This is a genomic window from Microbispora siamensis, assembly GCF_016863095.1.
GTDB classification, from domain to species: domain Bacteria; phylum Actinomycetota; class Actinomycetes; order Streptosporangiales; family Streptosporangiaceae; genus Microbispora; species Microbispora siamensis.
Genome location: NZ_BOOF01000017.1, coordinates 1 through 54964, shown reverse-complemented (window position 1 = coordinate 54964; position 54964 = coordinate 1). Strand labels below are relative to the sequence as shown.

Genomic DNA, 54964 nt, shown 5'->3' with positions numbered 1-54964 from the left:
ATCGGCCGGCGCGCCCGGGCCCAGCAGGGCGATTCTGCGGTGCTGCGTCACGTTGTCACTCCAGAGAATCGACGGAACTCGCGAGACGGCCGCGGCCCTGGTGGATCAGTCCGGCGGCCACGAGGAGGAGGAACCTCCCGTTGGTCTTCAGATACCGCGGGCCGAGGCGCGCCGGCTCCTGCAGCAGGCGGTACAGCCATTCGAACCCGAGGCGCTGCCAGGCGCGCGGCGCCCGGCGGGTGCGCCCGGACAGCACGTCGAAGGCGCCGCCCACCCCGTGCACGACCTTCGCCCCGGTGACCGCGCCCCAGTCGCGGACGAAGATCTCCTTCTTCGGCGAGGTCATCCCGAGGAACAGCAGGTCCGCCCCGGACCGCGCGATCTCCTCGGCCACCCGCGCCGACTCCTCGACCGGGAAGTAGCCGTCGTGATGCCCCGCGATCCGCAGGCCCGGGAAGTCACGCCGCACCCGCTCGATCAGGAGGGCCAGCACCTCCGGTGTGGCGCCCAGGAAGTACGGCCGGTATCCGCGCCGCTCCGCTTCCCCGAGCAGTTCCGTGAAGAGGTCGATCCCGGCCACGCGTTCCGGCAGCCGGTGGCCCAGCAGGCGCGCGGCCCACACCACGGCCTGGCCGTCGGCGAGCACGAGGTCGCAGTCGAGCACCGAGCGTCGCAGCTCGGGGTCCTTGCGCATGCCGACGATCTTGGCGGCGTTCACCACGCCGATGTCGAGCCGTCCGCCGCCGTCCACCGCCGCCACGCAGGCGGCGACGACCTCGCGCATGGTCAGCGCGTCCAGCGTCGTGCCCAGCACCGACCGCCTGTGTGCCCGTCCCGGCGCCGTCATCGGGGGACAGTCCGTTCCACGGCGCGCGCCACCGGTCCTTCCACGATCCCCACCGTCCATGAGAAGCCGCCACGGGATTGCCGTCCGTGGGATGCCGTCCATGGGTTATCGCGCGGACGCCCGCGAACGTCACAACTCCTTCGCGGCGACGAGCCGGGGCCAGGCGTCACGCAGCGCCGCACGCCAGTCCCGCATCGGCGCCAGCCCCGCCCTGCCCCAGGCGTCGTGCCCGAGCACGCCGTAGGCGGGGCGCCGGGCCGGGCGCGGGAAATCCCGGCTGTTCGTGGGCCTGACGCGGTCCGGGTCGGCGCCGAGCAGGCGGAAGATCTCCCGGGCGAAGCCGTACCACGTCGTCAGGCCCGCGTTCGTCCCGTGGTAGATCCCGGCGGGCGCCTGCGCGCGCACGAGCCGCACGATCTGAGCCGCCAGGTCGCCCGTCCAGGTGGGCTGGCCGCGCTGGTCGTCCACCACCCGCACCGTGTCGTGCCCGGCCGCGAGCCTGACCATCGTCCTGACGAAGTTCGGCCCGTGCGCGCCGTACAACCACGCGGTGCGGACGACGTAACCGCCGTGCCGCAGGGCGGCCCGTTCCCCGGCCGCCTTGGTCCGCCCGTACGCGTTGACGGGGGCGACCGGCTCGTCCTCGGCGTACGGCGTTCGCGCCGTGCCGTCGAACACGTAGTCGGTGGACATGTGCACGAGCGTGGCCCCGTGGCGCGCACACGCCTCGGCGAGGGGGCCCACGGCGTGGCCGTTCACCGACAGCGCCTCCTCCTCGTGCGTCTCCGCGTCGTCCACGGCCGTCCACGCCGCGCAGTTCACCACGACGTCCGGCTTCTCCGTGCGGACCGCCGCCAGGACGGCCGCCGGGTCGCACAGGTCGAGATCGCGCCGGGACAGCGCGGCGACGTCCTCGCGCTCGGCGGCCAGCAGCGCGGCGAGATCGGCGCCGAGCATGCCCGTGGCGCCCGTGACCAGCCACCTCATGGCGACGCCGTCACCGATTCCCCGCCCGCAGCGGTTTCCACCATGACGGGTTGTCGGCGTACCACCGCACCGTCGCCTCGAGGCCGGCGTCGAAGGACACCTGGGGCGCGTAGCCGAGGGCCCGGAGCTTCCGGTCGTCGAGGGAGTAGCGGCGGTCGTGCCCCTTGCGGTCCTCGACCCGCCTGACGAGGTCGGGCGAGGCGCCGAGCAGGTCCAGCAGGCGCCGGGTGAGCTCCAGGTTGGTCAGCTCGGCCGTGCCGGCGACGTGGTAGACCTCCCCGGGCTCGCCCACCTCGGCGACGAGCTGGACGGCCCGGCAGTGGTCGGCCACGTGGATCCAGTCGCGGACGTTGCCGCCGTCGCCGTACAGGGGGACGGGCCGGCCCTCGATCAGGTTGGTGATGAACAGCGGGATGACCTTCTCGGGGTACTGGTACGGCCCGTAGTTGTTCCCGCAGCGGGTGATGGAGACCGGCAGCCCGTGGGTGACCGCGTACGCGCGGGCGATCATGTCGCCGCCCGCCTTCGACGCCGAGTAGGGCGAGCGGGGGGCGAGCGGCGCGCTCTCGTCCCACGAGCCCGTCTCGATCGACCCGTACACCTCGTCCGTGGAGACGTGGACGACGCGGCTCACCCGGGCGGCCAGGCACGCCTCCATGACCGCCTGCGTGCCCAGGACGTTCGTGCGGACGAACTCCGCCGCGCCGTCGATGGACCGGTCGACGTGGGACTCGGCCGCGAAGTGCACCACCACGTCGTGGCCGGGCACCACCTCGCCGAGCAGGTCCGCGTCGCACACGTCGCCGTGGACGAAGTCGTACCGCCCCTCGACCTGGGCGAGGTTGGCGAGGCTGCCCGCGTACGTGAGCCGGTCGAGCACCGTCACGGACGCCCCGGCGAAGGCCGGGTATCCGCCCGTGAGAACCGTACGGACGTAATGGGAGCCGATGAACCCGGCGCCGCCGGTGACGAGTAACTTCACAGAAGGTCCACACCTGCTTCGAGCTCGGGGCTGAAAGGGATTGTGCCGGACGGGCCGGGAGGGACGGCGGTCAGGAGCTGATCTGGACCCTGCTGTGGTCCCCCAGCACCAGCCGGTGCGCCTTCGGCGTGTCCGGCGCCGGAGTGATCTCCACGTCGTGGCCGATCAGCGAGGCCTCGATCCGCCGCACCCCGTCGATGGACGAACGGGACAGCACGATCGAGTACTCGATCTCGCTCCCCCTCACCACGCAGTCGGCGCCGATCGACGTGAACGGGCCCACGTACGAGCGTTCGATGACGGTCCCCGGGCCGACGACCACGGGGCCGACGATCCGGGAGCAGCGCACCGAGGCGCCGGCCTCCACCACGACCCGCCCGATGAACTCGCAGTCCTCGGCGTCGCCGTCGATGCGGCGCTCCAGGGACTCCAGCACGAGCCGGTTCACCTCGAGCATGTCGGTGACGTTCCCGGTGTCCTTCCAGTAGCCCGAGATGACCGACGGCTCGACGTCGTGGCCCGCGTCGATGAGCCACTGGATCGCGTCGGTGATCTCCAACTCCCCCCGCCAGGACGGCTTGAGCTCCGCCACCGCCGCGTGCACGGCCGGGGTGAAGAGGTAGACCCCCGCCAGGGCGAGGTCGCTCTTCGGCTCGCGCGGCTTCTCCTCCAGGCGCACGACCCGGCCGTCCGCGTCCAGTTCCGCGACGCCGAACTGGCGGGGGTCGCTCACCCGGGTCAGCATGATCTGCGCGCTGGGCCGCCGCGTGCGGAAGCGTTCGACCAGGCTCTCGATGCCGCCCACGATGAAGTTGTCGCCGAGATACATGACGAAGTCGTCGTCGCCGAGGTAGTCGCGGGCGATCAGCACGGCGTGCGCGAGCCCGAGCGGCGCCTCCTGGCGGAGGTAGGTGGCCTGCAGACCGAATCCGGACCCGTCGCCCACCGCCGCCTCGATCTCGTCCTGCGTGTCTCCCACGACGATGCCGACCTCGCCGATGCCGGCGGCGGCGATCGACTCCAGGCCGTAGAACAGGACGGGTTTGTTGGCCACCGGGACCAGTTGCTTGGCCCGGGTGTGCGTGATGGGCCGCAACCGGGTGCCGGACCCGCCAGCGAGCACGAGGGCCTTCATGTCAGTAGGCCCCCCTGCCGCCGGTGACCGCGGACCACGTCTTCCACAGGATCTGCAGGTCCAGCATGAGCGACCAGTTCTCCACGTACCGCAGGTCGAGCCGGACCGACTCCTCCCAGGACAGGTCCGATCTGCCGCTCACCTGCCACAGTCCGGTCATGCCCGGCCGCACGACCAGGCGCCGGTGCACGTCCGTGCCGTACTGTTCGACCTCGGCGGGCAGCGGCGGGCGCGGCCCGACGAGCGACATCTCCCCGCGCAGCACGTTGAGGAGCTGGGGCAGCTCGTCCAGTGAGTAACGGCGCAGCAGATGACCCACGCGGGTGATCCGTGGATCGTTCCGAATTTTGAACAACACACCGTCCGATTCGTTGGACGCGGCCAGGACCGGCCTGAGCCGCTCCGCGTCCACGACCATGGTGCGGAACTTGAGCATGTGGAACTCGCGGCCGTACCTGCCGATCCTGGTCTGCCGGAACAGCACGGGGCCGGGGCTGGTGGCGCGGACGGCCGCCGCGATGGCCAGCATCGGGAAGACCAGGATCAGGAGCGACGCGGCCGCCACGATCTTGTCGAAGGCGTTCTTGACGAGCCGCCGGGAGCCCTGGAGGTCGGGGTGCTCGACGTGCAGCAGCGGCATCCCCGCGACCGGGCGGACGCTGATGCGCGGCCCCGCCACGTCCATCAGCGCCGGGGCGACGAACAGGTCGGTCCCCCGCGACTCGATGCCCCAGGCGAGGCGGCGCAGCGCGGCGCCGTGGAGTTCGGGACACGCGAGGACCGCGACCGCCTCGGCGTCGACCTTGTCGACCACGGCCGGCACGTCCCTGAAGTCTCCGAGCACGGGCACGCCGTCGACGTCGGAACGCTGCCTCCGGTACTGCGCGTTCGGCAGGCAGGCCGCCACCACCCGCATGCCGTGGTACGGCTGCCGCCTGAGCTGCAGCACCAGTTCGTGTATGGACTGCCGGTGCCCCACGGCCACGATCGGCCGCATGTGCTGTCCCTTGGAGCGCAGACGGTGCAGCCGTTTGCGCATGCGGTGCCGGAACAGCAGTGTCAGCACGGTGGCGAGCGGCAGCATCGCCATGACATAGCTGCGCGCCACGTTGGTCTGGGTGAGGTATGCCCCGATCGCGACGGCCGCGACGAGTCCCAGGCCCGCCTGGGCGACCGAGCGGAACTCCTCCGTCCCCTCACCGTGGGTGCGTCTGCGATAGCCGCCCGCGACGCCCACGACCGCCGGCCAGAAGATCGTCAGGGTCGCGCCGAACGCGATGTCGTACACCGGGATGAACGCGCCGAACCACAGCCGGGTGAACTCGACGCAGGCGAGGGCGAGTGCCGCGCAGAGCAGGTCTCCCACCAGGAGGATTCTCGAATAGGAACGCGTCGACACGTTCACCGGCAGCCGCACATGGACTTCGCGGGGAAAAGACCCCGATTCCGCCAACTCCGTCTGCGATTCCATCTCACCGCGCCTAGGTAGCCGGACCGTCCAGGTGATTGACGCCCCTCGGGTCACAATGGTTGACCCACGCCTCAGTAAATTCGGGGCGCGCCCGCACGAAGATGATGTTAGACAGCGACCGCCCAGTAGGGAACGTACGCCTCCTGTCCACAATTGGTCGCAATGAGCCCACCTGAAGGACTTGACGGGAACGGTCCAAGATGCCGCCACCGACCACCATCAAGTCATATACCGGTATTATTCACTCGACCGTAAGGGGTAATCCAGACCTTCCCGGTCACCTGTACGGGAAGTATTGCCATATTTGTGCTTTCGTGTGCACCAATGCGCCAAAAATTCCCTCTGTTCGAATCGACTCTGAAATCGCACTCGACATTGCCGTTGCCGTCAATGAACGGATTGCGGCGAGTGGACGCGGAGAGCGCGTGCGACCTGGGCCGGCGCGGCGCCCGGGACTTCTAGTCGTATTCGAGGTCGGGTAACGGGGACGGCGGCTCCGGGCTGCGCCACACGACGACGTAGTCGGAACGGGCGCTCGCGACCGCCGTGCTCAGCCGGTCGAGGTCGAAGTCCGGCAGATAGCGCAACCGGGCCAGGAAGCTCGCGTCGGTCGCCGAGTGCGGGACCACGCAGCCCTCGCCCTCACGGTCCAGCAGGACGATGAAGACGTCCTCCGGCTGGCCTGGCGGATCCTGGCCGGCATGGGCGCCGACGCGGACCTCGACCACGTCCTCCCAAGCGAGGGCCTCCACGCTGCCGTCGGCGTAGTGACGTGTCACGCCTTCTTCGGTGACGTACACATAGGTGTCCGGCACTGGGTTGCCGTGCATGGGCGCGATTGTGACGACTTGAAGCGGCACCCTGCAAGAGAATCGGCGTCCTGGGCCGCCCGGAAACCCTTGCGGCTCAGGGGTGCCGCCACCGCAGGTGCTCGCGCACGGCGTGGACGGCCGCGTCCGCCGGCCCCTCGGCGATGACCCGCAACAGCGCGGCGTGCTCCGCCGCGAGCTCGTGAGGATCCTCGTACGCGCGCCTGAGCCCGACCAGCCCGAGCCGCGTCTCGGCCGCGAGCGTGGCGTACAGGCGCTCCAGGCGGGGGCTGCCGGCCGCGGCGACGAGCGCCTCGTGCAACGCCATGTGCTCGGCCACCACGGCCGCCCAGGGCGCGCCCGGGGGCAGGCCGGACAGGCGGTCCAGCGCCTCCTCCGCCGCCGCCACCCGGCGCCCCGCGACGGCCCGCGCCATCAGTTCCTCCAGCGGCCCGCGTACGTACATGAGGTCGGCCAGGTCGGCGGAGGTGATCATCGGGACATACGCGCTGCGGTTGCGCTCGCGCCGCAGCAGTCCCTCGTGGACGAGCAGCGCCAGCGCCTCCCGCACGGTGGGGCGGGCCACGCCGTACCGGGCGGACAGCTCCTGCTCGGGCAGCGCGGCCCCCGGCTCGATGTCCCCGGACAGCACCCGCTCGCGCAGCGCGGCGGCGAGCGCCTCGACGGTGGAGACGGGCCTCAGCGTGGTCACGGTGCCGAGCCTAGTGGCGGCTCCCGGCCGGCGCTTTCGGCGTCCCGGGTGCGGAGGCGTCCGGCATGCGCGCCCCGGCGGGCAGCGCCACCACGACCAGCCCCAGGGCGAGCAGCACCAGACCGGCCCACGAGACGAGGGACAGGTGCTCGCGCAACGCCACGACGCCCAGCAGGGCCGCGACGGCCGGCTCGGCCAGCGCGAGCGTGGCCGCCGTGGCGACGGGGGTCGTGCGCAGGCCCCGGCCGTACAGGAGGTAGGCCAGCCCGGTCGTGGCGCAGCCGAGGTAGAGCGCGGCCAGCAGGCCGCCCGGGCGTGCGAGCCAGGCCGGTCCGGTCAGCACGAGGACCGGCAGCATGAGCACGGCCGCGCCGCCGAACAGAACGCCCATGACGATCCCCGACTCCATGCCCCTGCCGATGGCCCGGGCCGCCACGACCGCATAGAAGGCGTACAGGAGCCCGCCGAGGAGGGCGAGCGCGACGCCTCCCGCGTCCGCGCCGCCGGTCGCCCCTCCCCCGCCGGTGACGAGCACCGCGCATCCGGCGACGGCTGCGGCCGTGGCGAGCGCCCAGCGCCCGCTCGGCCGCTCGCGCCCGGCGATCCAGGACAGGAGCCCGGTGAAGACCGGGCCGCTGCCGATGGCCACCACCGTGCCGATCGCCACGCCCGTCCTGGCGACCGCGGCGAAGAAGCACAGTTGGTAGGCCGCGACGGCGGCGGCTCCCAGGACCAGCGCCCAGCGTGCCGGAACGTTCCCGTGGGAGTCGCGGCGGGTCCGGCGGTGCCTGACCAGCGCCAACGCGCCCAGCAGGGCCCCGCCGAGCACGAGGCGGGCCGCGGCCAGCGAGACGGAGCCGGCGGCGGCGAAGGCGCCCACGGTGCCCGCGGTCCCCCACAGGACGGCCGCCGCGACGACCGCGAGAGGGCCCGATCTGGAGTTCATGGGAGGATTGTCTGACAACTAGACAGAGCTAGGCAAGAGCTTTCTTCCGGAACGTCGAGACTGTCCTGATATGGGGCTGTGGCCCAAGTCGTTAGGAACGATCCCTGGTGGCCCAGCTCACGGATTGCTAGGGTTTCGCCACTGTTAACACATGTGTAACCGACGGGCAGGTCTGATGGCTGGTCGGAAACGGTCCATCCGCTTCAAGATATTCGCGATCCTGCTGGTGCCTGTGACCGCCCTGGTGGTGATCTGGGGGTTCGCCGCCACCCTGACCATCGAGCAGGGGCAGCAGCTCCTGCGCATCCAGAAGGTCTACGACAACATCGTCTATCCCGTCAGTGAGGCCATCAACGAGCTGCAGAGCGAGCGGTTCGTGTCGGTGAGCTACCTCGCCTGGCGCACCTCCGCGCTGCGTACCGACCTCCAGGTGCAGCGCCGCAAGACCGACGCCACCGCGGTCCTGCTGACCCGCCTGTCGGAGCAGGCCCGGGACGAGACGCCTTCCGCCATGTGGGACCGGGTCCAGGACCTGATCAGGCAGATGGACCGGCTCGACGTCCTGCGCGGCCAGGTCGACGACCAGCGGCTCACCCGCCTCGACGTGATCGAGGAGTACAGCGCCGTCGTCGAGACCGCACACCAGGTCTACGACCGGCTGATGATCTCCCCGGACATCGACATCATCGAGCAGACCAAGGCGCTCATCCTGATCACCCGCAGCCGCGAGCTGGTGAGCCAGCAGTCCGCGCTCGTGCTGGGGGCGCAGGCGTCCGGGCGGATGACGCAGGACGAGCGGGACGCCTTCTCCGGGATGGTCGGCAAGCGCCGCCTGCTCTACCAGCTCGGCACGAGCCAGCTCGACGCCGGCCTGCTCAAGCAGTACGGCACGCTGAACTCCACCCCGGTCTACACGTCGTTCGTCTCTCTGGAGGACGACGTGATCGCCAGGGTGCGGCCGGGCCAGCCGCTCCCCCCGGAGGCGATCGCCTGGCCGACGACGGCCCAGGCCCTGACCCGCCAGCTCACCGAGACGACCAACGCGGCCGCCGACGCCACCGCCGCCCGCGCCGTGCCGCTGGCCCAGGGCGTGCTCTGGAACATCGGCATCGTCGGCGCGCTCGGCCTGGCGGCCGTGCTCGCGACCGCGTTCATCTCCTTCCGGTTCGCCCGTACGGTGACCGGCGAGCTGAGCACCCTGCACCGCGCCGCGGCCGACCTGGCCGGGCGGCGGCTGCCCGACCTCGTACGGCGACTGCGGCGCGGCGAGGACGTCGACGTGGCGGCCGAGACCCCGCCGATGGCCCAGACCAGCGACACCGTCGAGATCGAGAACGTCGGCCGTGCCTTCACCTCGGTGCAGCACACCGCGATCGAGGCGGCCGTCGGCCAGGCCGAGCTGCGCAAGGGCGTCAACAAGGTCTTCCTGAACCTGGCCCGGCGCAGCCAGTCGCTGCTGCAGCGCCAGCTCGGCATGCTGGACGGCCTGGAGAAGGAGATCACCGACCCCGACCTGCTGGAACGGCTGTTCGGCGTCGACCACCTCACCACCCGCATGCGCCGTCACGCGGAGGGCCTGATCATCCTGTCCGGCGCCGTGCCCGGCCGCGGCTGGCGCAACCCGGTCAGGCTGTACGACGTGGCCCGCGCCGCCACCGAGGAGGTGGAGGACTACCTGCGGGTGGACGTGAACATGCCGCACGGGTACTCGCTCGCGGGCAGCAGCGTCACCGACGTCGTCCACCTGCTCGCCGAGCTGATCGAGAACGCCACGGTCTTCTCCCCGCCGCAGACCCGCGTGCTGGTCAGGGGGGAGATGGTGGCCCGGGGCTTCGCCGTCGAGGTGGAGGACCGCGGGCTCGGCATCCCCCCGGAGGAGCTGGCGCACCTCAACGCGCGGCTCGCCGACCCGCCGGAGTTCGACCTGGCCGACAGCGACAGGCTCGGGCTGTTCGTCGTCGGGCTGCTGGCCCGGCGGCACAACATCCGCGTCTCCCTGCGCACCTCGCCGTACGGCGGGACGAGCGCCGTGCTCCTGCTCCCGCAGGAGATCGTGGTGGAGAACGAGAACAGGGAGCCGGTGGTCGAGCGCCTCGCCCAGCCGGAGACCTCGCCCCCAGCCCTGGCCCTCACGCCGCCGATCGGCGGCGCCGGGGACTCCCTCCCCCGCCGGGTGCGGCAGGCCAACCTGGCGCCGCAGCTCAAGGAGGAGCGGGCCGACCTGTTCTCCTCCTTCCAGGCGGGCTGGCAACGCGGTCAGGAGGAGTCGTGACCGAGCACGAGGACGGGCCGCTGCTGCGCCCCTACACGCTCACCCGTGGCCGTACGCGCCCGAGCGGGCCGGACTTCGACCTGATGACCATCATCAGGACGGCTCCCGCGGCGTACAGCGGGATCTCCGGGCTGGCCCCCGAGCACTGGCGGATCCTGCAGCTGTGCCGGATCCCCCTCTCCGTGGCCGACCTGGCCTCGGAGCTCGGCCTGTCGCTGAACGTCGTGCGCATCCTGCTGGGCGACCTGCGCGACCAGGGGCTGATCACCGCGCGGCCACAGGCCACGGTCGCCCAGCTGCCCGAGGAACGCATCCTCCGCGAGGTGATCCAGGGACTCCAGGCGCTGTGAGGCGTCAGGAGTCCGCTTCGCAGGACTCGATGAGCCTCTGCACGTGCCAGCGGGCCGGTGTCGTCAGCTCGTCGACGTACCGGTCCAGCATGGCCGCGCACGCGACCGGGTCGGCGGTCTCGACGGACGGCAGGACCAGGATCTGCTCCTCGCCGTCCAGCACGAGGTCGCCCCGCACGCTGAACGTCCCGTCGGCGACCGCGACGGCGGTCTCGAACACGAGGTCGTGCCCCGGGAGCGCCAGCGCGGCGCCGAGCCGTACGGCGGGCCCGGCCAGGTCGGAGACGGGCTCGACGCGGACGTGGGGGAAGAAGTCGCGGGAGACGGACCGCCCCATCTCGCTGAACCGCGCTGCCGTTCGCATCAGCGCTTCCAGGAGTTCGGCGGCACCCTGACTGTTGGCGTCCACCCCCGCAGGGTAGATCACGGAAAGTTGCGGTTTGGCCAAATATTTAGATTGGACCGGAGATTTCGCCGGAAAAGGCGGCCTCAGCGGAAGGCGTAGCACTCCACCTCGGCCCGCCGGCGGGTCAGCCCGCCGCTCACCGACTCCTCGACGCAGGAACGCTGCGCGGCGCTGAGTTCGAGCACACCGCACACGCTGACCCCGGAGTACGTGCGGCAGTCGAGGTTCGGGTTGAACGCGCCCACCTTGTACTGCTCGCGCACCTGCGTGCGGCAGCGTTGCCGCGCCTCCGGCGTCTTCGGGTAGCGGCATTGGCCGATGAGGATGTCGTACTGCTTCTGGCTCACCTCCTGACGCTTCACGCCCCCCTTGGGCGGCGCGGGCGCCTGCGGCGGACTCCCGGCCCACAAGCCGGTCCTCGGGTGGCCGCCGGTCCCGGCGGCCACCGAGGCTACCGCGGCGACCGTGCCGAGCATGGTCATCGCAGCGAGCACGGCGACAGCGACGATCTTTCTCATGGCGATCCTCCCGAGCAGGAACGTACCCACGGGGGAACGGCCGCCCCCGGCGCCGCGCCGGGCCCGGCATGGACGGTCGTGACCTTGTGTCATACCGGTGCCGACACATTCACCACGAGTAGTAAATACAACATTGCGGAGTGTGACGGAAGACGATCAAGGGTAGGTGTGGCCACGGAACCGACGGGGACGGCGTTCGCGCCCTTCACTCCCGATTCTTCGGTTCGAAATCCGGTCATTTCCGACACAACGGAGCTTTTACGTGCGATTTGTTCACGCAATCACGACGGGCGCGCTGGTCCTCGCCGGGCTCACGGTCACCGGCGCGGGCGCGGCCGCGCTGGCCGACGGGGGCCCGCAGACCACGTCCCGCACCGTCGTCGACGGCTACCAGGTCGTGACGCTGCCCAACGCGAACGTGCCGAACTTCACCCGGCGCACCGTGTACTGCCCCGCGGGCAAGCGCGCCGTTGGCGGCGGCGGCGAGGCGCAGGGCAACGACGCGGTCCTCGTGGGCAGCTTCCCCACCCCGGACGGCACCGGATGGATCGCACTCGGCCGGCAGAACTACTACAACACCGTCGGCATCAGCGTCTACGCCATCTGCGCCAACGCCTGATCGGATCACGCGAATCGGTTCACCCGGGAGGAACGGGCAGGGCCCGCTCCCTCCGGGTGCGCGCCCGCGCCCGTACGGCCACGCGTACGGCGACGACCAGGACCGCCGCGCAGAGCAGGATCGCGAGCAGCACCGCGACGCCGTAGTCGTCGGGCAGGCCCGCACTCCAGCCCAGGAACGGCAGGAAGACGGCGGCGAACGCGGCGGGCGCCGCGAGCAGGAGAGGGGTCCCCCTCGGCCGCCACCGCAGCCAGACGGCGAGAACGCCGGCGGTGCCGACCGCGAACATGGGCACGAAGAGCGCGAGAGATATGAGGCCGGTGATCATCCCGTCCGCGGTCACGACCAGCAGGACGCTCGTCCACATGATCGCGGCGCAGATCCAGAACCTGACCGGCCACCTACGTGCCCCCGCCGTCGTGCCGAGGGCCGCCAGCAGCACCGCGAGCGCCACGAGGACGGCGACCCCCAACTCGGTGTCGATCCACTCTCCGGGGGAGGCGAGGGGAGCCGCGGCGTCCTCCGACAGCAGTGCCCTCTCCGGGACGTACTCGGGAAAGCCCAGCCGCCGCCACCGTCCCGACACGTCGCGCAGGGCGACCCCGTCGGTCCCGTTCGCCACGGCGACGACGTGGCCGCCGGGCACCGCCTGGACGGCGACGGCCAGGGAGGCGGCCGGGCCGCTGCGCTTGCCCAGGGAATCGGGATTCTCGTAGACCCGGTCGAGCCAGCCCTGTCTGCCTCTGGAGATCTCCCAGGCGACCGTCCAGGTCGCTCCCCCGTCCGCGGTCTGCTCGACCCCGAGCCGGCCCGGTATGACCCGGTAACAGCGCCTCGGGTCGGCCGGCACGCACGCCCGGGTCGCCGGAGAGGAGGACGGAGACGGCGACGCAGACGCAGACGGGGACGGGGACGCAGACGGAGAGCCCGTCCACTCGTGCCACGACCTCCCGCCGTCCCCGCTGGTGATCGTGAACCAGTCCGGCACCACGACCACGATCTCCCCGTCACGCACCTCGACCGCCTGGGCGGACGGCGCGGGGGGCAGCGCGCTGGTCGCCGTCACCGCGAAGACCGCAGCGGGCAGCACCACCAGCACGCGGGCCCGTGCGGCGTCCCGGCGTGTGGAAAGGGCCGCGCGCCGCCACACCAGCCACGCGACGGCCAGGACCGGGAGGGCGAACAGGTCGGTGGGGTCGGCCACCACCCGCGAGGACGGCACGAGCACCGCCCACGCCCGGGCCGCCGCCTCCGCGCCGGTCTCGGTCGCCTTCATCCAGGCGAACAGCGCCCCGGTCAGCGCGATCGCCCCCGCCGCCGTACGGTCGCCCGGCGGGACGCGGCGCGCGATCCTGGCCGCGTACGCCGCGAGCAGGGCCAGCAGCGGGGGCGCGACGAGCATGCCGGCGAGGTCGCTGAGCTTGCCGGTGAGCACGCCCGGCCACAGGGGTTTCAGCACCCGGTCGTTGACGATCAGCAGGCCGATCGCCGTCACGGTCGCCGGGTGGCCGAGCCAGGCCGCCTGCGGGGCGCTCGACACCATGTCCGGATGATTGCGGTCGTTCCGAAGACGATCACGCATTCGCCGATCGTAAACGGCATTTACCCGCAGGGCAGTAACTTTTCGGATAAGCCGCCCGAATATGAAACAGCGCGTTTGTCGGATAATCCCCCGGTACGTCTACGGGGTGCCGATGGGCGACGGCGCCGGACTCGCGGCCGGCTCCTGTCTGACGAAGGGCCGCGTGGCGGTTTGTGCCGAGGAGGTTCCGCCCAGCGTCAGACGCGCCGGCAACGCCGTCGTCCAGCTCTGACGCCCGGCGCGCGCCAGCCCGCTCACGGTCAGCGTCCCGTCGCACGGCCACTCGTCCGCCCGCTCGCCCGACCGGTCCCACACGGCCAGCGGGCCGTCCAGGCGCGCGGTGAGCAGATACTGCAGCGGGGTGCGCGGCAGGAACAGGTCGACGTCGGGCGTCGCGCGCCGTACGGCCCGGGGAAGCACCGGCTCGCGCAGCCGCACCAGCGTGGCGGGCTCGACACGCTCGACCAGCGCGCGGATGTCGGGCGCGGACAGGTTCGCCACCTCCCGGGCCATCGAGACGTTCCTGACCAGCACGCGCACCGGTCCGGACGCGCCGTCCATGCGGGCCAGCGCCTGGTCGGATCTGGCGTCGCAGACGACCTGGTCGGCGAACAGGTCGTGCACGCCGGCCACTCCCCCGGCCGCGATCGCGGCGACGGCCGCCGCCAGCGCGTCCGCACCCGTGACGGCCTCCCACCGGAGGGCGGGGCCGCAGGCCGCGCAGCCCGTCGCGACGGATCCGGACCTGCGGACGTCCGGCTCCCGGCTCTCCCGTCCGCAGTCCTCGCACAGGACGGTGGAGGGCGCCTCGGCTGCGGGCGGCCGGCAGTCGTCGCAGCAGACGAGCGGATACAAGTACCTGCGGCCGGCCCGGTCGAACAGCTCGCGCACGCAGGCCGGACAGAGCCCCCGCTCGCTGCGCCGGGCGCGGGGGGAAGCCGAGATGACCATGGAAGCGGCACTGCCCCCGGCCAATCGCTCTAATCACAGAGGTCACGGCAATCTCAGGAGCGCCCCACCTGCGGTGTTGCCGTACGGGGCCGCTCAGCCGTCGGCGAGGGCGCGCAGGGACGGGCGGAGGGTCTCGGCGATCCGTTCCGGCGACGCGTCGCGCAGGGCCGTGAGGCCGAGCAGCTGATGGGCGATCGTCACGCCCAGCATCGTGCTGACCATCAGGGCGGCCCGTAGTTCGGCGTCGCCGGAGCCCATCGCGTCCGCCAGGTGCGCCACCTGGCCGTCGAGCTTGCCGCGCACCTCCTCGGCGGCGTCGGGGTGGGTGAGCATGGAGCGCATCATCGCCAGCGTCGCCTGGGGCAGCGGGCCCATCTTCATGCCGATCCTGCCCAGCAGTTCCTCGACCGGCTCCAGCTCGCCGTCCAGCGGCGGGATCGACGGGATCCGCACGGCCTGCTCGAACAGCTCCTGCTTCGACCCGAAGTACTGCATGACCAGGGCCGGATCGACCTCCGCGGCCGCCGCCACGGCCCGGATCGTCGTGCGCTGGAAGCCACGCTCGGCGAAGATCGCCCGCGCGGCGGACAGGATGCGCTCCTCGGTGCGGCGCCGGCGCTCTGCCCGGCTCGTCGGCGTCCCCTCCACGTGACGACTCTACCGGCGTTGACCACGTCGGCCCGTTCGCTCTACAGTCGTTGAGTCAACAACTGTTGAGCGAAGACCCTTTCCGAGTGATTGGAGCGAACGGATGCGACTCACCCCGCGCGAGGTCCTGGCCCGCTATCACCGGGCGATGGTCAACAGGTCCGCCGACGACCTCGCCGACCTCTACGCCGCCGACGCCCTGCACACGTTCCCGTTCCGGGCACCGCTGTTCCCCGCCCGCCTGGAGGGGCGGGAGGAGATCCGCGCCCTCTACCGCGCCGCGTGGGGCGCGAGCCCCGTACGGCTCGCCGAGATCCACGACGTCGTCGTCCACGACGCGGCCGATCCCGAGGTCGTCATCGGGGAGTGGGAGGGCACCGGCACGGTCGAACCGGACGGCCGGCCGTTCCGGGCCACGGGCCTGCTGACCCTCCGCGTACGGAACGGCGAGATCGTGGAGACGCGCGACTACATGGACGTGTTCGGCACCTACCACGCGATGGGCCGCCTGAAGGACGTCGTGACCGCCGCGGAGAACGCCGCCGCCACGGCCTGATCGGGAGCGCCCGCCCGCGGGCGCGGTCACAATGGTGACCATGACGATCTCGGGGACCATGGTCCGCCGGGCGGGAGCGGCGGACGCTGCGGCCCTCGTCCGCCTGCGCGCCGTGATGCTGGAGGACATGGGGGCGGAGGTCGGGGACGAGAGCGCGCCCTGGCGGGCGTCGGCCGAGGCGTGGTTCGCCCGGCGGCTGCGCGATCCGGGGGACTTCGCCGCGTTCGTGGTGGACGACCCGGAACTCGGCGTCGTGAGCTGCGCGGCGGGCACCTGCGATCCCCACGCGCCGGGGCCGACGAACCCGAGCGGCCTGCAGGGCCACGTCTTCAACATCTGCACCGACCGGCGGCGCCGCCGCCTCGGCCTCGCGCGCGCCTGCCTCGACGCGCTGCTCGTCTGGTATCGCACCGAGACCGGGGTTCGGACGATCGACCTCAACGCCACGTCGTACGGGATCGAGCTGTACCAGTCCTTCGGGTTCGACGCACCCCGCTACCCCGCGCTCCAACTGCGGCTGGGCCCGCCGCTCGGGCGCGGTTTCACGCGTCGCTAGAGATCAAGCAGGCGGCGTAGGGATTCACCGGAACTCCTGCGGAGGCAGGGCCGACAGGACCCGCAGCGCCCGCAGGAACGTCTCCCTGTCGCCGTCCGGCAGCCGGGCGAGCACCCGCTCCTCCATCCGGCGGATGCCCGCCTGAGCCGCGTCCCGCACACGGCGGCCCTCCGGGGTGATGGACAGGAGCCGGACGCGGCGGTCGGCCGGGTCCGGGCTCCGCTCGATCAACCCTCTGCGCTGGAGGTCGTCCAGGACGCGGATGATGCGCGTCTTGTCCGCGCCGATCGACTCCGCCAGCGCGGCCTGCGTGCGCACCGGCCGCTCGTCCAGGCCGAGCAGCACGACGTACGCCCACATCGACAGGCCGTGCTCCCGCAGGATCGGCGTCTCGGCGGCCATCAGCGCCCTGGTCAGGGGGGCCGCCATCGCGGCGAGATCGGGGCGGTCGGGCATGCCCACAGCTTAGACATTGACAGAAAATAAGCATACGCATATCGTCTGCATGCGCTTACGACATCCAGGAGGAGAGATGGACATCCGGGAACTTGACCGGCGGGCCGTGCAGGCGAGCGTCGAGGTGGTGGCCGAGGTGCGCCCCGGCGACCTTGAGCGCCCGACACCCTGTGCGGGCTGGACCCTGGCCGACCTGCTCGCGCACATGACCGCCCAGCACCTCGGCTTCGCCGCCGCGGCGGAGGGCCGCGGGGCCGACCCCGACGCGTGGCGGGAGCGGCCCGGCCCCGATCCCGTCTGGGCCTACGCCTCGGCGGCCGAGCGCGTCACCGCCGCGTTCGCGGCCGAGGGGGTGCTCGACCGCGGGTTCGTCCTCCCCGAACTGGCGGTGGACGCGCCGTTCCCGGCCGTGCACGCCATCGGCTTCCACTTCATCGACTACCTGGTCCACGGGTGGGACATCGCCCGCACGCTGGGAATCGCCTACGATCCCGACCCGGACCTGGCCGAGGCCGCCTGGCCGATCGCCCTGGCGGTGCCGGACGGCGAGTACCGCGAGAGCCCGGGCGCCGCGTTCGCGCCGAGCCTGCCCGCCGCCCCGGAGGCCTCCCGCTTCGACCAGATCCTCGCCCATCTCGGCCGGACCCCCGTCCACGGACTCACGCGGCCCAGCCCGTGAGCTGGGTTATCGTGAAAATGCCGCCGATGTCCGAATATGCCGGTCACGGCGCACGCGCCATACGGCCGCTCTCGTCGGGGGAAGGGAACGTCCGATGTCCGAAGTGCTCCGTGCCGTGGACAGGCTGAGACAGGCCATCAACCGCCATGACCTCGACGCCCTGGCGCTGTGCTTCGACGAGCGGGCCGTTCTGGTGGCCCCCGACGGCATCGCCGAGAACAGGGAGGAGATCACCTCCTACTACGGCGATTGGATGGAGGCCTTCCCCAACATGGTGATCACGCCGCAGTCGGTGACCATGTTCGGGGACACGGTGGCGGCGGAGTTCACGATCAGCGGCACGCACAAGGGGCCGCTGCTCGTCCCCGGCGGGGACGTGCTCGAGGGCACCGGGCGGTCCATCCTCGTGCGCTCGTGCAGCTTCTCCACCGTCGAGGACGGGCTGATCCTCAGCCACCGGCTCTTCTACGACCAATTGGAGATGGCGGCCCAGATCGGCGGCTGCCTCTGTTTCAGCGACGGCTCGTAACGGGCACCACGGCCCGGTCGGCGACTCCGACCGCGGGCCTCCTGCTGTGGACAACTGCTATGTACAACGTTGAATACAACGTTGTACAAAGGCTGGCACAAGGATCGTCCGCACGCGGGAGACACGTATGGGTGCCAGGATCGTCCAACACAGGGTCGTCCGACACAGGGTCGTTCAACGCATGGTCGCGGCGTGCGCCGGGCTCGTCTGCCTCCTCACGGCAGCTCCGGCCGCCGCCGCACCGCCGGGATTCGGCGGCCCCGGTTCGTACGTCAACCCGGTCAGCCGTCCCTTCGCCGACACCTTCGCCGACCCCTCGATCATCAGGGGCGAGGACGGCTGGTGGTACGCGTACGGGACCAGCGACCCCCTGCGGGAGGGCGAGCGGACCCCCCACTACCTGCCGATCTCCCGGTCGCGGAACCTCAGCGACTGGACGTACGTGGGCGACGCCTTCTCCCCCGCGACGCTGCCGAAGTGGGCCGACACGGCCGGGGGCGCGAGCCTGTGGGCGCCGGACATCCGCCGGGTGAACGGCGAGTATCGCCTGTACTACGTCGTCACCCAGACCACGGTCACGCCGGAACCGAACGACAACGCGATCGGCGTCGCCACGGCGCCCACCCCCGCCGGGCCGTGGACGGACTCCGGCGCGCCGGTCGTCGGCCCGCGCCACGGCCCCGGCGGCACGGGCGACTTCAAGTGGACCTTCGACCCCGCCCACGCGGTGGACACCGACGGCGCCGAATACCTGGTCTACGGCTCCTACTACGGCGGAATCCTCATCACCCGGCTGGACGCCACGGGCACCCGCGCCGTGGGCGAGCCGACGATGATCGCGATCGACAACCGCTTCGAGGGCGGCTACCTGGTGCGCCGGGGCGGCTATTGGTACCTGTTCGCCTCCTCGGCCGACTGCTGCGCGGGCCCGACCACCGGATACAGCGTCTACGCCGGGCGGTCCCGCTCGATCACCGGTCCGTACGTCGACCGGGAGGGCGTGCCGCTGAACACCTCGCGGGCCGGCGGCACGATCGTGATCGCGCCGAACGGCAACCGCTGGGTCGGCACCGGGCACAACGCGGTCGTGACCGACCCGGCCGGCCAGGACTGGCTGGTCTACCACGCCATCGACCGAGACGACCCCTACCTCGACGAGCCGTACGGCATCAACGAGCGGCCCATGCTCATCGACCGGCTCGACTGGATCGACGGCTGGCCGACCGTACGCGGCGGGGCCTGGGCGTCGGAGGACCCGCAGCCGGCGCCGGGCCGGAAGGTTCCGGTGAAGGCAGCGCCCCTTCCCCGGCTCGGCCCGCTCGACCCGAGCCGCAGCGACGAGTTCGACGCCGGGCGGCTGCGTCCGGGCTGGACCTGGGTCCGCGCGCCGCAGGGCGAGCTGTCGGGCGGCGCTCTGCGCTGGCCCACCCAGGACGCCGAGCTCAACAGGGAGAACAACACCGCATCGGTGCTGCTGCGCGAGGTCCCCGAGGGCGACTGGACGGCCGAGACCAAGCTCACCATCGACCTCGGGACCGACACCGTGCGCAACTACCAGCAGGCGGGTCTGATCGCCTACGCCGGAGACGACCTTTACACCAAGCTCGTCCACGTCGCGATCTGGAACACCCGGCAGACCGAGTTCGGCAAGGAGATGCCGTACGCCGGGCGGATCGCGTACGGCGGCACGATCGTCGGGCCGCCCGCCGACACGACGTGGCTGCGCCTCGTCCACCGGGTCGACCGGCACAACGGAGAGCACGAACTGCGTGCCGCCACCAGCCGTGACGGCCGCACCTGGACCTACGGCGGCGTGTGGACCCTGCCCGCCGACGCCGATCTGCGCGTCGGTCTCATCTCGCTGGGCGGCGCGGGAGCCACGGCCGAGTTCGACTACTTCCACCTGCACCGCCGCTGAACATTGCACCAATTCCGGCACCGGCCGACGGATCCCGTACAGCGTTTCCCGAGGTGCCGCAGGTGAGCCCTACCTGTCCACCCGGCCCAGCAGCACCTGCGCGTCGGCGCTGATCGGTGCCTGGGCCGAGGTGTCCACCTGGGAGGTGATGTCGATGCCGTTCTTGAGCTGGCTCCACAGCCCGAGGACGGCCGCCGCCTGCGCGACGATGAGCGCGATCCCGCTGCCCGCCGTACCGAGCCGGTAGACGACGGCCACGGGGGTGAGCCGCGACGCGAGACCACCCGGGCGGGTCTGGAGGGTCCGCGCGTCCATGAGGACGGCGACGACGGTCAGCACCAGGAACAGCAGCAGCACCCGTACGAGCGAGCCGCGCACGGGGGCCTGGCCGATGACGTTGTTCAGCACGGCGTGGGCCCCCGTCGCCGCGGCGTACGCGAGGACCGGCACGACGCCCTTGAGGTAGCCGCGCCTGCCGGGCAGGCGGCGCCACAGCGCGCCCAGCACGAAGCCCGCCACCGGCCAGATCAGCAGCCCGCCGATCAGGTCGCCGGCCAGGCCGTAGAACCCGTTGGGATCGCCGAGCCGGTCGAGCCAGCCGTCGCGCCCCCGGCTGTCGGTGCTCCAGGTGGCCCAGATGAGGAACACGGCGGCGGGCGCGCCCACGTAGGACGCGTACCGGGCGGCGAGCCGCGCGTTCGCCCACCACGACACGCCCGGACCGCGCGACAGCGCCACGTCGAGCGGGCTGAGCCCGTCCTCCCTGTCGGGATCGAGGCCGATCTCCATCCGGAGCCGGCGGATGCGGTCGACGACCGGCCCGTTCTCCTTGGTGTGTTCCGCGTCGTCGATGTGCCCCGCCGCCCAGCGCCGCCGCAGCCCCTTCTCCCTCTCCTCCAGGTCGCGGTACTCGTCCACGATCATCGCGAGCCGGCGGCGGGACACGCCCGGGTCGGCGACCTCGGCCCGTCGGGTCAGCCGCAGCAGCAGGGGCAGCGCGGCCAGCCCCACGAGGCCGGCGAGCGGAAAGGGCATCCCCGCGTACGTGTTGAGCCACCTGATCGTGCCGACGACGAACAGGAACACCAGCAGCCACACGGTGGACGGCCCGACGGAGTCCGTACGCCGCCCGTGCAGGCGAAGCAGCAGCAGAAGCAGGAGCACCACCAGTGGCCACATCAGGTAGGACAGGCCGTGCAGCAGGAAGAAGGGCGTGACGCCCGTAGGCGTTCCGGTGACGACGGCGTGGGCCACGTAGGCGAGGGTCAGCGACGCGAGGCCGGGGACGCTCCAGCACAGCAGGACGCGCACGGCGCGCGGCGTCCTGCCCCGCACGCGGGCGGCCCGGACCGCGATCGCCCACGCCGCCCCGGTGAGCAGCAGCGCCGTGGCGACGGCCGGCGCGACCCACAGGGGATCCGGCCGTACATCGGCGAACAACCGTGCGGCCAGGAGCGCCAGCGCGCCGATGACGGCGAGCACCGCGCCGACGAGCAGGGGGACTCCCCGCCGGAGGCCGGTGCGCGCCAGTCCCCGCACCGCCAGGCAGAGCGGCGCCGCCACGACGAGGATCGCCAGCGTGTCCGTCACGCCGAGCAGGACGGCGACGAACAACGTGCCCGTGAGCGCGCCGGCGACCAGCATCGCCTCCGCCGCCGTGATCATTCCCAGTGCGCCGAGGGTGATCCTGATGAGGACGCGCTCTGACCGGTCGGCCGAACGCCGGTGCAGCAGCACGAGCAGCCCGGCCAGCAGCAGGTAGGGCAGCGCGAAGCCCGCATAGGTCGCGACCGCGAGCACGGCCTGCCCCCGCAGTCCGGTCCAGCGCTGGAACGCCGCCCGCGCGGACAGCGGCAGAGAGACCTCGACGCGCGGCGGGGCCGCGCCGTCCCGCCAGACGTAGGTGCCGCCGGGGAGCACCTCCGACGGCAGGGGCGTCACCCTGCGCACCCGTGACTCCGGCGTCTTCACGACCACGGTCCGCCAGCGCGCCCCGGCCAGCCCGGACGGCAGGTCCTCCGGCGCGGGCAGCAGCGCGACGAACCGGGTCCCGCCGGACGCGCGGCTCGACCACAGCCCGGCAGACTCCGCGCCCCACTCGGTGTCGTACAGCTCCAGCGGGGTCTCCTGCGTGCTCCGGACCACGACCTCCGCGCCGTCGGCCGACACCGTAACGCTCGGCTCTCCGAGCAGTGGCAGCAGGCAGCCGACGGCGCTCCCGTCGCCGAGCAGGGCGGCGGCTCCCGGCCAGTCGCGGGGCACGCCGACCCGCGTCGTGCTCGTCATCACAGTGGTGTCGTGGCCGCGTTCCGCGACGGTCACGGACGTCTCCACCCACGACGAGCGGGGAGGCCCGAACCCGCAGTCCACGCCGTCCGCGAGCGCAGGACGCGGGTTCAGTGACAGCAGGCCGAACACCAGCGCGACGAGGAGCGCGGCTTCGCACAGCGGCGCGATGGGCTTCATCCCGGCACCAGTCGTCAGCCGCCGCACAACCGACCTCCCGTACGCGATCGATCCCCCAAAGGATGAGTCGCGCGGAAAGCGGCATTGGTTACTCGTTCGCCGCCCTTTTGTCAGGGGCCGGTCAGGCGGCGCTCGCCCTTCGTCGTGATCACGTAGACCTGCCAGGTGTAGTAGGCGTAGTAGTTCCTGATGTCCCGCTTCATCTGACGCGCGTGCAGCAGGACCGCGTCGACGTACGCCTGGGAGTGGTTGTAGGCGTACAGCGCGCGCCGGTAGTCGCCGGGCGCGCCCGACGCGTGGAGGTAGTTGGCCGCGCCGAGAAGGGCGTCACCGGTGTCGTCGATGTCGCCGCCCATGCCGTACGCCTTCCAGGTGCCCGGCATGAACTGCATCGGCCCCTTGGCGCCCACGTAGCTCGGCGAGCGCACCCGCCCGAACTTGGTCTCCACGAGCATCACCGCCGCCAGCACCTCCCACTCGACGCCGAACCTGCGCTCGGCTCGCCGGAAGTCGGCGAGCAGGGCGTCTGCGGGCTCCGGCGACCGGACCTTGATCTTGATCGGCCCGCTGACGGGATGGGCGAGGGAGAGCAGGTCGCGGATGGCCGTCACGTTGTCCCGCGCCCGCGCGGCCACCTCCTTCGGCAGTTCGCCGTAGGTGCGGGAGGCCACCTTGGGATTGCGGGCGAGATAGCGGTAGACGCGCTGCTCGTACAGGGACAGCAGGACCACCGGCTCGGGCGCCTCCCCCTTGGCGGGGTCGCCCGTACGCCTCCAGTCGTCGATCGCGTCACGCAGTCGCTCCCCCGTACGGGTCAGGGCGTCGGCCAGCCGCCCGGGGTCCTTGGGGATCGCCTCGTCCGGCGCGGGCAGGTCCCGTACGGACGGCTCCGGACCCTCCGGACTCGCGGAGGCCCGTCCCGAGGCGGGCGAGGTCACGCTCGCGCGGGGAGCGACCGAGGCGGCCTCGCCCGCCGAGCCTCCGCAGCCCGAGAGCGGGACGACCACGGCGGCGAGCGCGGCGGCCAGCACCGTGCGGCGCGGCATCGGCGGTGAGATCACGGCAGGCTGATCGTTCATCGTCGTCAACCGTATGCCCAGCGGTGACGTTTCATGCCCCCTCTTCGCCGCGAAGCGGCACCCCCGCGAGGCGGGAACGTTTTACGGCCGACCCCTTTTTCCTTCTTGCAGAATTCAGTGTTGACTCGCCCAGTTATCGCCCAGTAATCGTCGTCACGTGCGACTGCCCCGCGTGAAATTCGAGCACCGGCCTCATCGATACGAGGACGGCACCATTCGCATCGGCGGCGAGATTTACGGGATCGCCGCCGAAATCGCGGACCCGTACGGATGGGTGTGGACGGCCCTCACTCTGATGGACGGCACCCGTTCTCGCGACGAGATCGCCCAGCGGCTGCGCCTGGCCCATCCGGAGTTGCCGGACGCCACGTCGATCGTCGAGCAACTGGTCGCCACCCGATACGTGGAGGACGCCGCGGCAGTGCCGCCCGCCGGGCTGAGCGAGCGCGAACTCGACCGCTACAGCAGGAACCACGCGTTCTTCCGCGCGGTCGACACCATGCCGCGCGCCCACGGCTGGGAGACCCAGCTCCGGCTGAAGTCCGCGCGGGTGGTGGTGCTCGGCCTGGGCGGCACGGGCTGCCACGCGGCCTGGGCGCTCGCCGCCGTCGGCGTCGGCACGCTCCACTGCGTGGATCCCGACCTGGTCGAGCTGTCCAACCTCAACCGTCAGGTGCTGTACGGCCAGGACGACGTCGGGCGCCCGAAGGCGGAGGCGGCCGTCGCCCGGCTCAGGGCCGTCAACTCCGACATCTCCGTCACGGGCGAGCGCCGCCGCATCGGCAGCAGGCGCGAGCTGGACGACCTGATCGCGGGCTACGACGCGCTCGCCCTCTGCGCGGACCGGCCCACCGGGCACGGCATCAGGGTGTGGGCCAACCGCGCCTGCGCCGCCGCGAACATCCCCTGGGCCGGCGGCGGATACAACGGCCCGCTGGTCACCGTGGGATGCTTCGCGCCGGGAGCGGGCGCGTGCTACGAGTGCCTGAGCAGCGGCGAGGAGGCGCGGCGCCGCCCCGGCACGCCGGTGGACCTCGGCGGGCCCGGCGTGATCGCCACCTCGGCGGGCGTGTCCGGCCAGCTCGTCGCCCACGCGCTGCTCGGGCTCCTGACCGGCGTGCCCGTGCCGCCGGTCGGCACCATCCAGGGGGTCAACCTGATCGCCGCGGACCACCACGTGTGGGTCCGGCATCCGCCTCGTCCCGGCTGCCCGGTGTGCGGAACCCGGGCCGGCGGACCGGAGCACAATTCATCAGGGCGAATGACCGAAATCGACGCCGGACTGAATGAATAACGAAAGCCTTGACTGTCTTCGGCCAATCGACGAATCATGAACGGGTTCTCACGAGAACATCCATGTTCCCTCCCGAGAGAGGAAGCGGATGAACACGTACGAGCACGAGACCGAACCCGTCGACGAGGCCGCCACGCCGGAGAAGACAAAGATCGTCATCCGGCTGCTCGACAAGATCGAGACCACGACCAGCAGCAACAGCGTCGGTAACTGATGAAGTGCCGGCCGTGGCGTGCGGGGGTGCCGCGGGGCCGCCCGCACGTCGCGACCAGCGAGAGCCAGCAGCCGAAGCCCAAGGAGGGAAGGGTGGCAGACGCCGGCACCGTCTTCGACGACGTACGGCAGGCCGAGGCGCGGGTCCTGTCCGCCGAGGCCTACCAGGCCGAGTTCACCGAGGAGTTCGAGCGGGTTCCCGATGAGGTGTGGAAGCTCGAACGCGCCCAGGAGTTCTTCGAACCCGACGTGGCGAGCTGGCGGGCGATGATGGCCGGCGACTGGGACGGCTCGCTCGCCATGCTGGAGGAACTGCGGGAGTTCCTCGTCGGCTACTACCGGACCCGGCCCACGGCCCGCCGGGTCCGCGTCGTGGAGACGCCTCTCACCCCCTATCTCCAGTGGGAGCTGCACGTCCTGGCCGTACGGGCGACGGCGGGCGAGCGCCCCCGGGTGCTGCACGCGGACGCCGTGCGGGAGCTGGAGCACATCGCGCCGCTGCCCGAGATCGTCGTGCTCGGTCCCGCGCTGCTCTACGAGGTGCTGTACGACCAGATCGGCGCCCATGTGGGTGCCCGGCGGATCACCGATCCCGCCCTCGTCGGCCCCTGCCTGACCGCAATCAAGGATCTTTACGGCCGGGGAGAGGACGTGCGGGCCTACGTGGAGCGGGAGGTCGCTCCGTTGCCGCCGCCCGAGATCTCCGACCGGGCACGCGACCTCCTGCCCGGCTACTCGCACCACACCGGGACCTTCCGCCCCTGACCCCGCGTCTGGAGGCCCGCGTTGGGAGAGGCGACCGTGGTCCGGCTGCGCGACCTCGCGTTCCGCCAGGACGGCTCCCAGTGGATCGTCGGCCGTCCGGACGGGGACGCGTTCGTCGCCGTGCCGTACGAGGGCATGCGGGCCATCAGGCTGCTGTCGGCGGGCGCCACGGTCGAGGAGACGGAACGGCGGCTGCGTGCCGAGACCGGCGCCGATCTCGACGTCCGCGGCTTCGTCCGCGCCCTGGGCGAGCTGGGCTTCCTGGAGGAGCCGGGCGGACCGGCCGCCCCCGCCGATCCGCCGACCTTTCCATGGCTGCGCCCCCGGCACGTGCGGTGGACGCTGCACCCGCTGCTCCACCTGCTGGTCGCCGGCCTGATCGCCGCCGGGACCGCGACGGCGGTCACGCGGCGGGAGACGCTGCCGGGCTGGCGCGACCTGCTGTGGAGCGAGCGCGGCACGCTCGTGCTCGCGTCGCAGATCGCCGTCGCCTGGGCGCTGATCTTCCTGCACGAGATGGCCCACCTGTCCACCGCCAGGGCCGCCGGAGTGCCGGGCCGGATCCGGCTCGGCACCCGGCTGCAGTTCCTGACCGTCCAGACCGAGGTGTCCGGCGTGTGGCTGGCCGGGCGGCGCGTCCGCCTGACGGTCTACCTCGCCGGGATGGCGACGGACGCAGCGGCCTGCTCTACCGCGCTCCTCCTGACCGCCGCCCTAGGGCGCCATCCCGCGCTGTCGCTGGTCGCGCTGACCTCGCTCGGCATGCTGGCCACGCAGTTCCTCGTGTTCATGCGCACCGACGTCTACTTCCTGCTGCAGGACCTGACCAGGTGCCGCAACATGTACGGCGACGCCTCCGCCTACGCCCGCCACCTGGCGCTGCGGCTGCTCCGCCGTCCCTCCCCCGACCCGCTCGTCGGGCTGCCTCGCCGGGAGCGCCGCGCCCTCCGGGCGTACGCGGTGCTGCTGGTCGCGGGCACCGCGGCCTGCCTGGGAATGGCGTTCGCGGTGACGGTGCCGGCGACGCTGACGCTGCTCGGCCGGGCCGTGGGTGCGCTCGTCGCCCCCGCCGGCCCGCTCGCCGAACTGGACGCCGCGGCGGTGCTGCTGTCCGCGGTCGCGTTCCAGGTGCTCTGGGCGCGGGCGTGGTGGCGCAGGCACGGCCCGCGCGTACGGCGCGCGCTGCGCCTCAGACCGCGCCCGAGAACAGGACGAGCCGCCGATCAGGACCGCGCGTAGGAGCCGGTCGTCAGCTCCTCGATCAGTCCTGGCCGCTCCGGGGCCCACCCGAACAGCCTCCGGGCACGCGAGGCGTCCATCGGCGACGAACGGGTGAGCGTGGCGGCGAGCGGCCCCATCGCGGCCACCCCCTGCTCCAGCGTCAGCGACACGGCCTGGGCGCCGGTGAGCTCGGCGACCGCCTCGGCGATCCGCCGGATCGGGGTCCGCTCGGCCGAGGCGGCGTTGACGACGACCCCGGGCTCGCGGCGCTCCAGCGCTGCGACGTACAGCGCCGCGAGGTCGTCGACGTGCACCGACGACCACTCGTTGGCGCCCTCGCCGATGTAGGGCACCATCCCGTTCTGCCGGCCTGCGCCGATGAGCCCCTGGAGCAGGCCCGATCCGCCGCGCCCGTAGACCAGCGCCGCCCGGATCACGGTGCCCGCCACGTGCCCGGCCGCCAGGACCTGCCGCTCGCCGAGGACCTTGTACGGCTGCGGCGACGCCTCGGGGGTGACGGGGTGGTCCTCGTCCACCACGGCGCCCTGCCGGTCCGGATAGACCAGGCCCGTGCTGGTGTAGACGAACGCGCCGCCGTCGTTCAGCCCGCCCAGCAGCGCCGCGAGGGCGTCGCGCTCGATGTCGCCCATCTCGGGATTCGTGTAGTCGACGGCGGTGTGCACCACGGCGTCGGCCCCGGCGGCCGCGCCGCGCAGGACGTCGAGGTCCCGCAGGCTACCGCGCACCGCCTTCGCGCCCAGCCCTTCGACCCGCTCGCGCGCCCGGTCCGACCGGGCCAGGGCGACCACCTCGTGCCCGGCCCGGACGAGGTGCTCGGCCACGACTCCGCCGACGTAGCCGCTCGCACCCGTGACGAGAATCCGCATGATCGTATGCCTTTCCATGAGGTCGGTGACCGGCGCCGCCGGTCGATGCCAACCCCACGGTCGCCCCGGGCCGTCCCGCACAGCCAGGGACCAGGAGTCCATGGCTGCGCGGTGCGGGCATTCGATTCCAGACGTACCGTCACAGGCATGGACAAGCTTGGCCTGGCGAATTTCCTGCGCGGCGCACGTGAGCGCGTCAGCCCCGCCGACGTCGGCCTGCCCGAGGGACGCCGCCGCCGCACCCCCGGGCTGCGGCGCGAGGAGGTCGCCCAGCTCGCGTACATCTCGGTGGACCACTACACCCGGCTGGAGCAGGCGCGGGGCCGGCACCCGTCACGGCGCGTGCTCGACGGCATCGCCCGCGCCCTGCGCCTGTCGGACCAGGAACGGGCCCACCTGTTCCACCTGGCCGGGGAGCGGGAGGAGAGCCGGTCCGCCGAACCCGTACGCGAGGTGCGGCCGAGCACGCTGAACCTGCTCAACCGGCTGACCGACGCCGCCGCGATCGTCGTGGACGACACCTGCGGCGTGCTGGCCTGGAACCCGCTGGCGGCGGCCCTGTTCGAGGACTTCTCCGCCCTGGCGGGCCAGGAGCGCAACGTCATCCGGCGTTACTTCCTGCACCCCGACCCAGAGCAGCGGCACTACGGCATGGGCAGCCCGGAGCGGTTCGTCGTCACGGCGGTCAGCTACCTGCGCGTCGCCGTCACCCGCTATCCCGACAGCCGTGAGCTGAAGAGCCTGGTCGAGGAGCTGCTGGCCGGGAGCGAGGAGTTCGCCCGCCTGTGGAACTCCCAGCGGTTCCACATCGAACGGCACCTGCGCCATACCGTACGGCACCCGCGCGTCGGGCCGATCGAGCTGGACTTCGACGTGCTGACCGTGCCCGACCAGGAGCAGCAGGTGGTCATCTTCACCGCCGAGCCCGGGTCGCCCGCGTACGAGTCCCTCCAGTTCCTGAAGGTCATCGGCGCCGAGCAGGTGCCCGCCGAGGCCTGACAGCCCCTCGATGTAAAAGATTCTGTACATGAGGTCAAAGATTCGCTACCTTGGTGATGTCAAAGATTTTGTACATCGAAGGGTTCGATCATGACTCACGTGGAGAAGCGCGCCTGGATCAGGCTGGTCGTCGCCGTGCTCGCCTACGCCGCGTACGTCGTCGCCGTTCTCAGACGGGCGGACGGAGGGCCGTTACCCGACGTGCCGTACACCGCCGCCCTGCTGTGGTCGGTCGGCGGGGCCATCGCCGCGTCGATCGTGGCCGAGATCGGGATGGCGATCGTCAGGCCGGGGGCATCGCGGGTCGTCGACGTCCGCGACAGGGAGATCGGGCGGCTCGGCGACCACACCGGTCAGGCGTTCGTCGTCATCGGCGCGGTCGCGGCGATGCTCATGGCCATGGCCGGGTGGGACCGGTTCTGGATCGCGAACGTGGTCTACCTCTGCTTCGTGCTGTCGGCGATCCTCGGCGGGATCACCAAGATCATTGTCTATCGCAGGAGCCTTCCGGAGTGGTGAAGCCCACACGCGTGACGAACCGCATCCGCGCGCTGCGGTTCGCCCACGACGAGATGACCCAGGCCGAACTCGCCGAACGCATCGGCGTGACCAGGCAGACCCTCATCGCCATCGAACAGGGGCGATACTCGCCGTCTCTGGAGATGGCCTTCCGGATCGCCCGGGTGTTCGGCGTTCCGCTCGACGACGTGTTCCAGTATCCCGACCTCCCGGAAGGAACGTTATGAAAGCCATCGTCCAGGACGCGTACGGCCCGGCGGACGTGCTCCGCCTGCGCGACGTCGGCCGCCCCACGATCGGTGACGAGGAGGTGCTCGTCGAGGTCCGCGCCGCCGCGGTGGACCCCGGCGTGTGGGTCCTCATGACCGGCCGGCCCTACCTCATGCGCCTCGCGGGCTTCGGGCTGCGCCGGCCCAAGGTCGCGGTCCGGGGCCGTGACGTGGCCGGGGTGGTGGCGGCCGTCGGCGCCCGCGTGACCCGATTCCAGCCCGGCCAGGAGGTGTACGGCACCTGCGAGAGCGGCTCGTACGCCGAGTACGCGAGCGCGCGGCAGAGCAGGCTCGCGCCGAAGCCGGCCGGCCTCACGTTCGAGCAGGCCGCCGCGATACCCGTCTCGGGCATGACGGCGCTGCAGGCCGTCCGCGACGTCGCCCAGGTCCGGCCGGGACAGCGGACGCTGGTCATCGGAGCGTCGGGGGGCGTGGGGTCGTTCGCCGTGCAGATCGCCAAGGCGTACGGCGCGAGCGTCACCGGCGTGTGCTCGGCGGCGAGGGCCGGGCTCGTCCGGTCGCTCGGCGCCGACGACGTCGTCGACTACGCCCGCGAGGAGATCGACCGCGACGGCGCACGTTACGACGTCGTCGTCGACACCGCAGGAAACCGGCCGCTGTCCCTGCTGCGGCGCGCCCTGACCCCGCGCGGGACGCTGGTGATCGTCGGCGGCGGGCACACGGCATACCGCTTCACCGGGGGCATGGGACGAACGTTCCGGGCGCCACTGCTGTCGATGTTCGTCGGTCAGCGGCTGCGCCCGGTGGTGAGCAGGGAGCGGGCCGAGCACCTGGAGGAACTCACGCGGCTCGTCGAGTCGGGCGCCGTCACCCCCGTGATCGACCGCGCCTATCCCCTGAGCGAGGCGCCCGACGCGATCCGCCGTCTCGTCGAAGGACACCCCGCCGGCAAGGTCGTCGTCACCTTGTAACCACCTTCAGCCGGGGAACTCCCCGGATAGCAAGGGATCGATAGCAAAGGGAAGGGAGCGCGGATGACGCCGAGTGGTCCCGAGCCCGCACCGCCCGGCCGTACGCGCAGAGCGGACGCCTCACGCAACGCCGCGCTGCTGCTCGCCGCCGCGCGCGAGCTCATCGACAGTTCAGGGCCCGACGTCGCGTTGGACGAGGTGGCGCGGCGCGCCGGCGTCGGCAACGCGACCCTGTATCGGCACTTCCCCACTCGGGCCGAGCTGCTCGTCGCCGTGTACGCGGACGAGGTGGCGGAGTTGTGCCGCCAGGGCGCCGACCTGCTGGCGGATCCGTCTCCGGCCGACGCGCTCTTCTCCTGGCTCGACGCGTTCGTCGTGCACGTCGCGACGAAGCGGCCGCTCGCCCTCGCGGCCACGGAAGGCCCCACCGGCCGTCGTAGCGCGTTGTTCGACCAGTGGCACACGTCGATCCACACCACCGCGTCGGGCCTGCTGGAGCGGGCACAGGCCGCCGGTGCCGTACGTCCCGGACTCACCGTGACCGACCTGCTGGCCCTCGTCGGCGGCGCGGCGCTCACCGGAACCGACGTGGCCCACGCCCGGCGGCTCACCGCGCTCCTGCGCGGCGGCTTGGAGACCGGCGCCTGAGGGCGACGCCGTGTGCCGGATGCCCCGATCCGGCACACGGCGTGCGGTCAGCTCCAGGTCGCGCCCTTGAGCACTTTCGACAGTCCCGGCGTGTTCCAGACGTCGATGATCAGGATCTTGGACGAGGGCAGGAACCACTCCCGCGCGGTGAAGCTCTTCGTCCGGCGGCCGCCGTTGTTCGTCACGCACTCGTTGGGCCAGGCGGCGTACTTCGCCTTGTGACCCTTGCCGATCTGGAACAGGCCTCTCGATCCGGCCTTGTCGCCGGGGTTCCAGGCGGTCGTGGAATCGAACGGGCAGGGCACCGGGGCGCTGAAGGGATACCACTGGTACTTGCCCGTATAGGTGAAGGAGCCGCCCCCGACCGGCACGTCGGTGAACTCCTTGGGGCCGAGCACCCAGAACGACCGGCAGTTCGCGGCGAACGCGTCCGGCCGCTTGCACGCGCCGGTCGTCACCACGACCTCGTCCCCCTTGCGGTGCACCTTCCAGCTCGCGGGGATCCTCAGGTTCATCCCGCGGAAGGAGAAGGTCCTGGAACCCGAAGCGGACGAGCCGGAGAGAGCCGTGGTCAGGGCCTCTGCGGAGGCCACGGCGGGAGCGGCGAGGACGGTCAGCCCCGCGAGTGCGGCCACGGCGACAGATCGTTTCGTCATGGCGCGAAGCTAGCGATCTCCACTTGAGAACGACTGAGGGTTCGGTTGCGTCCCGGGCGACCAGGATGGGTCTGGCAAAAAGTGATATCACTTTGCTAGTGTCGTGCTAGACACCGAGGAGAAGACATGACAGACCTGCAGATCGCCGTCGACATGCCGGCCCCCCAGACCAACGAACGGACGGCACGAGCGGCCTCGGGGTGGCCGATGCTGATCCTGGCCCTGCTGGGCCTGCTGGGCTCGGTCGCGCTGGTCGTGATCGGAGCCCGCCTCGCGGACGGCGGCAGCGGCGGCGCCGGAGCCGCCCTGATCGCCGCCGGGGTGCTGCTCTTCCTGGCGGCCCTCGTCGTCCTGACCGGGCTCACCGCGGTCGCTCCCGGCGAGGCGCGGGTGATCCAGCTGCTCGGCCGCTACGTGGGCACGGTCCGTACGCCCGGGCTCCGGTTCGTGGTGCCCTTCACGCAGAAGCGCCGGGTGTCCACCCGGATCCGCAACCACGAGACCGACGTCACCAAGGTCAACGACGCCGACGGCAACCCGATCGAGATGGCCGCCGTGGTGGTGTGGCAGGTCGAGGACACGGCGAAGGCCGTCTTCGAAGTCGACGACTTCGTGGAGTTCGTGGCCTTCCAGACCGAGACCGCGGTCCGTCACATCGCCGGCAGCTACCCGTACGACGGGCACGACGACATGCTGTCCCTGCGGCAGAACGCGGACGAGATCACCGGCCGCCTGTCGGCCGAGATCCAGGCCCGGGTGGCGTCGGCGGGAGTCAAGGTCATCGAGTCGCGCATCACCCGCCTGGCGTACGCTCCCGAGATCGCACAGGCCATGCTGCGCCGCCAGCAGGCCGGAGCGGTCGTCGCGGCCCGCCAGCGGATCGTGGACGGAGCCGTCGGCATGGTCGAGGCCGCCCTGGCCCGCCTGGACGAGCACGACGTGATCGAACTCGACGAGGAGCGCAAGGCCACCATGGTCAGCAACCTGCTCGTCGTCCTGTGCGGCGACCGCGACGTGCAGCCCGTGGTGAACACCGGCTCCCTGTACCACTAGCCGTGGCGACCGAGAGAAAGAGCATCCTGCTGCGGCTGGACCCCGCGGTGCACGACGCGCTGGCCCGCTGGGCCGGCGACGAACTACGCAGCACCAACGCCCAGATCGAGTTCCTGCTGCGCCGGGCGCTGTCAGAGGCGGGGCGGCTCCCGGGCGACGCCGGTCGCATCCCCCGGCGCGGCAGGCCCGCCAAGAAGGAGACCCCGCCTCCCGAGGCTCCCACCGCCGATCCGCCCGACGACTGAGAGGAAGGCAGCCCCGTGGACGTCCCCGGCTCCCTGACGGCCCGGCTCTACCTGCTGGCCTACGACCCCCGCAAGGAGCGGGTGGTGACGAACCACCGCTTCCCCTACCTGCTCCGCGCGGCCGCGCTCACCGACCTGCTGCTCGCCGGCCGGATCGCCGACGACGGCGGCAAGGTGCGCGTGGTGTCGGAGGACCCGCTCGCCGATCCGGTCCTCGACGGCCTGCTGCACCAGATCGCCCGGTCAGGGCCCCGGCCGTGGCGGCACTGGATCAGCAAGGACGGCCGCGCGACGGTCCGGGCGGTCCGCGACGAACTGGAGACGGGGCGCTGGGTCAGGGTCGAGCTGCGCCGGCCGTTCCTCATCTTCAACAGGAGCCACGTCCGCGTACGCGACACGCGCGTGGTGAAACGACTCGCGACGCAGGTCGCCGCCGCCCTCACCGGCCCGGTCGCCCGGGTCGGCGACCGGGAGGCGGCCCTCGTCGGCCTGGCCGCCGCGGGAGAGCTCGGGACGATCCTCCCGCGCGCCAGACGACGGGCGCACAAGCAGCGCATCGCCCTGCTGGCCGAACGCGGCGGCCCGGCGGCGCCGGCCCTCCGCAAGGTCATCCAGCAGGCCCGCGCCGCGAGCGGCGGCTGACCTCGGGACAGCCCCGCGCCCGCACCGCCTTCCGTTCACCTGCCGCAGGTGCGGAGCATGTTGAGCAGGGCGACCTTCTCCGCACGGGTCACCAGGAGCCGGTAGTGGTACTTCACGGTGATCCACGAGGTCGCGTAGCGGCACCAGTACGCACGGCGCGGCGGACGCCAGCTCTGCGGTCCCTGGCCTCCCTTGGCCATGTTGGCGGAGTGGCTCACCACAACGAGCTCGGGACGGCTGAGGTCGTTGGCGAACGCCCGCCGCTTCGCCTGGCTCCATCTCTTGGCGCCGGAGCGCCAGGCGTACGCCAGGGGAACGACGTGGTCGACGTCGATCTGCTTCACACTCTTCAGCACCTTGCCGTCGTACGGGCTGTGCCAGACGCCCTTCACGGCCTGGCACGCCCCGTTCCTCCGTACGCCCCGGCCCTGGCGGGTGAGCACCACCTCCCGCGCGTCGCACTCCCCCTTGTGGTGCGCCCAGCGCGGCTGGAACCGCCGATGGCTGTAACCGCGAAGCGACAACGGCTTGGCGACCTTCAGCTGCGCCAGCATGCGGCGGGCCGGCGCCCCGGCATCGGCCGCGGCCTGCGGGGCGATCGCGACAGCGGTGATCGGGAGGACCGCGAGGGACAGTACGGCGACCTGGAAAGTGCGGCTTATGGAGATCATGATTCCAGCCATACCAGTCCATCCCCACTGCGCGTGACGATATGCGGGCGCAGGGCGATCCGCGGGCGGGAATGTCCGGCGATCTCGGGTGGTTGCAAGGCGCGGAAGTTGAAGATTCAATTAGGAGGGCGGCCATGCCCGCTGTCACCGCCGACACCCTGACGCTGCCACGAGTCGCCGCACCGGATCCGGCCGACGCAACCCCACGCCCCGTTCGCTCGGTGACGACCGCGCCCAGCGGGTTCGAGGGTGAGGGCTTCCCCGTACGGCGCGCGTTCGCCGGAGTGCCACAGTCCGCGCTGGACCCGTTCATCCACATGGACCAGATGGGCGAGGTCGAGTACGCACCCGGCGAGCCGAAAGGCACGCCGTGGCATCCGCACCGCGGCTTCGAGACCGTCACCTACATCATCGACGGCGTCTTCGAGCACCAGGACTCCAACGGTGGCGGCGGCACCATCACCAACGGCGACACCCAGTGGATGACCGCCGGGTCCGGCCTGCTGCACATCGAGAAGCCGCCGGAGCACCTGGTGGTCTCGGGCGGGCTCTTCCACGGCATCCAGCTGTGGGTGAACCTTCCTCGCGCGCACAAGTTCCACCTGCCCCGCTACCAGGACATCCGGGGGCGGGAGGCGGCGCTGCTCGCCTCGGCCGACGGCGGCGCGCTGCTGCGGGTGATCGCCGGGGAGCTGGACGGGCACGCCGGGCCGGGCGTCACGTTCACCCCGATCACGATGGTGCACGCGACCGTCAGCCCCGGGGCCCGGCTCGACCTGCCGTGGAACCCGGAGTTCAACGCCCTCGCCTACGTCCTGGCCGGTCAGGGATCCGTGGGCGCCGAGCGGCGGCCGGTCCGCAAGGGGCAGCTCGCGGTCTTCGGGGCGGGCGGGTCGCTGACCCTCGCGGCGGACACCGCCCAGCCCCAGGCCGAGCCCAACCTGGAGGTGCTGCTGCTCGGCGGGCAGCCGATCCGCGAGCCGGTCGTGCACTACGGGCCGTTCGTGATGAACACCCGCGCCGAGATCATCCAGGCGATGGAGGACTACCAGGCGGGCCGCCTGGGCGTCGTCCCCGCCGAGCGGGTTCCGCACGCCGACGGACCCCTGACCGCGACGGACTGACACGCCCGCCGAAAGGCCGGCCGAGGAGCGCGCCTGCCCGCCGCCCGGCCGGCCTCACGCGGCTGCGCCACGATTTCCGCCGGTCACTCCGTCGCGAGCCCCGCGCTGACCGTACGCAGCGCCTCGAGGAGATCGCGGGCCGACGGAGCCTGCTCCGGATCGACGAGCCACTGGGCCGCCATCCCGCCGAGCAGTGCCTGGTAGAACGCGCCGACAGCCATCGCCCTGCGTTCGTCCGCGGCCGGATCCAGGTGTTCGAAGATCGCCGCCAGGCCCAGCCTCGCCTGCCGGTTGGCGGTCGCGAACGCCTCGCGCAGCTCCGGGAGCCGGTCCATCTGGGCGATGAGCTCGAACTGGATGGCCCACAACGGTCTCATCCTGGCGAAGGACTCGATGATGCGCGCCCAGGTCGCCTCGAATCGCTGCGCGGGTGCGCCGTCGAGCGACGCGTCGGCGGCGAGAGTCTGCTCGATCTCCTTTCCCCATTCCTCCATCGCCTCGATGAGGGCCGCGTCGAGCAGGGCCTTCGTCGATCTGAAGTGATAGCCGATGGCGGCGAGGCTCGTGCCGGCGGCCGCCGCGATGTCACGCGCGGTGGTGCCGGAGTATCCCTTCTCCATCAGGCACCGCTTGGCGCCCGCGAGCAGATCTTCCCGGTTTCCCATGCTCAGAGCCTAGCCCATGCCAGCACAAATGTCTTGGACAATCGTGCTAGACAGATGATTGAGACGCTTGTACAGTTCACGGCATGGCGAACATCTTGGTCTCCGGCGGAAGCGTCGCCGGGCTGACGCTGGCTTTCTGGCTCCGCGAGCACGGCTTCGCGGTGACCGTCGCGGAACGCGCGCCCTCGCTGCGGGACGGCGGCTACAAGATCGACATTCGGGGGGCGGCACTCGACGTCGTCGCCCGCATGGGCCTGCTGGACGAGGTGCGGCGGCACAGCACCGACATGCAGGTCGCACGCTTCGTCGACGCACGCGGCAGGCAGATCGGCACGATGAGCGCGCAGCTGTTCGGCGGCCGCGAGGGCGACGACGTCGAGATCATGCGTGGCGACCTCACCCGGCTCCTGCACGCGGCGACCGGAGACGGCGTCGAGTACGTCTTCGACGACTCCGTCACCGCCCTGCGGGAGACCCCCGACGGCGTGCACGTCACCTTCGCGAACGGCTCCCCGCGTACGTTCGACCTGGTGGTGGGCGCCGACGGCCTGCACTCCACCGTGCGCGGGCTGGCCTTCGGCGAGGAGTCGCGGTTCGTCCACGACCTCGGGCACTACATCTCGATCTTCACGGTGCCGAACCATCTCCACCTGGACCGTACGGAGATGATGCATCCGGCCCCGGGCAGGAGCGCCGGGATGTACAGCACCGGGCGCGGCGAGGACGCCAAGGCGATGTTCCTGTTCTCCTCGCCGCCGCTGGAGTACGACCGGCGGGACCCCGCGCAGCAGAAGAAGCTCCTCGCCGACGTCTTCTCCGGCCAGGGCTGGGAGGTCCCGCGCATCCTCGACGCCATGGGGGACGCCCCGGACTTCTACCTGGACTCGATCAGCCAGGTGCGCATGGACCGCTGGTCGTCGGGCCGGGTGGCGCTCGTGGGCGACGCCGCCTACGCGGCCTCACCCGCGTCCGGTCAGGGCACCAGCCTGGCCCTGGTCGGCGCCTACGTTCTCGCGGGCTGCCTCGCCGAGGCGGTGGGCGACCACGCCGCGGGGTTCGCCGCCTACGAGCGCGAGATGCGGCACTTCGTGGAGGAGAACCAGAAGCTCGCCGCGGGCAACCTCAAGGGCATGGTGCTGAAGTCCGCGGCACAGATCCGGTTCCAGATGCTGATGTTGCGGCTGATGCCGCATCTGCCGGGCAAGAACCGCATGATCGAGCGGGTCACCGAGCCCATCCGCACGGCCGCGACCGCGATCACGATCAGGGATTACCGCACGCCGGCCTCGTAGCCGCGCACCGTGGGCGGCGGTGGAGTTCGAGAACCGGCAACATTTCGGGGTTATCCGGCATCTCACCCCGTATGAGATTGCGTACGGTTCTCGCGACAGTTCTCCTGACCGCCGTTCCGCTGAGCGGACAGCCCGCGGCGGCCGCCACGCCGGTCACGATCGCGTACGCACAGCGAACGCAGACCTGGGAACTGGTGCTCACCAACGGAGACGTGGTGAAGGTGCCCGAAGCGCTCGCCGTCGCGCCCCGCGACGCGGTCAACGCCGGGGCCCGGACGGCGTTCCTGGTCAGCGGGGACGGCCGGCACTTCTTCTATTTCCGCAAGTCGGACGGGCGGTTCGCCGAGCGGACTCTGCACGGCAAGGAAAGAGTGATCCGGAGCATCGAGGCGTACACGACCGGCGAGGAGTGGCCGTCGGTGTCGGACGACGGCAGTTTCGTGGTCACCGGGACCTCGGCGCCGGGGCTGGGGGTCCTGGTGGACGTGCGGAAAGGCAAGACGTTGCCGCAGCCCGGAGGGACGGACGAGTGGAGCTTCTCGGGCTTCAGCCCGGACAGCAAGCGGCTGCTGATGCAAGGGGTGCTGGGGGGCCGGGTGACGGTGTTCGACCGAGGGCTGCGCACCCGGCTGCGGTCGAAGACGCGGCTGTCGCCGGTGGCCCTGGCGAACGACTACGTGACGGCCGCGGCGCCTGTCGGTTCGTGGCCCAAGTCTCGCAAGCTGCGCCTGGTCAACCTGCGTACCGGCAAGGCGAGCGGCACCATCACCGTGCGGTTGCCCCGGGGACAGTACGTCGACGACCTCGACTTCGACAAGGCGGGACGCCTGATCGTCCGGTCGAAGACCAAGACGGGCGTGGCGATCTACCGGGTCTCGAAGACGACCGGCAAGGCGACGTTGCTCCGGACGATCACCAGGCCCGACGTGAAGGTCTGGGTGCTCCCCGGGGACGACGAATACGAGCCGTGGACGGAGAAGCAGTGAGTCCGGCCCCTGCCGTCGGCGACATGTGAACGGCTCCCCTCCGTCAGACGTCGTACTGGTGAGCGGAAGGGGAAGCATCGTGCGTACCGTACTCGTCTCGGCCATGACGGCGCTCGGGCTGGCGTGCCTGCCGCCCGTGGCGGCCCACGGCGTGACCCGGCAGGGCGGCCAGGCCGGAGAGAGCGCGCCGGAGTGGCGGCTGACCAGGGTGAACACGCTGCCCGGGGACGACGTACTCAACGACGTGACGGCCCTGGGCAACGGGTCGGTGTGGGCGGCCGGACACCGGGTCGTGAACGGCAGGCAGCGCGGCCTGGTCGAGTGGTTCGACGGCGGATCGTGGAAGGTGATCCCCGGCAGTCCGCCGTACGAACTGACGGCCGTGACGGCCGGCTCGAACAGGGACGTGTGGGTCTTCGGCCCGGGGAAGGCCGCTCGGTGGAACGGCCGCGGGTGGACCACCGCCTCGCTCGGCAGCGGCTTCTCCGCGACGGACGCCGACGGAACGGGCGCGAAGGACGTCTGGGCGGTCGCCGAGTCCTCGGCCTCGGCCCGGCACTGGACCGGGTCCTCGTGGAAGAGCGTGCGGCTACCGGCCCGCGCCGCCGCCGTCGACGCGTACAAGGCCGGTGACGTCTGGGCGGCGGGGGCCAAGGGCGATCGTCCCGCGATCATGCGGTGGAACGGAAGGTCCTGGGCGCTGGTGCCCACACCCGCGATCAAGCTTCCCGCGCCCGACGCCACCGCGGTCCTCAACGACATCGCCGTCGTGAGCCCCGGCAACGTGTGGGCCGTCGGCGGCGTCACCTGGGAGGGCGCCGACGACGAGGGTGACGACGTGACCTACAGCCGCACCCTGGTCATGCGCTGGAACGGCCGTTCATGGACCGCCTCGGTCGGTACGGCGAACGCCCAGCCGTACACGGAGGTGGAGCCCGACGGCAAGGGCGGCATGTGGGTCGTGCAGGGCAACTGGAACTCCACCTTGTGGCACGTCATGGGTTCGGCCTGGCGGAGCACCCCGCTCCCTCGCAAGGCCGGCACCGACGCCGCGCTGTTCTCGATCGCGCGCAGGCCCGGGACGGCGACGCTCTGGGGTGCGGGATTCACCGTGCCGCAGGGCGACCCCGACGATCCCTCGGCCAACGGCACTTTCTGGCGTACGCGCTGACCGGCTGGAATCGCCACATCGTGCACCGGTAGGAGTGGCCGAAGGCGGAGAGGTGAGCATGCGGCGGAGCGAGTCCCCCATCGCGCGGGGCGTCCTGACGCTGACTCTCGCGGCCGCCGCCTTCGGCTCGGCGTGTTCGGCCGGGTCCCGGACCACACCACCGCAGGCGCGGGCAGGTCTTCCCACCCCGTCGGCCGCCTTCCGTCCCGCCACGACCGCCTATCCGGGAGCGGAATGGCGTCGCATCAGCCCGGATGACGCCGGTTTCGATCGCGCCGGGTTGGAGAAGATCGCTCTCGATGCCGGGAGAAGAGGCGCGAACTGCCTGGTCGTGATCCGGCACGGGCGACTCGTGGCCGACTGGTACTGGAACGACGCCGACACGACCACCAGCCAGGAGGTTTTCTCCGCGACCAAGTCCTACGCCGGCACCCTGGTCGGCATCGCCGAAGCGGAGGGCAGGCTTTCCATCGATGACAAGGTGTCTGAGTACGTCCCCGAGTGGGCCGGCACCCCCTCCGCAGACGTCACGATCAAGGACATCCTGAGCAACGTCTCCGGCCGGCACTGGGATTTCGACACCGACTACCGCCGCCTCGTCCGGGCGGCCGATCGCACGGGCTTCGCCGTCGGCCTCGCCCAGGACGCGGCCCCCGGGGACGTCTGGGCATACAACAACTCCGCCATCCAGACGCTCGATGCCGTGCTCACGAAGGCGACCGGGCAGAGTCCTGCGGCGTACGTGCAGGAGAGACTTTTCGGCCCCATCGGCATGAGCCGCTCGAGGATGACCCTTGATGGAGCCGGCAACACCAACATGTTCTCCGGCCTGAACTCCACCTGCGAGGACATGGCCCGCTTCGGCTACCTCTTCCTACGGGAAGGAAACTGGCAGGGGAAGCAGATCGTCCCCCGGCGGTGGGTCGAGGCGGCGACCGGCCGGCCGTCGCAGAAGTTGAACGCCGCGTACGGCTACCTGTGGTGGGTGAACGCCCGCGGTCCCGTCGTCGACCCGCTGAAGCCCAGCACGAGAGAGCGGAGTTCCGCCGCGCCGCGCCGGCGCCTGGTCGACGGCGCACCTCACGACATGTACTGGGCACTGGGTTTCGGTGGTCAGGTCATCCAGGTCGATCCCGGCTCGGACACGGTCGTCGTACGGCTCGGACGGAATGTCCCGGGAGACCGATACGGGCCTGCCGAAACCGCCGAAGTGGTGACCACGGCCCTCGTGAAGCCGTAGGGGGACCACCGCCGCGGGAGCCCGGGCGCTCGACGGCCGGATCGGGGAGTCATACCAACTGGTGCAGAGCGGCGATGACCTCACCGCGCACGACTCAGTCTCCGCGAGCCGTTCGCGGGCTGTGCGCGCGTGCGTTGACGGCCCGGAAGACACATGACGCATGTGACGAGCATCACACACGTCAGCATGCGGACGCTCCTTGACCTGCAGTTATGTGCTTTTGATCCTTTTTACGTGATCCTTACCTTTTTGGGGCCTTTGCGACTTTATGGGGCAACTTGGTAGTTTCCTTGCCCAACGACGGGGTCCCTGTGACGCCGCCGTTATGAACCCGGCCAGGCCGTGTTCGAAAACGACCATCCACTGTCACCGTCGCCACGTCCTCTCCGCCCCCCTGGGCGGCGGTGATGCCGAATCCGTGCAGCAAGGAGGCCCGGAGCCGGGGAACCAATCGACCTTCGACGAAGGTCTGGGGTGAATCGGCGCGTCAGCGCCGTAGGGCGACTTCCCCGCCCGAATCCGTCAGCTAACCCGGTAGGCACAAGCGGAAGACCCTAGGGAGAGATCCCCTGTCCACCAACTCCACCACTCTGCTCCGCATTGCCTGCGTCACGATCAGTAGCGCGGCACTCACCGCCTCCGCAGGAGCTTTGAGCGCGCTTCCCGCGGCCGCCGCGTCGGGGGCGGTGGCAGCCCCACCGGCGGCCTCGACGGTCATTCCACCCGAGCCCCCCGCTACGGTGACCACCCCGGACAACGGCGAGGTCCCCGCGGCGTCCACGGCGGACGACTCCGCGAACACGAAGCTCACCAAGTCGGCCCTCCAGCAGGAGAAGGCCGAGCACGCCATCAAGGTGGCGAAGAAGCACCTCGGCGATCCGTACGTATGGGGCGCCACGGGCCCACGGGCGTTCGACTGCTCCGGGCTCGTCCAATTCGCCTGGCGCAAGGCCGGCGTCAAGCTCCCGCGTACGACATGGTCGATGCTCGATGCCGTCAAGAAGAGGGTCTCCCTGGCGCATCTCAAGCCCGGCGACCTCATCTTCACCAGCGGCGGCGGCCACGTGGGCATGTACATCGGGCACAAGAAGGTGATCAGCGCCCCGCACAGCGGCGCGGTGGTCAGCGTCGACAAGCTCAACGGTTACTGGAGGAGCAGCTTCCTCACCGCCGTACGCCCCGGGGTCTGACCGCGGGGCCACGGAGAAATCCTCGGCGGAGATGTCTCCGGCGCACGCCGCCGCCCGGGGCATCTCCGCCGATCGGACTACGCGCCGTCCGCGATGAGGCGCCGGAGCAGGATCAGCAGGGTCCCGCGGTCCGTGTCCGACAAGGCGGTGTAGCACCTGGCGAGCACCTCGTCGGCGACCTTGTGCCCGGTTTGCAGGACCTGCTCGCCGGAAGGGGTGAGATGGTGCTCGATGCGCCGGCCGCGCCCGGGCCGGCGCTCGATCCATCCCTGGGCGACCAGCCGACCGGCGAGGGTCCCGAAGGCCTGCTCGGTCTGGAAGGTGGCCGCGGCCAGTTCCCGGGCCGACGCCCCGGGAGAGCGGCTGATCGCCCGGAGGGCGTCCCACTGGGCCAGCGTCGCGCCGATCGCCGACAGCCCGCTCTCCAGGGCCCGGTGCTGCCGATACTGAGCCTGCTTGACGGCTCGTCCGAGTTCTTGCAGATCGCCGTGCACGGCACAAGTTTAGTACGAGACTAAGCTAGTTTAAATAAACATCTTTAGTTACGCTGTGCCCATGACCACGATCCTGCTCTACGACGATCTGTCCCTCACCGTGTCGGAGGCCGGAACCGGCCGACCGGCCCTGATCCTGCACGGCGGCGGCGGCCCCGGCACGGTCGCCGGGCTCGCCCGGCACCTTCATCGGACGACACACGCCATCACGCCTGTGCACCCCGGCTGGGACGGCACGCCCCGCCCTCCATGGCTCACCGGCATAGACGACCTCGCCCTGGCCTACCTGCACTGCCTGCATCGGCTCGCACTGCGCGACGTCCTCGTCGTCGGCTCCTCCCTAGGCGGCTGGATCGCCGCCGAGATGGCCGTACGCGACACCGCGGGGATCATCACCGGCCTGGTGCTGATCGACGCCGTCGGCGTGCACGTCCCCGGCGAGCCGATCCGCGACTTCTTCTCCCTCGACGCCCGCGGCGTCGCCGAGTACGCCTGGCACGACTCGCAGCGGTTCTACGTCGATCCGGCCGATGTCCCCGCCGACCAACTCACGCGCCGGGCGGCCGACATGGCCACCATGCGCACGCTGGCGGGCGACCCCTACATGCACGACCCCAAACTGCTCCGCCGGTTGAGGCACGTCGACGTCCCCGCTCTCCTGCTGTGGGGAGAGAGCGACCGGATCGTCACGCCCGCCTACGGCGCCGCCTACGCCGAGGCCTTCGGGAGCGGCCGGCTGGAGGTGATCCCGGAGGCCGGACACCTGCCGCACATCGAACAGCCGGCAGCCACCTTCGCCGCGATCGACCACTATCTGCACGCAGCCGCGCCCGGTTCCCCGGCGATCGCGGCGGGCACCGGCGAGTAGTGGCGATCGCGCCTTGAAGGGCACTGCCGAAAGGGAGCGCTGCGCTTCAGACCGTGCCCGGCGGGGGCGGGACCCTGCGGGCGGAGGCCGCGAGCCGGTCCGCGAGCGCGACGACGAGACCGCGGAGCTCGTCCGGACGCTCGATGACGAACGGCCGATCGAGCGACGCGAGCACCGGAGGCAGCCAGTCGAGCCGCTCCGCCCGCACCTCGACCCGGAGCCAGCCCTCGGTCTCGGGATCCGCGCCTTCCGCGGACGGGGACTCCTCCACGGTCGCGACGCCGGCGGGAAGCCGGGCGCGGATCTGCTCGGCCGTTCCCTGGATCCGCAGGACCACTTCATGCCGATACCGAGCCTTGGCGAACCCCGACAGGACGTGCTGCGCCGGATCGAGCCCGGCGGGCGGCTCGAACGAACCGGGCAGGGTCCTCGCATCCGCGATGCGATCCAGCCGGAAGGTGCGATCCTCGCCGATCTCGGGATCCGCACCCGTGACGTACCACCGGCCCGAATGGGCGACGAGCCCGTACGGATGCAGCGTGCGTTCGCTGCGCCGGCCGTCGGCGGCGGTGTACCTGATCGAGATCGGCCGGTGATGGCGCACCGCATCGGCGACGGAGAGCAGGACCGCGGTCTCCGGGGCGGCGAACTCGCCGGGCGGAGCCGTGAAAGCGAGGGATTCGAGCACGGTGTCGAGCCTGCGGGCGAGCCGCTCGGGCAAGACCCGCCGGATCTTGGCCGCCGCCGTCTCACTCGCCGTACCCGTCGTCGTCGTCAACCCTGACCGGCGACCGGCGACCAGGCCGAGCAGCACGGCGAGCGCTTCGTCGTCACTCAGCATGAGCGGAGGCATGCGGTATCCGGGGGCGAGCCGGTATCCGCCGTAGCGGCCGCGCACGGATTCGACGGGCACGTCGAGGTCGATCAGATGATCCACGTACCGCCGCACGGTGCGCTCGTCGACGCCGAGCCGGTCTGCGAGCTCGGCCATGGTCCGAATGCCGCCCGACTGCAGGAGCTCCAGCAGGGTGAGCACGCGATGAGTAGGTCGAGCCACGTCACACAATCTAGTGAAGATACTGGGCGGTTTCTGTCCGGTATTCGTCCTAGTGTGCCGCGGGAGGACAACCTCACGAACCAGGGAGATCACCATGGACTTCGTATCGATCCGCATCATCACGGCCGATGTCGCACGCCTCGTCGACTTCTACGAGCGAGCCACGGGAGCGCGGGCCAGTTGGTCCAGTGAGGACTTCGCCGAGCTCAGGACCGCCTCCGCCACGCTCGCGATCGGCAGCACCCGCACCGTCCCGCTCTTCGCCCCCGGCGCCGCCCAGCCGGCCGACAACCGCAGCGTGATCATCGAGTTCCTCGTCGACGACGTGGACGGCGTGCATCAGAACCTGGTCGGCTCCGTCGAGGAGTTCGTCCAAGAGCCCACGACGATGCCCTGGGGCAACCGGTCGCTCCTGTTCCGCGACCCGGACGGCAACCTCGTCAACTTCTTCACCCCTGTCAGCCCGGCCGCCATCGAGAAGTTCGCCCGCTGACGGCGCGACACCGCGCCCCCGGGCAGGAGCTCCGGAACCCCGGCGTCGGCGCCCGGGGACGTCAGGTCGTGACGCTCCTGCGGGGCAGATCGGCCGTCCACTCCACGTCCTGCCACCAGCGCCAGGTGTTCGGGCTGGTCTTCCGGCGCAGATACGGCAACGGCGGCTCGGGGCGTCGACGATGAAAATTACATCCCGGCGTCAACGGCAGCCGTGGCTTCTTTCCTGGTCAGAACTGAAGGAATGGACGGTTACCGGCGAAGGACGTCCGAGGGCAAGGCGAAATCCTTGACAGATCTCATGACTTCATATTTGCTCCGCTTCGCCACCACCTCCAGTCGCCCGGCAGAAAGGAGCACTTGGCCGCCCCCGTCACTGTTAGCGCTAACATGGCCGCATCACCAGAAGCGCCATGCCGACGCTGACGGGCATCTGAACTCGCCATGCTCTTCTGCAGCAGGGAAGAGGCGAGCATGCGCGCGCGCCGATGATGCGGGTCCGACTGACGGTGGGCTCACTTAGCGTTCGAATCCGTCCGGGGAGGCCGCTCGGCCGGCATGCGTATGCCGACTGCGCACGCTCCACCGGATGAAGGAAAAACACCTGGCTTCCCAATCGACGCATGTCGATTTTCGAACGGCAAAGGGAGTTACGTGAAGTTGCGACAGAGATCCATCTATACCGCCATCGCGGCCGCCGCGCTTCTCGTCCTGACCACGGGACGTATGGCACTGAGCGACAGCCTCGGCGCGACCACGCCGTCCTCGGCCGGCGCCGTCGCAGCGGCAACCGCCGGATGTGGCAAGGCCCCGACGCTGAGAAGCGGTTCACAGACCATCACGACCAGCGGCAAGAATCGCACCTGGATTCTGAGGATTCCCGACAACTACGACAACAACCACCCCTACCGGTTGATCTTCGCGTACCACTGGTTGAACGGCACCGCCCAGATCGTCGACACGGGCGGATCTGACGGAGCCGTCTGGTCCTACTACGGGCTCAAGCAACTTTCCAACAACAGCACGATCTTCATCGCACCCCAGGGCATCAACAACGGCTGGGGCAACACCAATGGTGAAGACCTGACCTTCACCGACGACGTGCTGAAGCGCGTCGAGAGCGATCTCTGTGTCGACACGACGCAGCGCTTCGCCATGGGGTGGAGCTACGGCGGCTCGATGAGCTTCGCGGTCGCGTGCGCCCGGCCGACGGTCTTCCGCGCGGTCGCGGTCTACTCCGGCGCGCAGCTCAGCGGGTGCAACGGCGGCACCCAGCCCGTCGCGTACATGGGAATCCACGGCACCCATGACTCAGTGCTCAACATCTCCAACGGGCGGTCGCTGCGGGACAGGTTCGTCGCGAACAACGGCTGCACCCCCATGACCCCGCGGGAGCCCGCGCAGGGCAGCCTGACGCACATCATCACCGCCTACTCGGGGTGCCGGGCCGGATACCCGGTCGTCTGGGCCGCGTTCGACGGGGACCACACCCCCTCTCCGAACGACGGGTCCACCTCTACCAGCGGTGCCAGGACCTGGACCTCGGCAGAGGTGTGGAAGTTCTTCACCCAGTTCCAGTCCGGTCCGTCGACGTCTCCTTCTCCCTCACCTTCGCCTTCCGCTTCCCCGTCCCCGTCCGCGTCACCGTCCCCGTCGTCGTCGCCTTCTCCGTCACCGTCGCCCAGCGGCGGATCGGGCGCCTGCCGCGTCAGCGCAACCGTGAACGCCTGGAACAACGGGCTGACGGAGAACCTCACGATCACGAACACCGGCTCTTCCACCATCAACGGCTGGTCACTGGCCTTCACGCTTCCCGGCGGCCAGACCATCACCAACGGATGGAACGCCACCTACTCCCCCACCAGCGGACAGGTCACGGCGACAAACGTGAGCTACAACGGCACGCTGGCGCCCGGAGCCTCCACTGAGATCGGCTTCCAGGCCACGCACACCGGCAACGCCGCCAAGCCCACCGCGTTCACCCTCAACGGGAGCCCCTGCGTCATCGCCTGATCGACAACGATCACCCGGGGGTGGCGCCCGACCGGACTCCACCCCCGGCCCTCCCCGGCATGGGCGTCACATCGCAGAAGGTTTGCGATCAGGTCACCAAGGCAGCCGAACGGCCTCACGCTGACTAGCCTCACCGGCATGCCCCTTGCCTCGATTCCCAGCCCTTCCCAAGGGGTCTGGTATCTCGGGTTCATCCCGATCCGGGCCTACGCATTGTGCTTCATCCTCGCGATCGTCTTCGGCACCTGGCTCAGCGAGCGCCGCTGGCGCGCCCGCGGCGGCGAGAAGGGCGCGATCAGCGACATCGCGGTCCCCGCAGTGATCTTCGGCCTGATCGGCGCACGCCTCTACCACGTCATCACCGACTGGCAGACCTACTTCGGCCCGCGCGCGATCAAGGAGCCCTACCAGGCGTTGTTCATCTGGGAAGGCGGGCTCAGCATCTGGGGCGCGGTCGCCCTGGGAGGCGTGGGCGTGTGGCTGGCCTGCCGCCGCCGGGGGCTGTCTCTGCGCGCCGTGGCCGACACGGTCGCGCCCGGCATCGCGTTCGGGCAGGCCATCGCCCGCTGGGGCAACTGGTTCAACCAGGAGCTGTACGGCGGTCCGACCACCTTGCCGTGGGGACTGGAGATCGACCAGGCGCATGGCGGCGAGCCAGGCGTGCTCTACCACCCGACGTACCTGTACGAGTCGCTGTGGGACGCGGCACTCGGTTTCGGGCTGATCCTGGCCGGCAGGCGGTTCACGCTGCGCCACGGCCGCCTGTTCGCCCTCTACGTCGCCGGCTACACGTTCGGGCGGTTCTGGATCGAGGGGCTGCGAATCGACCCGGTGGGCGGAGTGGACCACGCGGTGACGCTCCTGGGGCTGCGGATCAACCAGTGGACCTCGATCGTGCTGTTCGCCGGCGCGCTGGTCTATCTGTGGGCGACTCGTGACAAGGGCACCGAACAGCTCGCAGTGCCGGCCTCGACGCACAAGGCCTCGTACGAGGAGAACGGCGGACAATCCTCCGATCCGATCGAGCGCACCTGACGAACGCGCTGGTGCCGTCGCCCCCTCACGACCGCCCGGTCGCGGGAACGACCACAGAGGTGGCGGCCTCCCGCAGGGTGAGTTCGAGAACCGGCGCGATCGTCCCGCCGAAGGCGGCCCTCGCCTCGGCAGGCCCGGCCTGCCAGGGATCCGATCCTCCGTTGGAACGGTAGTTCAGGAAGCTCACGACCTTCAGGTCGGGCAGGACCAGCCAGGCGTACGCCTGGTCGGGCTCTTCCGCGGGGTTGCGCAGCACGAGCCCCGAGCCGTTGAGCGGCCTGTAGGGCCCGGTGAGGCTGGGGGCGACGAAGCCGTAGAGCCCCGTGGGTGCGCTCCCCGGCGGGTGGAACGAGTGCCGGTGTGTGGAGAAGAAGAGGTAGTACGACGACCGGTGCACCACGACGTGCGGCCGCTCGATCTCGTGGTTGACTCCGTCGGCCACGAGGAGGGGCGGCCGCAGCGACCAGCCGTCCGGTGTCGCGGCCGCGAGGGCCACCGCACCCATGAAGGCGTGGTCCGCGTCGCCGGACGGGGCGACGGACGCCGCGACCAGCAGATACTCGCGCCCGTCGGCGGGGTCGCGGAACCAGCCGGGATCGCGGAACGCCTTGATCCGCCCGGGTCCTCCCTCGATGTCGTCGGCCGGCAGATACGTCACGCCGTCCGAGCGGAGGACCTCCCGATGCTCGGCGGCCTGATCCAGCAGGACCCGGCCTCCCTCGGTCAGCAGCCGGGCGCGGGCCTCGACGACGGTCTGGGCGAACGTCGGGCGGGCCTCCCCTCGCCGGCCCGCGGCCGTGTAGAACACCGACACCGTGCCGTCCGGTCTGCGGACCGCCGACCCCGACCATTCCCGGCTGCCCGGCGAGGCTCCGTCGGCGAAGGCGTGACCGAGGTCGGTCCAGCCGTCGCCGGCCCTGGCGAGCAGCCGGAGGCGGGCGCGGTCGTGACGCTCCTCGGGGTGGCCCAGGGCGGGCGAGGAAAGCGCCATCCACAACTCGCGGCCCCGCACCACGGACGTCGAGCCGTCCTCCTCCTGAATCGGCCACAGATCCCAGACGTCGTGGTGAGGCAGCACGCGCGGCGGCGCCGGAAGGCCGATGACCGGTGCCGTCGTCGCCGCACCGCCGGCCGGCGCGGCGAGGTGCCGCCGCGTCCAGCGCGCGGGCTCGCCGTTCACGCGGTCCCCCCGTCACGTCGCCGTCCGCCGGCGAGCCCCTCGTACGCGCCGGACCGGGTCTCCGGTCCGGGCATGCCCTCTCGCCGCCCCCAAGGAGCCATTCGAAGAACCTCCAACTCAATCGCGCGGGGCGTTTCCCGGCGCGTCACAGAAAGCGGGTCGATTCGGCGCTCGCCACGCGCGCCAGTTCCACGGCTCCGACCACTCCCGAGTGGTCGCCGAGGGAGGGGCCGGTGACGTACTCCTCCATGGCCGCGGGGCCGGTGGGCAACGGCGCCCCCGGGTAGCCGGCGGCGAGGGTGAGCAGCCGCGCCCGCACCGCCGGAAGCAGCGCGGGGTGCCTGGCGACGCCCCCGCCCACGACGATCCGCTCGGGCGACAGCGCGTAGGTCAGGTTCATGACGGCGAGGGCGACGTACTCGGCCTCGAGTTCCCAGGCCGACGGGTCGTCCAGGCGCTCGGCGGGACGTCCCCATCGCCGACGCATCGCCTCACCCGACGCGAGCCCCTCCAGGCAGTCGCCGTGGAAGGGACAGCTCCCCGCGAACGGGTCCCTGACCGGGTCGTGGGGGATGCGGATGTGGCCGAACTCAGGGTGCAGGAGTCCGTGCACCAGCCCGTCGTTCACCACCGCCCCCACGCCGACGCCCGTGCCCACGGTCATGTACGCGAACGTGCCGAGCCCCGCGCCCGCTCCTCGCCGCCATTCCCCCAGCGCAGCGGCGTTGACGTCCGTGTCCAGGCGGACGGGTACGCCCAGCGCGGCGCGCAGAGGGGAGACGACGTCGACGTTCGCCCAGCCCGGCTTGGGCGTGGCCAGGATGCGGCCGTACGTCGGCGAGCCAGGTCGCACATCCACCGGGCCGAAGGTGCCGATGCCGAGCGCGGCGAGCGGCCGATGGTCGCCGAAGAACCGCACCGCGGCGCGGATGGTCGTCTCCGGCGTGCTCGTGGGGATCACTTCGGTCGAGAGGAGGCCTCCCCCGGCGTCGGCGACCGCGCACACCCACTTCGTCCCGCCCGCTTCGATCCCCCCGTAGAACGGGGCGGCTCCGTCCATGCGCGTCACCCCTTCAGGGAGCCCTGGAGCAGAGCCGTGACGAAACGGCGCTGGAAGATGAGGAAGATCACGAGCGTGGGGGTCAGGATCAGCAGCGACCCCGCGCAGAGCAGTGGCATGTTGGTTCCCCACTGCCCCTGGAAGGCACCGAGGGCCCCGGACATCGTCCGCTTCAACGGGTCGTCGACGAGGACGATCGCCAGGAGGAACTGGTTCCAGGTCCACAGGAACAGCAGGATGGCCAGGGACGACAGCGCCGGCATGGCCAGCGGGACGTGGATGCGCCAGAAGAGCTGCCACACGTTCGCACCGTCCATCCGCGCGCTCTCGGACAGTTCGTCGGGCATGTTGACGAAGTGCGCCCGCATCCAGAAGACCGCGAACGGCATGAACAGCCCGATGAGCGGCAGGATGATGGCCCACCGGGTGTTCAGCAGCCCCATGTCGCGCACCTGGTAGTACAGCGGCGTGATGATGCCCTCGAACGGCAGCGTCAACCCGAGCACGAACGCGAGGAACACCAGATTCCGTCCCGCCATCCGCAGGTGACCGATGGCGAAACCCGCCAGCGTCCCGAGGAGCAGCGAGACGGGAACCACGCCGAGGACGATGAGCGTGCTCGATTTCACCAGCTCGATCATCCGCGCGGCCTGAAACGCCTTGACGAAGTTGCCCCACTGCGGATCGCGCGGCCACTCCAGGCCGGAGGGGTAGCTGCCGGACGGGTGCAGGGCGGTGACGAACAGGCTGAGGAACGGCATGAGCGTGACCGCCATCAGCAGGACGAGCAGCAGCCTTCCGGTCCACGTCTCCCGGCGTCCGACGATCATGAGGACTTGTCCTTGGTGAGCCACTGGATGGGAAGGGCGACGAGGAGGACGAGCACCATGAGCACGACGGCCAGTGCGGACGCCATGCCCACCTGCCGCTCGGAGAAGGCCAGGTAGTAGATCTCCAGCCCGGGGACCATGGTCGCGTTGCCCGGTCCGCCCTGAGTGGAGACGTAGACGATGTCGAAGCTCGCCAGAGCCGCGATCACGGTCACCGTGACGCAGACGCCGATCTCCTGCCGCAGGCTTGGCACGGTGATCGAGACGAACTCGCGCAGCGGCCCCGCTCCGTCCATCCGGGCGGCCTCGTACAGCGCCGGGTCGATCTTGCTCATGCCGGACAGGAGAAGGATCGTGCACAGGCCGAGCAGCACCCACGCCCCGATCACGCCGACCGCCGGCAGGGCCGTGGAGAAGTCGCCCAGCCACGCGCGTGCCACGCCGCCGAGCCCGGCGTACGTGAGCAACTGGTTGACCAGTCCGGTCGACGACATCAGCCAGCTCCAGGCGATGCCGGCGGCGACGAGCGGGATGACCTGCGGCAGGAACAGAACCGTCCGCGCCACCAGCGCGAGCCGGCTCGTGGCGATCCGGCGGATCGTCGAGGCGATCGCCAGACCCAGCACGACCGGGATCACGCTGAAGAAGACGATCAGCTTGACCGCGTTGAGGATGGAGGCGAACAGGTCGGGGTCGGTGAACACCCTGACGTAGTTGCCCAGTCCGGTCCAGGTGGACGGGCCGATGCCGTCCCAGCGGTACATCGAGTACTGGACGGTGAGCGCGATCGGGCGCAGTACGAAGACCGCGTAGACGCCGAGTGCCGGAGCCACGAAGAGCCAGCCGACCCAACTCGGCGTGCGGAGCCCCGCCGCGCGGGCGGAGCTCCGCTTCCTCGTCACGGCTGCCGGCCCGGGGCGGGTCGCGGGGGAATCGACCGCGCTGTCGGGAGTCGGCCGTGTCATCGGTGCTCAGCTCCCCCCGACCTGGGTCGTGTAGTCGCTCTGCACCGACTTCAGCAGCCCCTCGGGGTTCTGCTGCCCGGCGACCAGCTTCTGCAACTGGGGGGTCCAGCTCTTGGCGTAGATCGCGCCGGTGGCGTTGGCGATGAAGTCCATCGCGCCGTTGTCCTCGGCGATCTTCGCCCCGGCCGCCAGGGTGCTCGCCGTGACCGTGTCCTTCGCCACCTCCGGCATGGGGGCGTCCGCCGGGCCCATCGGGTGCGACCCGCCGACCTTCACGCCGATCTCACGCGCCTTCGGGTCGGTCGCCACCCAGTTGAGGAAGTACGCCGCGCAGTCGGCGTTCTTCGCCCTGGAGCTGATCCCGAAGGTGAGGGGTGCCGACATCGCGGCCTGCTTGCCGCCCTGCTCCACCGGCGGCATCAGGAAGAAGCCCACGTCGCCCGGCATCTGCTTGTCGAGGTTCCCCGACTCCCAGTCGCCGTTGAACATGAACAGGCCCTCGCCCTTGATGAAGCGGCTCATCATCGTCGCGTAGTCGACGGCGTTGACGTCCTTCCAGAAGTACCCGGCCTTGATCCACTTCTCCAGGTGACGCGTCGCCTGCAGGTTGGAGGGGGTGTCGATCGTGGCGCCCGGCTTCTGGTAGATCCAGTCGTTGATCGGCCCCGAGGGACCGTACGCGGCCATGAGGTCCTGCAGCGGGAAGGCGAGACCGCCGGTGGCTCCGCCGTTGAACTGGGCGATCGGGGGGATGCCGGCGCTCTTGGCCTTCGCGAGCGCGTCGTCCAGTTCGGCCAGGGTGGCGGGCGGGGACGACATGCCGATCTTGGCGGCGAGCTTCTTGTTGTAGAACACGCCGGTCATGCTGAAGTTCAGCCCCATGGCGTACAGCGACCCCTCGCCGCGGGTCTTCCCACCGGGGGCCATGCGCATCTGTTCCAGCTGGGAGGCCGGCCAGGAATCCCAGCCGAACGCCTTCGCGTAGCCGTCGAGGTTTTTCAGCAGGTTGTTCTTCACCAGCTCCGATACCTGGGGAAGCCGCATCAGGTCCGGCGGATCGTCGGCGAGGACGCGCGGCGCGTTCTGCGTGATCACCGCGAACTGGTCCTCCCGGATGTTCCATTTCACGTTCGGGTGCTGCTTGGAGAACTCGGTGCTGAGCTCCTTCGGCAGGGGGAAGCCGGTCTCGATATAGGCGTTGAGCGTGACCGGTGCCGTACCGCAGGCCGGCGCGGCCGCCAGGGACGCGCTGGTGGCCTCCGGCTGAGGGGCGTCGCCGCCGGGCGCCCCGCAGCCCGCCAGCGTCCCTCCCACCACGACCGTGAGCACGGCCCCGCTCCAGCGAATTCGACGCGACATCTGCGTCTCCTTGATTGCTCGGGGACTCGCCGGTACGCACCGGACGCCCCAGGACTCAGGTTTGCTAAATCGGATTAGCAGTGCGATAGTCTCATCACACGTGTCGCGGGGTGTCAACCCCCACATCGCAGGAGGTCACCCGGTGAGCCCACGACGGGTCACGCTGGCGGATGTAGCCAAGATCGCCGGCGTCTCGCCGACCACCGCGTCGCTCGCGTTGTCCGGGCGCGGCCGGGAGTTGCGCATCTCTCAGGATGTCGAGCAGCGCGTCCTCAAGGCCGCGGCCGAGTTGCAGTACCGGCCGAACATCGTATCCGTAGGCCTGCGAACTGGGACAACTCGGACTATCGGCTTTGTTTCCGACACGGTCGCCACGTCGCGGCTCGCCGGCGACATGATCAAGGGAGCACTCGAGGCCGCGCGGGAGCGCGGCTTCATGCTGTTCATCGGTGAGACGGAGGGGGACGCCGAACTCGAGCGGCTCCTGCTGCAGGCCATGCACGACCGACAGGTGGACGGGATCATCCTGGCCGCGATGTACACGAGAACCATCAAGGTGCCGAAGGCCATGACCGTCGCCCCCGCCGTCCTGCTCAACGCGCTCCCCAAACAGCCGTCACCGCTGCCCTCGGTCATCCCCGACGAGATCGAGGCCGGACGCGTCGCCGCGAGGGCTCTGCTCGACGCCGGCCATCGCGAGGGCATCCACCTGATCGGCGCCGGCCCCGGACGGCGCAACGTCCCGGCGGGCGGAAGTGTCGCGGCCGTCGAACGGCTCATCGGCATTCGCGAGGTGCTCGCGGAGGCGGGGGTCAAGCCGGCGGGCGGCCACGTCTGCCCTGACTGGCAACCGGAGTACGGCCTCGCCGCGACCCGTGCCCTGCTGCAGAAGGAGCGCCCGCGGGCGTTGATCTGCTTCAACGACCGGCTCGCCCTGGGCGCCTACCAGGCACTTGACGACTTCGGGCTCAAGGTGCCCGCCGACGTCTCCGTCGTGTCCTTCGACGACCACCCCATCGCCTCGTGGATGCGCCCCCAGCTGACGACGGTGGCCCTCCCCCATTACGAGCTCGGGCGCAAGGCCGTCGACGTGCTGTTCACGGAGATCGGCCGTGACCGTGAGGACGACGGCGGGGAGGGCGAGGTGCATCGCGTGCCGATGCCCATCCGCCTCCGGCAGTCGGTCGCGTCGCCGGGCACCTGACCGCACGGTGTAGATCAAGCGATCCGCGGGTCGATCCGGCACCGGCTCCTTCGGAGGCGGTCGCTCGACGCGCATGTGATCGGCCGGCGCGCCTAAGCGTTCGCTGACCCGGCCAGGTTGCACTGCCTCTCCGCATGACCGCGGCGGGCTCGGCCTTGCGCCAAGCCCGCCGCTTCAACTCGATTCGGTCCTGATCGCGCTCCCTGACAGGGCTTCTACGTCAGGAACGCCCGAGCCGGACCCGCGTCATG

59 protein-coding genes and 1 riboswitch (1 of these 60 cut by a window edge) are annotated in these 54964 nt (G+C 70.9%); of the genes, 31 read left to right on the top strand and 28 right to left on the bottom strand.

Annotated elements, in window-relative coordinates; translation table 11 throughout:
• The 9 genes from Msi02_RS16305 to Msi02_RS16265 form a co-directional block, all read right to left on the bottom strand.
• On the bottom strand, positions 1-51 hold the beginning of the coding sequence (locus Msi02_RS16305) for a hypothetical protein (protein ID WP_204049140.1). 1116 nt of this gene lie to the left of the window's left edge; only the first 51 of its 1167 coding nucleotides appear in the window; it begins with the start codon at positions 49-51; its stop codon lies off the left edge, out of view.
• 4 nt (positions 52-55) lie between these two features.
• Complete coding sequence (locus tag Msi02_RS16300; protein WP_204049139.1) at positions 56-847, bottom strand: WecB/TagA/CpsF family glycosyltransferase; 792 nt, start codon at positions 845-847, stop codon at positions 56-58.
• A 129-nt stretch (positions 848-976) separates the two neighbouring features.
• Positions 977-1834 carry a dTDP-4-dehydrorhamnose reductase gene (rfbD, locus tag Msi02_RS16295; RefSeq protein ID WP_204049138.1) on the bottom strand — a complete coding sequence of 286 codons (858 nt, stop codon included), beginning with the start codon at positions 1832-1834 and terminating at the stop codon, positions 977-979.
• Positions 1835-1844: 10 nt separating this feature from the next.
• On the bottom strand, positions 1845-2816 hold the full coding sequence (gene rfbB / locus Msi02_RS16290; RefSeq protein WP_204049137.1) for a dTDP-glucose 4,6-dehydratase: 972 nt from the start codon (positions 2814-2816) through the stop codon (positions 1845-1847).
• Positions 2817-2886: 70 nt separating this feature from the next.
• Complete coding sequence (locus Msi02_RS16285; RefSeq protein ID WP_204049136.1) at positions 2887-3951, bottom strand: glucose-1-phosphate thymidylyltransferase; 1065 nt, start codon at positions 3949-3951, stop codon at positions 2887-2889.
• Position 3952: 1 nt separating this feature from the next.
• Complete coding sequence (locus tag Msi02_RS16280; RefSeq protein ID WP_204049135.1) at positions 3953-5422, bottom strand: sugar transferase; 1470 nt, start codon at positions 5420-5422, stop codon at positions 3953-3955.
• A 458-nt stretch (positions 5423-5880) separates the two neighbouring features.
• Entirely contained in the window at positions 5881-6252 is a 372-nt protein-coding gene (locus Msi02_RS16275) for a hypothetical protein (RefSeq protein WP_079319557.1), read from the bottom strand.
• Positions 6253-6328: 76 nt separating this feature from the next.
• Positions 6329-6943, bottom strand: a complete 615-nt coding sequence (locus tag Msi02_RS16270) for a GntR family transcriptional regulator (RefSeq protein WP_204049134.1) — start codon at positions 6941-6943, stop codon at positions 6329-6331.
• Between the two features lie 10 nt (positions 6944-6953).
• Positions 6954-7889, bottom strand: coding sequence for a DMT family transporter (locus Msi02_RS16265; RefSeq protein WP_204049133.1), 936 nt, complete (start codon positions 7887-7889; stop codon positions 6954-6956).
• A gap of 175 nt (positions 7890-8064) precedes the next feature.
• On the opposite strand from Msi02_RS16265, the gene Msi02_RS16260 reads away from it, so the two are divergent.
• On the top strand, positions 8065-10161 hold the full coding sequence (locus Msi02_RS16260) for a sensor histidine kinase (RefSeq protein WP_204049132.1): 2097 nt from the start codon (positions 8065-8067) through the stop codon (positions 10159-10161).
• A complete protein-coding gene (locus Msi02_RS16255) occupies positions 10158-10511 on the top strand; it encodes a DUF742 domain-containing protein (protein ID WP_079319553.1) in 354 nt (117 codons plus the stop codon). The genes Msi02_RS16260 and Msi02_RS16255 overlap by 4 nt, the downstream gene beginning before the upstream one ends.
• A gap of 4 nt (positions 10512-10515) precedes the next feature.
• On the opposite strand, the gene Msi02_RS16250 is transcribed toward Msi02_RS16255, so the two are convergent.
• Both Msi02_RS16250 and Msi02_RS43275 read right to left on the bottom strand, forming a co-directional pair.
• Positions 10516-10920, bottom strand: coding sequence for a hypothetical protein (locus Msi02_RS16250; RefSeq protein ID WP_204049131.1), 405 nt, complete (start codon positions 10918-10920; stop codon positions 10516-10518).
• Positions 10921-11000: 80 nt separating this feature from the next.
• The gene (locus Msi02_RS43275; protein WP_239108450.1) at positions 11001-11435 is read right to left on the bottom strand and encodes a hypothetical protein; all 435 of its coding nucleotides are present in this window, start codon (positions 11433-11435) and stop codon (positions 11001-11003) included.
• A 262-nt stretch (positions 11436-11697) separates the two neighbouring features.
• On the opposite strand from Msi02_RS43275, the gene Msi02_RS16240 reads away from it, so the two are divergent.
• On the top strand, positions 11698-12054 hold the full coding sequence (locus Msi02_RS16240; protein WP_079319551.1) for a hypothetical protein: 357 nt from the start codon (positions 11698-11700) through the stop codon (positions 12052-12054).
• A gap of 19 nt (positions 12055-12073) precedes the next feature.
• Here Msi02_RS16240 and Msi02_RS16235 read toward each other — a convergent pair whose 3' ends face one another.
• From Msi02_RS16235 to Msi02_RS16225, 3 genes are all read right to left on the bottom strand, one after another.
• Entirely contained in the window at positions 12074-13636 is a 1563-nt protein-coding gene (locus Msi02_RS16235) for a hypothetical protein (protein WP_204049130.1), read from the bottom strand.
• A 99-nt stretch (positions 13637-13735) separates the two neighbouring features.
• Entirely contained in the window at positions 13736-14587 is an 852-nt protein-coding gene (locus Msi02_RS16230; RefSeq protein ID WP_204049129.1) for a carbamoyltransferase HypF, read from the bottom strand.
• A 93-nt stretch (positions 14588-14680) separates the two neighbouring features.
• Positions 14681-15235, bottom strand: a complete 555-nt coding sequence (locus Msi02_RS16225) for a TetR/AcrR family transcriptional regulator (protein ID WP_204049128.1) — start codon at positions 15233-15235, stop codon at positions 14681-14683.
• A gap of 103 nt (positions 15236-15338) precedes the next feature.
• Between Msi02_RS16225 and Msi02_RS16220 the strand changes: the two genes are divergently transcribed.
• Together Msi02_RS16220 and Msi02_RS16215 are read left to right on the top strand one after the other, a co-directional pair.
• Positions 15339-15791, top strand: coding sequence for a nuclear transport factor 2 family protein (locus Msi02_RS16220; RefSeq protein WP_204049127.1), 453 nt, complete (start codon positions 15339-15341; stop codon positions 15789-15791).
• 40 nt (positions 15792-15831) lie between these two features.
• Entirely contained in the window at positions 15832-16347 is a 516-nt protein-coding gene (locus Msi02_RS16215) for a GNAT family N-acetyltransferase (protein WP_204049126.1), read from the top strand.
• 24 nt (positions 16348-16371) lie between these two features.
• Here the strand turns inward: Msi02_RS16215 and Msi02_RS16210 are convergent, their stop codons facing one another.
• Positions 16372-16803 (bottom strand): MarR family winged helix-turn-helix transcriptional regulator, encoded by a 432-nt coding sequence (locus Msi02_RS16210; RefSeq protein ID WP_204049125.1) that lies wholly within the window; start codon positions 16801-16803, stop codon positions 16372-16374.
• 76 nt (positions 16804-16879) lie between these two features.
• Here Msi02_RS16210 and Msi02_RS16205 point away from each other — a divergent pair, with 76 nt between their 5' ends.
• The 3 genes from Msi02_RS16205 (at position 16880) to Msi02_RS16195 (ending at position 19929) form a co-directional block, all read left to right on the top strand.
• The gene (locus tag Msi02_RS16205) at positions 16880-17482 is read left to right on the top strand and encodes a TIGR03086 family metal-binding protein (protein ID WP_204049124.1); all 603 of its coding nucleotides are present in this window, start codon (positions 16880-16882) and stop codon (positions 17480-17482) included.
• 94 nt (positions 17483-17576) lie between these two features.
• Positions 17577-18011, top strand: a complete 435-nt coding sequence (locus Msi02_RS16200) for an ester cyclase (protein WP_204049123.1) — start codon at positions 17577-17579, stop codon at positions 18009-18011.
• A gap of 181 nt (positions 18012-18192) precedes the next feature.
• On the top strand, positions 18193-19929 hold the full coding sequence (locus tag Msi02_RS16195; RefSeq protein ID WP_079319541.1) for a glycoside hydrolase family 43 protein: 1737 nt from the start codon (positions 18193-18195) through the stop codon (positions 19927-19929).
• Between the two features lie 69 nt (positions 19930-19998).
• Here the strand turns inward: Msi02_RS16195 and Msi02_RS16190 are convergent, their stop codons facing one another.
• Entirely contained in the window at positions 19999-22395 is a 2397-nt protein-coding gene (locus Msi02_RS16190; RefSeq protein WP_204049122.1) for a DUF6185 family protein, read from the bottom strand.
• A gap of 110 nt (positions 22396-22505) precedes the next feature.
• Positions 22506-23474 carry a lytic transglycosylase domain-containing protein gene (locus Msi02_RS16185; protein WP_204049121.1) on the bottom strand — a complete coding sequence of 323 codons (969 nt, stop codon included), beginning with the start codon at positions 23472-23474 and terminating at the stop codon, positions 22506-22508.
• A gap of 157 nt (positions 23475-23631) precedes the next feature.
• Between Msi02_RS16185 and Msi02_RS16180 the strand changes: the two genes are divergently transcribed.
• The 4 genes from Msi02_RS16180 (at position 23632) to Msi02_RS16170 (ending at position 26985) form a co-directional block, all read left to right on the top strand.
• Positions 23632-24768: a HesA/MoeB/ThiF family protein gene (locus Msi02_RS16180; protein WP_204049120.1), complete on the top strand. Its 1137-nt coding sequence runs from the start codon at positions 23632-23634 to the stop codon at positions 24766-24768.
• Positions 24769-24856: 88 nt separating this feature from the next.
• Complete coding sequence (locus tag Msi02_RS43995) at positions 24857-24982, top strand: hypothetical protein (protein WP_275414146.1); 126 nt, start codon at positions 24857-24859, stop codon at positions 24980-24982.
• A gap of 92 nt (positions 24983-25074) precedes the next feature.
• Entirely contained in the window at positions 25075-25746 is a 672-nt protein-coding gene (locus Msi02_RS16175; protein WP_204049119.1) for a DUF6879 family protein, read from the top strand.
• Positions 25747-25767: 21 nt separating this feature from the next.
• Entirely contained in the window at positions 25768-26985 is a 1218-nt protein-coding gene (locus Msi02_RS16170; RefSeq protein WP_204049118.1) for a hypothetical protein, read from the top strand.
• Here Msi02_RS16170 and Msi02_RS16165 read toward each other — a convergent pair.
• Positions 26970-27854: an NAD-dependent epimerase/dehydratase family protein gene (locus Msi02_RS16165; RefSeq protein ID WP_204049117.1), complete on the bottom strand. Its 885-nt coding sequence runs from the start codon at positions 27852-27854 to the stop codon at positions 26970-26972. The genes Msi02_RS16170 and Msi02_RS16165 overlap by 16 nt on opposite strands.
• Before the next feature lie 147 nt (positions 27855-28001).
• Here Msi02_RS16165 and Msi02_RS16160 point away from each other — a divergent pair, with 147 nt between their 5' ends.
• The 5 genes from Msi02_RS16160 (at position 28002) to Msi02_RS16140 (ending at position 31221) form a co-directional block, all read left to right on the top strand.
• Positions 28002-28853 (top strand): helix-turn-helix transcriptional regulator, encoded by an 852-nt coding sequence (locus Msi02_RS16160; protein ID WP_204049116.1) that lies wholly within the window; start codon positions 28002-28004, stop codon positions 28851-28853.
• 90 nt (positions 28854-28943) lie between these two features.
• Positions 28944-29372, top strand: a complete 429-nt coding sequence (locus Msi02_RS16155; protein ID WP_204049115.1) for a hypothetical protein — start codon at positions 28944-28946, stop codon at positions 29370-29372.
• The gene (locus Msi02_RS16150) at positions 29366-29599 is read left to right on the top strand and encodes a helix-turn-helix transcriptional regulator (RefSeq protein ID WP_204049114.1); all 234 of its coding nucleotides are present in this window, start codon (positions 29366-29368) and stop codon (positions 29597-29599) included. The genes Msi02_RS16155 and Msi02_RS16150 overlap by 7 nt, the downstream gene beginning before the upstream one ends.
• Positions 29596-30573, top strand: a complete 978-nt coding sequence (locus Msi02_RS16145; protein WP_204049113.1) for an NAD(P)-dependent alcohol dehydrogenase — start codon at positions 29596-29598, stop codon at positions 30571-30573. The genes Msi02_RS16150 and Msi02_RS16145 overlap by 4 nt, the downstream gene beginning before the upstream one ends.
• 63 nt (positions 30574-30636) lie before the next feature.
• Positions 30637-31221, top strand: coding sequence for a TetR/AcrR family transcriptional regulator (locus Msi02_RS16140; RefSeq protein WP_204049112.1), 585 nt, complete (start codon positions 30637-30639; stop codon positions 31219-31221).
• 47 nt (positions 31222-31268) lie between these two features.
• On the opposite strand, the gene Msi02_RS16135 is transcribed toward Msi02_RS16140, so the two are convergent.
• Positions 31269-31877 (bottom strand): hypothetical protein, encoded by a 609-nt coding sequence (locus Msi02_RS16135; RefSeq protein WP_204049111.1) that lies wholly within the window; start codon positions 31875-31877, stop codon positions 31269-31271.
• A 126-nt stretch (positions 31878-32003) separates the two neighbouring features.
• On the opposite strand from Msi02_RS16135, the gene Msi02_RS16130 reads away from it, so the two are divergent.
• The 3 genes from Msi02_RS16130 to Msi02_RS16120 are packed head-to-tail and all read left to right on the top strand — an operon-like array spanning position 32004 to position 33817.
• Positions 32004-32930 (top strand): SPFH domain-containing protein, encoded by a 927-nt coding sequence (locus Msi02_RS16130; RefSeq protein WP_204049110.1) that lies wholly within the window; start codon positions 32004-32006, stop codon positions 32928-32930.
• Positions 32931-32932: 2 nt separating this feature from the next.
• Positions 32933-33175 (top strand): type II toxin-antitoxin system antitoxin, encoded by a 243-nt coding sequence (locus Msi02_RS16125; RefSeq protein WP_193205764.1) that lies wholly within the window; start codon positions 32933-32935, stop codon positions 33173-33175.
• A 15-nt stretch (positions 33176-33190) separates the two neighbouring features.
• A complete protein-coding gene (locus Msi02_RS16120; RefSeq protein ID WP_204049109.1) occupies positions 33191-33817 on the top strand; it encodes a GOLPH3/VPS74 family protein in 627 nt (208 codons plus the stop codon).
• A gap of 35 nt (positions 33818-33852) precedes the next feature.
• On the opposite strand, the gene Msi02_RS16115 is transcribed toward Msi02_RS16120, so the two are convergent.
• On the bottom strand, positions 33853-34488 hold the full coding sequence (locus Msi02_RS16115; RefSeq protein ID WP_204049108.1) for an HNH endonuclease family protein: 636 nt from the start codon (positions 34486-34488) through the stop codon (positions 33853-33855).
• Positions 34489-34622: 134 nt separating this feature from the next.
• Between Msi02_RS16115 and Msi02_RS16110 the strand changes: the two genes are divergently transcribed.
• Positions 34623-35612 carry a pirin family protein gene (locus Msi02_RS16110; protein WP_204049107.1) on the top strand — a complete coding sequence of 330 codons (990 nt, stop codon included), beginning with the start codon at positions 34623-34625 and terminating at the stop codon, positions 35610-35612.
• An 83-nt stretch (positions 35613-35695) separates the two neighbouring features.
• On the opposite strand, the gene Msi02_RS16105 is transcribed toward Msi02_RS16110, so the two are convergent.
• Positions 35696-36277, bottom strand: coding sequence for a TetR family transcriptional regulator (locus tag Msi02_RS16105; protein ID WP_204049106.1), 582 nt, complete (start codon positions 36275-36277; stop codon positions 35696-35698).
• 83 nt (positions 36278-36360) lie between these two features.
• On the opposite strand from Msi02_RS16105, the gene Msi02_RS16100 reads away from it, so the two are divergent.
• The 5 genes from Msi02_RS16100 (at position 36361) to Msi02_RS16080 (ending at position 42156) form a co-directional block, all read left to right on the top strand.
• Positions 36361-37569 carry an FAD-dependent monooxygenase gene (locus Msi02_RS16100; RefSeq protein WP_204049105.1) on the top strand — a complete coding sequence of 403 codons (1209 nt, stop codon included), beginning with the start codon at positions 36361-36363 and terminating at the stop codon, positions 37567-37569.
• Between the two features lie 71 nt (positions 37570-37640).
• Positions 37641-38555: a WD40 repeat domain-containing protein gene (locus tag Msi02_RS16095; RefSeq protein WP_204049104.1), complete on the top strand. Its 915-nt coding sequence runs from the start codon at positions 37641-37643 to the stop codon at positions 38553-38555.
• Between the two features lie 79 nt (positions 38556-38634).
• A complete protein-coding gene (locus Msi02_RS16090; protein WP_204049103.1) occupies positions 38635-39726 on the top strand; it encodes a hypothetical protein in 1092 nt (363 codons plus the stop codon).
• Positions 39727-39784: 58 nt separating this feature from the next.
• Positions 39785-40966 carry a serine hydrolase domain-containing protein gene (locus Msi02_RS16085; RefSeq protein WP_239108468.1) on the top strand — a complete coding sequence of 394 codons (1182 nt, stop codon included), beginning with the start codon at positions 39785-39787 and terminating at the stop codon, positions 40964-40966.
• Positions 40967-41364: 398 nt separating this feature from the next.
• Positions 41365-41522, top strand: a riboswitch (cyclic di-AMP (ydaO/yuaA leader).
• A gap of 184 nt (positions 41523-41706) precedes the next feature.
• Positions 41707-42156 (top strand): C40 family peptidase, encoded by a 450-nt coding sequence (locus Msi02_RS16080; RefSeq protein ID WP_239108449.1) that lies wholly within the window; start codon positions 41707-41709, stop codon positions 42154-42156.
• Positions 42157-42233: 77 nt separating this feature from the next.
• Here the strand turns inward: Msi02_RS16080 and Msi02_RS16075 are convergent, their stop codons facing one another.
• Positions 42234-42650: a MarR family winged helix-turn-helix transcriptional regulator gene (locus Msi02_RS16075; RefSeq protein WP_204049101.1), complete on the bottom strand. Its 417-nt coding sequence runs from the start codon at positions 42648-42650 to the stop codon at positions 42234-42236.
• Positions 42651-42711: 61 nt separating this feature from the next.
• On the opposite strand from Msi02_RS16075, the gene Msi02_RS16070 reads away from it, so the two are divergent.
• Entirely contained in the window at positions 42712-43518 is an 807-nt protein-coding gene (locus tag Msi02_RS16070; RefSeq protein WP_204049100.1) for an alpha/beta fold hydrolase, read from the top strand.
• Positions 43519-43564: 46 nt separating this feature from the next.
• Here Msi02_RS16070 and Msi02_RS16065 read toward each other — a convergent pair whose 3' ends face one another.
• The gene (locus Msi02_RS16065) at positions 43565-44575 is read right to left on the bottom strand and encodes a helix-turn-helix transcriptional regulator (RefSeq protein ID WP_204049099.1); all 1011 of its coding nucleotides are present in this window, start codon (positions 44573-44575) and stop codon (positions 43565-43567) included.
• Positions 44576-44669: 94 nt separating this feature from the next.
• Between Msi02_RS16065 and Msi02_RS16060 the strand changes: the two genes are divergently transcribed.
• From Msi02_RS16060 to lgt, 3 genes are all read left to right on the top strand, one after another.
• Positions 44670-45068 carry a VOC family protein gene (locus Msi02_RS16060; protein ID WP_204049098.1) on the top strand — a complete coding sequence of 133 codons (399 nt, stop codon included), beginning with the start codon at positions 44670-44672 and terminating at the stop codon, positions 45066-45068.
• 653 nt (positions 45069-45721) lie between these two features.
• On the top strand, positions 45722-47080 hold the full coding sequence (locus Msi02_RS44795; protein WP_239108448.1) for a CE1 family esterase: 1359 nt from the start codon (positions 45722-45724) through the stop codon (positions 47078-47080).
• A gap of 138 nt (positions 47081-47218) precedes the next feature.
• Entirely contained in the window at positions 47219-48115 is an 897-nt protein-coding gene (gene lgt, locus Msi02_RS16045) for a prolipoprotein diacylglyceryl transferase (RefSeq protein ID WP_204049097.1), read from the top strand.
• Positions 48116-48140: 25 nt separating this feature from the next.
• On the opposite strand, the gene Msi02_RS16040 is transcribed toward lgt, so the two are convergent.
• The 5 genes from Msi02_RS16040 to Msi02_RS16020 all read right to left on the bottom strand — a co-directional run bounded on the left by Msi02_RS16040 (position 48141) and on the right by Msi02_RS16020 (position 53509).
• Positions 48141-49295 carry a glycoside hydrolase family 68 protein gene (locus Msi02_RS16040; RefSeq protein ID WP_204049096.1) on the bottom strand — a complete coding sequence of 385 codons (1155 nt, stop codon included), beginning with the start codon at positions 49293-49295 and terminating at the stop codon, positions 48141-48143.
• A gap of 145 nt (positions 49296-49440) precedes the next feature.
• Positions 49441-50355 (bottom strand): ROK family protein, encoded by a 915-nt coding sequence (locus tag Msi02_RS16035; protein ID WP_204049095.1) that lies wholly within the window; start codon positions 50353-50355, stop codon positions 49441-49443.
• 5 nt (positions 50356-50360) lie between these two features.
• Positions 50361-51185 carry a carbohydrate ABC transporter permease gene (locus Msi02_RS16030; protein WP_204049094.1) on the bottom strand — a complete coding sequence of 275 codons (825 nt, stop codon included), beginning with the start codon at positions 51183-51185 and terminating at the stop codon, positions 50361-50363.
• Positions 51182-52150 (bottom strand): carbohydrate ABC transporter permease, encoded by a 969-nt coding sequence (locus tag Msi02_RS16025; protein WP_204049093.1) that lies wholly within the window; start codon positions 52148-52150, stop codon positions 51182-51184. Before Msi02_RS16025 ends, Msi02_RS16030 begins: the two co-directional genes overlap by 4 nt.
• Before the next feature lie 6 nt (positions 52151-52156).
• Positions 52157-53509, bottom strand: a complete 1353-nt coding sequence (locus tag Msi02_RS16020; RefSeq protein WP_204049092.1) for an ABC transporter substrate-binding protein — start codon at positions 53507-53509, stop codon at positions 52157-52159.
• 142 nt (positions 53510-53651) lie between these two features.
• Between Msi02_RS16020 and Msi02_RS16015 the strand changes: the two genes are divergently transcribed.
• The gene (locus Msi02_RS16015; RefSeq protein ID WP_204049091.1) at positions 53652-54713 is read left to right on the top strand and encodes a LacI family DNA-binding transcriptional regulator; all 1062 of its coding nucleotides are present in this window, start codon (positions 53652-53654) and stop codon (positions 54711-54713) included.
• The last annotated feature ends 251 nt before the right edge of the window (positions 54714-54964 follow it).

What these genes read in the sequence shown, in the direction of transcription:
- Msi02_RS16300 (WP_204049139.1), bottom strand. Translation starts at nt 847, where the DNA reads ATGACGGCGCCGGGACGGGCACACAGGCGGTCGGTGCTGGGCACGACG.
- rfbD (WP_204049138.1), bottom strand. Translation starts at nt 1,834, where the DNA reads ATGAGGTGGCTGGTCACGGGCGCCACGGGCATGCTCGGCGCCGATCTC.
- Msi02_RS16285 (WP_204049136.1), bottom strand. Translation starts at nt 3,951, where the DNA reads ATGAAGGCCCTCGTGCTCGCTGGCGGGTCCGGCACCCGGTTGCGGCCC.
- Msi02_RS16280 (WP_204049135.1), bottom strand. Translation starts at nt 5,422, where the DNA reads ATGGAATCGCAGACGGAGTTGGCGGAATCGGGGTCTTTTCCCCGCGAA.
- Msi02_RS16275 (WP_079319557.1), bottom strand. Translation starts at nt 6,252, where the DNA reads ATGCACGGCAACCCAGTGCCGGACACCTATGTGTACGTCACCGAAGAA.
- Msi02_RS16265 (WP_204049133.1), bottom strand. Translation starts at nt 7,889, where the DNA reads ATGAACTCCAGATCGGGCCCTCTCGCGGTCGTCGCGGCGGCCGTCCTG.
- Msi02_RS16260 (WP_204049132.1), top strand. Translation starts at nt 8,065, where the DNA reads ATGGCTGGTCGGAAACGGTCCATCCGCTTCAAGATATTCGCGATCCTG.
- Msi02_RS43275 (WP_239108450.1), bottom strand. Translation starts at nt 11,435, where the DNA reads ATGAGAAAGATCGTCGCTGTCGCCGTGCTCGCTGCGATGACCATGCTC.
- Msi02_RS16235 (WP_204049130.1), bottom strand. Translation starts at nt 13,636, where the DNA reads ATGCGTGATCGTCTTCGGAACGACCGCAATCATCCGGACATGGTGTCG.
- Msi02_RS16230 (WP_204049129.1), bottom strand. Translation starts at nt 14,587, where the DNA reads ATGGTCATCTCGGCTTCCCCCCGCGCCCGGCGCAGCGAGCGGGGGCTC.
- Msi02_RS16220 (WP_204049127.1), top strand. Translation starts at nt 15,339, where the DNA reads ATGCGACTCACCCCGCGCGAGGTCCTGGCCCGCTATCACCGGGCGATG.
- Msi02_RS16215 (WP_204049126.1), top strand. Translation starts at nt 15,832, where the DNA reads ATGACGATCTCGGGGACCATGGTCCGCCGGGCGGGAGCGGCGGACGCT.
- Msi02_RS16210 (WP_204049125.1), bottom strand. Translation starts at nt 16,803, where the DNA reads ATGCCCGACCGCCCCGATCTCGCCGCGATGGCGGCCCCCCTGACCAGG.
- Msi02_RS16205 (WP_204049124.1), top strand. Translation starts at nt 16,880, where the DNA reads ATGGACATCCGGGAACTTGACCGGCGGGCCGTGCAGGCGAGCGTCGAG.
- Msi02_RS16200 (WP_204049123.1), top strand. Translation starts at nt 17,577, where the DNA reads ATGTCCGAAGTGCTCCGTGCCGTGGACAGGCTGAGACAGGCCATCAAC.
- Msi02_RS16195 (WP_079319541.1), top strand. Translation starts at nt 18,193, where the DNA reads ATGGTCGCGGCGTGCGCCGGGCTCGTCTGCCTCCTCACGGCAGCTCCG.
- Msi02_RS16190 (WP_204049122.1), bottom strand. Translation starts at nt 22,395, where the DNA reads ATGAAGCCCATCGCGCCGCTGTGCGAAGCCGCGCTCCTCGTCGCGCTG.
- Msi02_RS16185 (WP_204049121.1), bottom strand. Translation starts at nt 23,474, where the DNA reads ATGAACGATCAGCCTGCCGTGATCTCACCGCCGATGCCGCGCCGCACG.
- Msi02_RS43995 (WP_275414146.1), top strand. Translation starts at nt 24,857, where the DNA reads ATGAACACGTACGAGCACGAGACCGAACCCGTCGACGAGGCCGCCACG.
- Msi02_RS16165 (WP_204049117.1), bottom strand. Translation starts at nt 27,854, where the DNA reads ATGCGGATTCTCGTCACGGGTGCGAGCGGCTACGTCGGCGGAGTCGTG.
- Msi02_RS16160 (WP_204049116.1), top strand. Translation starts at nt 28,002, where the DNA reads ATGGACAAGCTTGGCCTGGCGAATTTCCTGCGCGGCGCACGTGAGCGC.
- Msi02_RS16155 (WP_204049115.1), top strand. Translation starts at nt 28,944, where the DNA reads ATGACTCACGTGGAGAAGCGCGCCTGGATCAGGCTGGTCGTCGCCGTG.
- Msi02_RS16145 (WP_204049113.1), top strand. Translation starts at nt 29,596, where the DNA reads ATGAAAGCCATCGTCCAGGACGCGTACGGCCCGGCGGACGTGCTCCGC.
- Msi02_RS16140 (WP_204049112.1), top strand. Translation starts at nt 30,637, where the DNA reads ATGACGCCGAGTGGTCCCGAGCCCGCACCGCCCGGCCGTACGCGCAGA.
- Msi02_RS16135 (WP_204049111.1), bottom strand. Translation starts at nt 31,877, where the DNA reads ATGACGAAACGATCTGTCGCCGTGGCCGCACTCGCGGGGCTGACCGTC.
- Msi02_RS16130 (WP_204049110.1), top strand. Translation starts at nt 32,004, where the DNA reads ATGACAGACCTGCAGATCGCCGTCGACATGCCGGCCCCCCAGACCAAC.
- Msi02_RS16115 (WP_204049108.1), bottom strand. Translation starts at nt 34,488, where the DNA reads ATGATCTCCATAAGCCGCACTTTCCAGGTCGCCGTACTGTCCCTCGCG.
- Msi02_RS16110 (WP_204049107.1), top strand. Translation starts at nt 34,623, where the DNA reads ATGCCCGCTGTCACCGCCGACACCCTGACGCTGCCACGAGTCGCCGCA.
- Msi02_RS16105 (WP_204049106.1), bottom strand. Translation starts at nt 36,277, where the DNA reads ATGGGAAACCGGGAAGATCTGCTCGCGGGCGCCAAGCGGTGCCTGATG.
- Msi02_RS16100 (WP_204049105.1), top strand. Translation starts at nt 36,361, where the DNA reads ATGGCGAACATCTTGGTCTCCGGCGGAAGCGTCGCCGGGCTGACGCTG.
- Msi02_RS16095 (WP_204049104.1), top strand. Translation starts at nt 37,641, where the DNA reads ATGAGATTGCGTACGGTTCTCGCGACAGTTCTCCTGACCGCCGTTCCG.
- Msi02_RS16085 (WP_239108468.1), top strand. Translation starts at nt 39,785, where the DNA reads ATGCGGCGGAGCGAGTCCCCCATCGCGCGGGGCGTCCTGACGCTGACT.
- Msi02_RS16070 (WP_204049100.1), top strand. Translation starts at nt 42,712, where the DNA reads ATGACCACGATCCTGCTCTACGACGATCTGTCCCTCACCGTGTCGGAG.
- Msi02_RS16060 (WP_204049098.1), top strand. Translation starts at nt 44,670, where the DNA reads ATGGACTTCGTATCGATCCGCATCATCACGGCCGATGTCGCACGCCTC.
- lgt (WP_204049097.1), top strand. Translation starts at nt 47,219, where the DNA reads ATGCCCCTTGCCTCGATTCCCAGCCCTTCCCAAGGGGTCTGGTATCTC.
- Msi02_RS16035 (WP_204049095.1), bottom strand. Translation starts at nt 50,355, where the DNA reads ATGGACGGAGCCGCCCCGTTCTACGGGGGGATCGAAGCGGGCGGGACG.
- Msi02_RS16030 (WP_204049094.1), bottom strand. Translation starts at nt 51,185, where the DNA reads ATGATCGTCGGACGCCGGGAGACGTGGACCGGAAGGCTGCTGCTCGTC.
- Msi02_RS16025 (WP_204049093.1), bottom strand. Translation starts at nt 52,150, where the DNA reads ATGACACGGCCGACTCCCGACAGCGCGGTCGATTCCCCCGCGACCCGC.
- Msi02_RS16020 (WP_204049092.1), bottom strand. Translation starts at nt 53,509, where the DNA reads ATGTCGCGTCGAATTCGCTGGAGCGGGGCCGTGCTCACGGTCGTGGTG.